The 53,483-nt window shown below is 50.2% G+C and carries 46 protein-coding genes and 1 pseudogene (1 of these 47 only partly in view); 21 read left to right on the top strand and 26 right to left on the bottom strand.

The window, feature by feature from the left end:
- The 4 genes from F566_RS0119025 to F566_RS0119010 form a co-directional block, all read right to left on the bottom strand.
- A partial coding sequence (locus tag F566_RS0119025; RefSeq protein WP_020406292.1) for a transposase occupies window positions 1-184 on the bottom strand: 184 nt, incomplete at its 3' end.
- Between the two features lie 687 nt (window positions 185-871).
- Window positions 872-2,872 (bottom strand): ATP-binding protein, encoded by a 2,001-nt coding sequence (locus F566_RS0119020; RefSeq protein ID WP_020408615.1) that lies wholly within the window; start codon window positions 2,870-2,872, stop codon window positions 872-874.
- Between the two features lie 5 nt (window positions 2,873-2,877).
- Complete coding sequence (gene pdsR / locus F566_RS0119015; RefSeq protein ID WP_020408614.1) at window positions 2,878-3,576, bottom strand: proteobacterial dedicated sortase system response regulator; 699 nt, start codon at window positions 3,574-3,576, stop codon at window positions 2,878-2,880.
- 291 nt (window positions 3,577-3,867) lie between these two features.
- Window positions 3,868-4,470: a hypothetical protein gene (locus F566_RS0119010; RefSeq protein WP_020408613.1), complete on the bottom strand. Its 603-nt coding sequence runs from the start codon at window positions 4,468-4,470 to the stop codon at window positions 3,868-3,870.
- A 409-nt stretch (window positions 4,471-4,879) separates the two neighbouring features.
- Between F566_RS0119010 and F566_RS37970 the strand changes: the two genes are divergently transcribed.
- From F566_RS37970 to F566_RS0118990, 3 genes are all read left to right on the top strand, one after another.
- Window positions 4,880-5,011, top strand: coding sequence for a hypothetical protein (locus tag F566_RS37970; RefSeq protein WP_020408612.1), 132 nt, complete (start codon window positions 4,880-4,882; stop codon window positions 5,009-5,011).
- 263 nt (window positions 5,012-5,274) lie between these two features.
- Window positions 5,275-6,255 (top strand): NADPH:quinone oxidoreductase family protein, encoded by a 981-nt coding sequence (locus F566_RS0118995; protein WP_020408610.1) that lies wholly within the window; start codon window positions 5,275-5,277, stop codon window positions 6,253-6,255.
- Window positions 6,256-6,474: 219 nt separating this feature from the next.
- The gene (locus F566_RS0118990) at window positions 6,475-8,409 is read left to right on the top strand and encodes a methyl-accepting chemotaxis protein (protein ID WP_020408609.1); all 1,935 of its coding nucleotides are present in this window, start codon (window positions 6,475-6,477) and stop codon (window positions 8,407-8,409) included.
- A gap of 76 nt (window positions 8,410-8,485) precedes the next feature.
- Here the strand turns inward: F566_RS0118990 and F566_RS0118985 are convergent, their stop codons facing one another.
- From F566_RS0118985 to F566_RS0118945, 8 genes are all read right to left on the bottom strand, one after another.
- Window positions 8,486-9,952 (bottom strand): ATP-binding protein, encoded by a 1,467-nt coding sequence (locus F566_RS0118985; protein ID WP_020408608.1) that lies wholly within the window; start codon window positions 9,950-9,952, stop codon window positions 8,486-8,488.
- On the bottom strand, window positions 9,949-10,611 hold the full coding sequence (locus F566_RS0118980; RefSeq protein ID WP_020408607.1) for a response regulator: 663 nt from the start codon (window positions 10,609-10,611) through the stop codon (window positions 9,949-9,951). Before F566_RS0118980 ends, F566_RS0118985 begins: the two co-directional genes overlap by 4 nt.
- Before the next feature lie 274 nt (window positions 10,612-10,885).
- Window positions 10,886-11,653, bottom strand: coding sequence for a transglutaminase-like cysteine peptidase (locus F566_RS33445; protein WP_020408606.1), 768 nt, complete (start codon window positions 11,651-11,653; stop codon window positions 10,886-10,888).
- Window positions 11,654-11,805: 152 nt separating this feature from the next.
- On the bottom strand, window positions 11,806-13,446 hold the full coding sequence (locus tag F566_RS33440) for an acyl CoA:acetate/3-ketoacid CoA transferase (protein ID WP_020408604.1): 1,641 nt from the start codon (window positions 13,444-13,446) through the stop codon (window positions 11,806-11,808).
- A gap of 100 nt (window positions 13,447-13,546) precedes the next feature.
- On the bottom strand, window positions 13,547-14,902 hold the full coding sequence (locus F566_RS0118960) for a TRAP transporter large permease (protein ID WP_020408603.1): 1,356 nt from the start codon (window positions 14,900-14,902) through the stop codon (window positions 13,547-13,549).
- Entirely contained in the window at window positions 14,889-15,518 is a 630-nt protein-coding gene (locus F566_RS0118955) for a TRAP transporter small permease subunit (protein ID WP_020408602.1), read from the bottom strand. The genes F566_RS0118960 and F566_RS0118955 overlap by 14 nt, the downstream gene beginning before the upstream one ends.
- A gap of 117 nt (window positions 15,519-15,635) precedes the next feature.
- Window positions 15,636-16,709: a TRAP transporter substrate-binding protein gene (locus F566_RS0118950; RefSeq protein WP_020408601.1), complete on the bottom strand. Its 1,074-nt coding sequence runs from the start codon at window positions 16,707-16,709 to the stop codon at window positions 15,636-15,638.
- A 352-nt stretch (window positions 16,710-17,061) separates the two neighbouring features.
- The gene (locus F566_RS0118945) at window positions 17,062-18,447 is read right to left on the bottom strand and encodes a sigma-54 interaction domain-containing protein (protein ID WP_245555277.1); all 1,386 of its coding nucleotides are present in this window, start codon (window positions 18,445-18,447) and stop codon (window positions 17,062-17,064) included.
- Window positions 18,448-18,603: 156 nt separating this feature from the next.
- Between F566_RS0118945 and F566_RS0118940 the strand changes: the two genes are divergently transcribed.
- Window positions 18,604-18,786, top strand: a complete 183-nt coding sequence (locus tag F566_RS0118940; RefSeq protein ID WP_020408599.1) for a hypothetical protein — start codon at window positions 18,604-18,606, stop codon at window positions 18,784-18,786.
- A 63-nt stretch (window positions 18,787-18,849) separates the two neighbouring features.
- Window positions 18,850-19,743, top strand: coding sequence for a DMT family transporter (locus tag F566_RS0118935; protein ID WP_245555276.1), 894 nt, complete (start codon window positions 18,850-18,852; stop codon window positions 19,741-19,743).
- A 145-nt stretch (window positions 19,744-19,888) separates the two neighbouring features.
- Here the strand turns inward: F566_RS0118935 and F566_RS0118930 are convergent, their stop codons facing one another.
- Window positions 19,889-20,206 (bottom strand): Dabb family protein, encoded by a 318-nt coding sequence (locus F566_RS0118930; protein ID WP_020408597.1) that lies wholly within the window; start codon window positions 20,204-20,206, stop codon window positions 19,889-19,891.
- 196 nt (window positions 20,207-20,402) lie between these two features.
- Here F566_RS0118930 and F566_RS35635 point away from each other — a divergent pair, with 196 nt between their 5' ends.
- Both F566_RS35635 and F566_RS0118920 read left to right on the top strand, forming a co-directional pair.
- On the top strand, window positions 20,403-21,707 hold the full coding sequence (locus tag F566_RS35635) for a sensor histidine kinase (protein WP_020408596.1): 1,305 nt from the start codon (window positions 20,403-20,405) through the stop codon (window positions 21,705-21,707).
- A 116-nt stretch (window positions 21,708-21,823) separates the two neighbouring features.
- Entirely contained in the window at window positions 21,824-22,486 is a 663-nt protein-coding gene (locus tag F566_RS0118920; RefSeq protein WP_020408595.1) for an O-methyltransferase, read from the top strand.
- 130 nt (window positions 22,487-22,616) lie between these two features.
- Here the strand turns inward: F566_RS0118920 and F566_RS0118915 are convergent, their stop codons facing one another.
- From F566_RS0118915 to F566_RS0118900, 4 genes are all read right to left on the bottom strand, one after another.
- Window positions 22,617-23,030: a PilZ domain-containing protein gene (locus F566_RS0118915; protein ID WP_020408594.1), complete on the bottom strand. Its 414-nt coding sequence runs from the start codon at window positions 23,028-23,030 to the stop codon at window positions 22,617-22,619.
- Window positions 23,031-23,268: 238 nt separating this feature from the next.
- Window positions 23,269-24,156 (bottom strand): carbohydrate kinase family protein, encoded by an 888-nt coding sequence (locus tag F566_RS0118910; RefSeq protein ID WP_020408593.1) that lies wholly within the window; start codon window positions 24,154-24,156, stop codon window positions 23,269-23,271.
- 177 nt (window positions 24,157-24,333) lie between these two features.
- A complete protein-coding gene (dinB, locus tag F566_RS0118905) occupies window positions 24,334-25,434 on the bottom strand; it encodes a DNA polymerase IV (RefSeq protein WP_020408592.1) in 1,101 nt (366 codons plus the stop codon).
- On the bottom strand, window positions 25,400-26,389 hold the full coding sequence (locus F566_RS0118900) for a LysR family transcriptional regulator (protein WP_157496899.1): 990 nt from the start codon (window positions 26,387-26,389) through the stop codon (window positions 25,400-25,402). Before F566_RS0118900 ends, dinB begins: the two co-directional genes overlap by 35 nt.
- 158 nt (window positions 26,390-26,547) lie before the next feature.
- Here F566_RS0118900 and F566_RS0118895 point away from each other — a divergent pair, with 158 nt between their 5' ends.
- The gene (locus F566_RS0118895; protein ID WP_020408590.1) at window positions 26,548-27,945 is read left to right on the top strand and encodes an MATE family efflux transporter; all 1,398 of its coding nucleotides are present in this window, start codon (window positions 26,548-26,550) and stop codon (window positions 27,943-27,945) included.
- Window positions 27,946-28,184: 239 nt separating this feature from the next.
- Window positions 28,185-28,667 carry a GreA/GreB family elongation factor gene (locus tag F566_RS0118890; RefSeq protein ID WP_020408589.1) on the top strand — a complete coding sequence of 161 codons (483 nt, stop codon included), beginning with the start codon at window positions 28,185-28,187 and terminating at the stop codon, window positions 28,665-28,667.
- 150 nt (window positions 28,668-28,817) lie between these two features.
- Here F566_RS0118890 and F566_RS0118885 read toward each other — a convergent pair whose 3' ends face one another.
- Window positions 28,818-29,918, bottom strand: a complete 1,101-nt coding sequence (locus tag F566_RS0118885; protein WP_020408588.1) for a rhomboid family intramembrane serine protease — start codon at window positions 29,916-29,918, stop codon at window positions 28,818-28,820.
- A complete protein-coding gene (locus F566_RS33430; RefSeq protein ID WP_020408587.1) occupies window positions 29,902-30,498 on the bottom strand; it encodes a hypothetical protein in 597 nt (198 codons plus the stop codon). The genes F566_RS0118885 and F566_RS33430 overlap by 17 nt, the downstream gene beginning before the upstream one ends.
- A gap of 412 nt (window positions 30,499-30,910) precedes the next feature.
- Here F566_RS33430 and F566_RS0118875 point away from each other — a divergent pair, with 412 nt between their 5' ends.
- On the top strand, window positions 30,911-31,129 hold the full coding sequence (locus F566_RS0118875; protein WP_020408586.1) for a hypothetical protein: 219 nt from the start codon (window positions 30,911-30,913) through the stop codon (window positions 31,127-31,129).
- Between the two features lie 88 nt (window positions 31,130-31,217).
- Here F566_RS0118875 and F566_RS34935 read toward each other — a convergent pair.
- Both F566_RS34935 and F566_RS0118865 read right to left on the bottom strand, forming a co-directional pair.
- Window positions 31,218-31,474: pseudogene (locus tag F566_RS34935) on the bottom strand (GrxA family glutaredoxin).
- A 147-nt stretch (window positions 31,475-31,621) separates the two neighbouring features.
- On the bottom strand, window positions 31,622-32,734 hold the full coding sequence (locus F566_RS0118865) for a cyclic nucleotide-binding domain-containing protein (protein ID WP_020408584.1): 1,113 nt from the start codon (window positions 32,732-32,734) through the stop codon (window positions 31,622-31,624).
- Window positions 32,735-33,016: 282 nt separating this feature from the next.
- Here F566_RS0118865 and F566_RS0118860 point away from each other — a divergent pair, with 282 nt between their 5' ends.
- From F566_RS0118860 to F566_RS0118845, 4 genes are all read left to right on the top strand, one after another.
- Window positions 33,017-33,772 (top strand): substrate-binding periplasmic protein, encoded by a 756-nt coding sequence (locus tag F566_RS0118860; RefSeq protein WP_157496897.1) that lies wholly within the window; start codon window positions 33,017-33,019, stop codon window positions 33,770-33,772.
- A 150-nt stretch (window positions 33,773-33,922) separates the two neighbouring features.
- Window positions 33,923-35,077 (top strand): FIST signal transduction protein, encoded by a 1,155-nt coding sequence (locus F566_RS0118855; protein ID WP_020408582.1) that lies wholly within the window; start codon window positions 33,923-33,925, stop codon window positions 35,075-35,077.
- Complete coding sequence (locus F566_RS35630) at window positions 35,074-37,704, top strand: hybrid sensor histidine kinase/response regulator (protein WP_020408581.1); 2,631 nt, start codon at window positions 35,074-35,076, stop codon at window positions 37,702-37,704. The genes F566_RS0118855 and F566_RS35630 overlap by 4 nt, the downstream gene beginning before the upstream one ends.
- A gap of 57 nt (window positions 37,705-37,761) precedes the next feature.
- Entirely contained in the window at window positions 37,762-38,265 is a 504-nt protein-coding gene (locus tag F566_RS0118845; RefSeq protein WP_020408580.1) for a hypothetical protein, read from the top strand.
- A 65-nt stretch (window positions 38,266-38,330) separates the two neighbouring features.
- On the opposite strand, the gene F566_RS0118840 is transcribed toward F566_RS0118845, so the two are convergent.
- Window positions 38,331-39,191: a substrate-binding periplasmic protein gene (locus F566_RS0118840; RefSeq protein ID WP_020408579.1), complete on the bottom strand. Its 861-nt coding sequence runs from the start codon at window positions 39,189-39,191 to the stop codon at window positions 38,331-38,333.
- A gap of 231 nt (window positions 39,192-39,422) precedes the next feature.
- Here F566_RS0118840 and F566_RS35625 point away from each other — a divergent pair, with 231 nt between their 5' ends.
- Window positions 39,423-39,866, top strand: coding sequence for a transporter substrate-binding domain-containing protein (locus tag F566_RS35625; protein ID WP_157496895.1), 444 nt, complete (start codon window positions 39,423-39,425; stop codon window positions 39,864-39,866).
- Window positions 39,867-39,889: 23 nt separating this feature from the next.
- Window positions 39,890-40,192, top strand: coding sequence for a hypothetical protein (locus F566_RS0118830; RefSeq protein WP_020408577.1), 303 nt, complete (start codon window positions 39,890-39,892; stop codon window positions 40,190-40,192).
- Between the two features lie 46 nt (window positions 40,193-40,238).
- On the opposite strand, the gene malT is transcribed toward F566_RS0118830, so the two are convergent.
- Both malT and F566_RS0118820 read right to left on the bottom strand, forming a co-directional pair.
- Window positions 40,239-42,995 (bottom strand): HTH-type transcriptional regulator MalT, encoded by a 2,757-nt coding sequence (malT, locus tag F566_RS0118825; protein ID WP_020408576.1) that lies wholly within the window; start codon window positions 42,993-42,995, stop codon window positions 40,239-40,241.
- 402 nt (window positions 42,996-43,397) lie between these two features.
- Window positions 43,398-44,651: an ABC transporter substrate-binding protein gene (locus tag F566_RS0118820; RefSeq protein ID WP_020408575.1), complete on the bottom strand. Its 1,254-nt coding sequence runs from the start codon at window positions 44,649-44,651 to the stop codon at window positions 43,398-43,400.
- 346 nt (window positions 44,652-44,997) lie between these two features.
- Between F566_RS0118820 and F566_RS0118815 the strand changes: the two genes are divergently transcribed.
- A complete protein-coding gene (locus F566_RS0118815) occupies window positions 44,998-45,774 on the top strand; it encodes a UPF0149 family protein (RefSeq protein ID WP_020408574.1) in 777 nt (258 codons plus the stop codon).
- 64 nt (window positions 45,775-45,838) lie between these two features.
- Window positions 45,839-46,486, top strand: coding sequence for a glutathione S-transferase family protein (locus F566_RS0118810; protein WP_020408573.1), 648 nt, complete (start codon window positions 45,839-45,841; stop codon window positions 46,484-46,486).
- A gap of 32 nt (window positions 46,487-46,518) precedes the next feature.
- Here F566_RS0118810 and F566_RS0118805 read toward each other — a convergent pair whose 3' ends face one another.
- The gene (locus F566_RS0118805) at window positions 46,519-47,211 is read right to left on the bottom strand and encodes a sensor histidine kinase (protein ID WP_020408572.1); all 693 of its coding nucleotides are present in this window, start codon (window positions 47,209-47,211) and stop codon (window positions 46,519-46,521) included.
- A gap of 75 nt (window positions 47,212-47,286) precedes the next feature.
- Entirely contained in the window at window positions 47,287-48,915 is a 1,629-nt protein-coding gene (locus F566_RS0118800) for a tetratricopeptide repeat-containing response regulator (protein WP_020408571.1), read from the bottom strand.
- 592 nt (window positions 48,916-49,507) lie between these two features.
- On the opposite strand from F566_RS0118800, the gene tagH reads away from it, so the two are divergent.
- The 3 genes from tagH to tssK all read left to right on the top strand — a co-directional run.
- Window positions 49,508-51,418: a type VI secretion system-associated FHA domain protein TagH gene (gene tagH, locus F566_RS0118795; protein ID WP_020408570.1), complete on the top strand. Its 1,911-nt coding sequence runs from the start codon at window positions 49,508-49,510 to the stop codon at window positions 51,416-51,418.
- 254 nt (window positions 51,419-51,672) lie between these two features.
- The gene (tssJ, locus tag F566_RS0118790) at window positions 51,673-52,152 is read left to right on the top strand and encodes a type VI secretion system lipoprotein TssJ (RefSeq protein WP_020408568.1); all 480 of its coding nucleotides are present in this window, start codon (window positions 51,673-51,675) and stop codon (window positions 52,150-52,152) included.
- 14 nt (window positions 52,153-52,166) lie between these two features.
- A protein-coding gene (gene tssK / locus F566_RS0118785; protein WP_020408567.1) for a type VI secretion system baseplate subunit TssK crosses the window boundary here: on the top strand, window positions 52,167-53,483 show its 5' portion. The gene runs 18 nt beyond the window's last position; the window shows 1,317 of its 1,335 coding nt (coding positions 1-1,317); it begins with the start codon at window positions 52,167-52,169; the stop codon falls past the right edge of the window.

The raw sequence follows: 53,483 nt of genomic DNA, 5'->3' as shown, positions 1-53,483 counted from the left end.
CACGAAGCATGGTGGATAACGGATACGGAGGGCGGCCGTTCTCGCCCTTGGGGTAATAGCGGGCGATCTTCTTTTCCATGCGTTTCCATGGGATCAGCTTATCCATTCGCTCCAGAAAGATTTCCCGGCGGGTCTTACGCTTCTTATTCTGGTATTCAGCTTCGGAGAAAGTCATCTGATCCATGGATAGTATTCCTGATGAGTGAAGTTGGCCGTATTATGACTGATTTGGGGAGTTATTCAGAGCCTCCTTAGCTTTATCGCGTTAAAAGTAATACCGATTCTTCTAAAACTTCTTGTTGGTTTAAGTGGTTTCATTAACCAAAAAGTATTCGATTATTTGCTGTTTTTTATTTGGCTTGGTTCTATCGGCCAAGCCTTGTTTTTGGTCATAAGATCAATCCTACTGTTTTTGGTCAGTGAGCATCATGCTTCATACATGGCTTTATGTATATCTGTTTTCGCTTTAGCCGGTGCAGTAGGCGTTTCTAGATCGTGGGGTTATCGTGAGCGTTTTGAGGTGGCTACAAAAAATGGTGTATAACAAGCAAAACCATGGGAACCCAAACGCTCCGCTGCATTTTGTGCGCATTAAAATTCTTGCGCAAAATGCAGTCTCGATTTATGTCCCATATATTAGGCGTTAATCTCTCAAGGGTGGATTCAACCAATAATCGCAACACTCACCCAATCCAGCCATATCGGTTTCAGTTCCGAAATCTGACTTGATGCCCACTTTGGTGACCTGCGTGGACGCTATATGGACATGTCCGTCCAATTTTCGACATTTTGATATTTCTATATTTTTAAGTTTTTGAAAATATTAGAAAAAAATTAATCGTAAACTCTATGTGAATGTTGAGAGGCCGGATTAGCAATCCGGTAGTCTGATGCCGAAGCGTACGCCATTTGCCTGATTGCTCGCGATCGCTGTGCCTCCATGGTATTCCGCAACCAATTTTACAATCACCAGCCCAAGCCCCAGATGCAGCTCTTCGTCGCCGGACTGGCGTTCGCTGATGAACGGCTCAAAGAGGCTTTGAATTTTGTCTTCAGGTATCTGGGGGCCTTCATTTTCGATATACAGCAACCAGCCTTTGGTCTCCCGATGGAGCCCCAGAGTTATGGTGCCGCCATCGGGAGTGAAATCCCGGGCATTTTCAATCAGTTTATCAATAGCCTGGGCCAGCAGGTCAGGGCTTGCGTTAAGCATTACCGTATGGACGGGAAAATCAGACTCCAGGCGACAGGGGGCCACAACTTCAGAATACCCTCGGTAGAGATCGTTTAGCATTTCACCGGCATCAAATGTCTGTTTTTCCTGGGTTTGGATAATGGCTTCCAGCTGTGAGGCTTGACGCATGGCGGTCAGCAGCTTGCTGATACGACGAGCGCCAGTGTTGGCCCGGTTCAGATATTCGCGCCGCTCTTCATCTGAGTCAGCCTGCTCTGCCAACTGCAGGGAAGACGTGACGATGGCCAAAGGCGTTCTGCATTCATGGGTCAGTTTGCTGGCAAAGGTCTCCATGTAATCGGAGTAGCCTTTCAGTTTGGACAGCATCAGACCAAAACTTCTGGAAAGGTCTCCCAGTTCATCTGTCAGACGCGATGGGCGTAAATCGTGTTGGAAACGATGCTCTGGATTGAGGCTTTGAACAATGTCTTCCTTGAGGGTTCTGATGCGCCAGGAAAGCCAGCTGGCATAACCCAGCAGGCCGGTAACCACCAGGGTGATCAGGGTAAATACGCCGCTGATAATACTGAACAGGGCTTCGTTGGCTACAGCCGCGACGCGTGGAGTACGCTTTTCAAGGCTGAGCCAGCCAGTCAGTTCTCCGCTGACGGTTTTCAGAGGGTAAAGCGTTTTGATGCTGGCGAGATCCGTCTGCCCGGGATTCTCCCAATACGAAACTGGAATGGCTTCGGAAGAGTCGGCGCTAATTGAGGAGGACGGATAGCTCGAACTGATTTGGTCGCCGGTCGAGTCCACCAGAAATTGGAGAACCCGGCGTACCAGACTCTTCCACAGCTCACTGCTGTGAGGCAGATCCCGGTTCAGGTCGCGATCAACTTCCAGCATCAGCTTTTGATCTGCCGTCAACAGACGAAGACGGGAGTCATCCGGTGTCAGGGATTCTGTGAGAGTGATCAATTGATCGGAGATGTAAACCAGCTTCCTGGGTGAAGCCTGAGTGCCGATTACCGGTCGGATCGTCCGCGAAAACACCTGCCTGCTGGACTGGTCAATATCTTCCCATTCCACTGACAACGCACGCGCGCCGGATGGCAGGGGAAGGCTTAGCTCCAGCAGGCTGCCGTTGTGGGTTTCCTGCCATACGCCAAATAGAAGGCCCAAATTCAAGTTGTTGTCGGCGCGAATCTGTCCGGGGCCTTCGGCAAAAATCATATGTTCGAGCATGGTTCCGTCGGGAAAGTGTAGAGTCAGCCTGATTTGATCATAGAGCTGACCTGCAGCTCCTGGTTGCCGGTAGTGGATGGATCTATCCGGAAGCTCCAGCAACAAATAGAGCCTTTGTCCCCGACTGGCCAGTTTAAACTGGGTTGCAGGTGTGTCAGTCTGAGATGCAGCGTCGGATGTGCTGTGCCCGGGAATATGCACCCAGTCTTCGCTGTATCCGTCGAGAATAATGGGGCGGTCGATGGATTCGAGTAACAGCGCTTCCTCGGAGGTAGGGACATCAGTTTCCCACACCGGCTGGAGTACGTCGGCAATGTACTCAGTGAGTTCAAGGTGGGCAGTTTTCTGGGATTCCCGCAGCGTTTCTTCCAACTGCATGGCAAAACGGATGACTGCCAGAGGGAGGGTAAACAGCAGTACCCCGATAATGATCAGTTGTTTACGCAAGGTCACCGGAGCTACTCAACCAGGTGCCAGCGGTAACCCATGCCATAAGCGGTTTGGATGCAGTCAAATTCTGGATCCAAAGCCTGAAATTTCTTTCGGATGCGCTTGATGTGAGAGGTGACGGTACTGTTGTCCAGCACCGTATTGGCTGCATCCATCAATTGGTCGCGATTTTTGACATGACCGGGGTGTCGGGCCAGGGCGTGGACGATCCAGAACTCTGTCACGGTAAGGTTCAGTGGATTCTGGTCCCAGTTAGCATGCATCCGATCCAGGTTCAGGGTCAGTTTGCCTCGCCTGATGAGTTCATCTGGCCGATTCTGCTGTGCCTGCATGACATCCAGGCGTCGGAACAGAGCGACAATGCGGGTGATCAGGTAGGGGAGACTGATGTCTTTGGTCAGATAATCATCAGCGCCAAGGCGCAGGCCGGAGATCTGATCCAGCTCACTGTCGCGGGCAGTCAAAAAGATAATTGGGACTTCGGCAGATTTGGCCCTGACTTCCCGGCAGAGCTCAAATCCACCTTCGATTTCGGATCCCAATCCCACGTCAATAATGACCAGGTCCGGCAACTGGACGTTAAAGCGTTCCAGGGCAGATTGACGATCCGCAAATGCTTCTACCTGAAAGCCGTGTTTTTTCAGGGCTTCGGTGTAATTGCTGCGAATCAGCGGTTCATCCTCAACCAGGGCTATACGTCTCGACATGGCTTCCTCATTATGCGGCTCAAACTGATCTGGGCGTATTAGATCATGGCCCCCGGAATGCCTCAAGGCAACTCGGGGCTATTGCCATAATTTGCCATTTTTTCCCGTTGCTTTGACGGAATGTTGTCAAGAAATGTGCTGTGCTGAGTAACAGTATTGGGGGAGGGTTGTATTGAGTTCGGTTAGGGTCGTCATAATCATCTCAGGATGAACTTCTTCATTTGCCCGAATTCGCCAAATATCGGCGGCAGTGCGGGCACATCCCTGTGCCGTGTTGATTACAAGGCTGGTTTAGTTGGAAAAGGCATTGCTGATACTGCCCATCAAAGGGCCTTGTCCATAGTTTCGGGTGTTTTGATTTCGATTGACCCAGTTGCGGAACATGTCGACGTAATCGCCTTTGCCCCACTCATACAGAAACTGGCAGAGTATGACGAGTGCCATATTGCCGCAGTTACCTACCAGGCCACCTGCATTGGCTTCTGTTTGTGCAGGTCTGAAACTGTAAAAATAGGATGTATTGCCGGGCGAATGTGGACCGAGATCCGATCTTCCAACCAGGGTGTTGATGAAATTGGCAAAAGTGGCTGCCTGATTCTGACTGACATTGATTTCGTAGCTGATAGCTGTTGGACCATGAACCATTGCAGAGTCGTCGTACCACATGCCCTGGACTGTAATATTGTTGCCTCTGATGGTTTGTAGCAGGCCCGCAAGTAGATAGGAGTTGGGATTGAATCCTACCAGATGCGTAATTCTGCCGCCTTGTCTGGCCACCAGTGCTGTATGGCCATTCTTGAAATATCCAAGGCAGCCTTTGGGCGAACTCCAGGTAAAGGTTGAATACAGGCGGTACAGGTTCCAGGCTCCGACGCCCTCTTGTTGTACGTTCATCCTTCTGGGGGGAATGCTGAAACCATCCCTGCCAACTTGATACTGCCACCAGTCCGACCGAGTGATCGTTATTGTTGCCGTTGTTTATCGACACTGTCATATTGATAGTCCTTTTAAACTGTATCTCTAAATTCAAAAAAAGAGCAAGTACAGCGATAAATCCTCTTATCCATTAGCGAAAGCGTGTTTCGCTTCTTTAAGCCCTCATACTTTTCAGCCCAGCCCAGCCCAGCCCAGCCCAGCCCAGCCCAGCCCAGCGAATCTCAGTGACTTTTATCCCAGCTGGCGCTTTTTGCCCTTGCCATCATTTGCCATTTTTTCCCATGGCATTGACGGAGTCTGGTCAAAAAAAGCGCATCCTGGGATGAGAGCATGAAAAACGAGTAAACATTCAACAGGAGCGATAGTGATGGCTGACACGAAACTGATGACAGACATGAAAGTGAAGCCGCTTAAACCTCAGACGTTATTGGCGATAGCGGCGATGTTGACTTTTATAGGCGCTCAGCACCTGGTGTTTCTCGTTGAAAGTGCACTCTAGGGTGTGGTGAGCAGTACAGCCACCCCTGATTTTCTCTCATTTTTCCTTTCTATACCCTCCCCGATTAGGGCCTGAATTGCCAAGTGGCAGACCGGGCCCTTTTTTTGTCTGATCTCCATCTTTTTATTCTATAGCGACTGGTCCTCAATGGGATTCCTGGTTCTTTTGAGCTTTAGAGGTAGCCATAAATAAGACTGTCGTTAATAAAAGAATCGGTAAGGCAGCTATAAATAAGAGCTATAAATAAAAATGAGGATTTCTGAATGCGTGCACTTTTATGCAAAGAATACGGTCCCCCGGACATGCTGGCGATAGAGGAGGTGCCTGACCCCAAACTGGGAGCCGTTAGTTGTGTGGTGGATGTGACCGCGGCGGGAGTCAACTTTCCTGATACTCTGATTATCCAGGGCAAGTATCAATTTCAGCCTCCGATGCCTTTCAGTCCCGGTGGGGAGATCGCCGGCGTGGTTTCTCAGGTCGGTGACAAAGTGAAGAACTTCAAACCGGGAGACCGGGTGATGGGATTAACTGGTTGGGGAGGATTTGCCGAGAAAGTTGCAGTGGCGGAAAGCAACCTGATTCCTGTGCCTGAAGGGATAGATCTGGTGAATGCCGCAGGCTTTGTGATGACTTACGGAACCTCTATGCATGCATTGACGCAGCGGGGACGATTGCAGTCCGGCGAGACATTGCTGGTTCTTGGCGCCGGGGGCGGAGTCGGGCTGGCAGCGGTAGAATTGGGAAAAGCGATAGGGGCCAGGGTCATCGCCGCAGCGGGAAGTGCTGAAAAGCTGGCCATCGCCAAAGAGGCGGGAGCAGATGAGCTGATCAACTATACCGAAAACAACCTCAAAGACGCACTCAAACAATTAACCAAAGGCCAGGGAGTGGATGTCGTGTACGACCCGGTTGGAGGTGATCTCAGTGAGCTGGCCTTACGCTCCATGGCATGGTGCGGAAGGCACCTGATCATCGGGTTTGCGGCCGGTGATATCCCTAAATTACCTGCCAATCTTACCCTGCTGAAAGGTTGTGACATTGTTGGGGTTTTCTGGGGGGCGTTTACCCAGCGTCAGCCTCATGACAATCAGGCGAACTTCCTGCGAATGATGGACTGGATAAAGGAAGGCAAAATCAATCCCCGAGTCAATAGAATCTATGAATTTGAGGAGGCTGGTCAGGCGATTGCGGACATGGCCGGGCGCAAACTGACGGGGAAAGCGGTTATTAAAATAGGTATGTGATTCGCTGTCTCAGGCCCTGATCATTTTCTGACATTTGTGACAGTCGGTTTCTGCCAAACCATCGATTATCGTCTACCTTTTATATTGACCGGTAATAGTGACCGGGAAAATCCAGTTGCTGGAAAAAGCCCTGCCATCGATTTGATTTTGGTGGCCGGGGCAGATTCTGGGAGCTGGATTAGTCGTCCAACGTTATCTTCGAGGTGAGGCAAACTCTCAATGTGGTCGAAAATCAGCATTCAGCAAAAACTTACCGCTATTATCGTCGCGGCGCTCGTCATATCGTTAGGTCTGTTGACCTGGTTGAATGATCGCAACTCTCGAAGTCTTATTGAAGAACGCCTGGAATCCAAAATCCTGCCAAGCAGCCTGGAGAGCATCAGCAATAAAATCGAAGGGCTGTTATTACAGCCGGTGAAAAGTTCCCAGTTGGTAGCTGAAAATGCCTATCTGCAGTCCTGGATTCGGAATGGCGAGCCTGAATCAGACCAGTCCCGGGCGGTCGAATTCTTTCGTCAGGTAAAATCCAGTACTCAAGCTGATGTGGTGTTTTACGTTTCCAGTGTGTCAAACAAATACTATACCCAGGATGGTGTTCTGAAAGACATGAGCGCCAGTAACGCTAATGACCAGTGGTTTTATGGATTCCTTGGCAGCGGACTGAACTACGATATCAATCTCGACTATTTTGAAGGCACCGGTCCGCTGACGTTATTCGTCAACTATGCGGTGAAGCAGGGAGGGCAGACAATCGGAGCGGCAGGTCTGGGACTGAGCGTGGATGAATTGACGACATTGATTCGTGAATTCCGGATCGAAGAGACCGGGTATGTGTTTGTCGCCGATCAAAAAGGCAACGTTCTGATTCATCCAGACAAAGAGCAGACAGGAAAGGCACTGAAAACGCTGACGGGAGTCGGAGAGGTGGCGAAGGTCCTGACCGGCGGAGCTCAGTTCAACGTCACCCGATTTGTAGATGACGGGGCGGAATATGTGGCTGCCTCTTATACGGTGCCAACATTTAACTACCGGGTAATTGCCGTGGTTCCTCAGGCGGAGCTGTACGGTGTCATCAATGCGGCGCTGATCAAGAGTATCCTGCTTGCCTGTGTTATCGCGGTGATCTTTATCATATTGGCCATATTGACTGCCAGGGCGATCTCACAACCCATTCGTGAGACATCACGCCTGCTCAACGAAATATCCAAAGGTGGTGGGGATCTGACGACCCGGCTGGATGTAACCAGTGAGGATGAGCTGGGGGTGCTTTGTGAAAGCTTTAATGCATTTGAGGAAAAGCTGTGCGCCATTATTTCAGAGGTATCCCAGCAGGCGGAACAACTGATGACGGTGACCAATCAGGTGAAAGGCATATCCGATGAGAGTGCCACATCGATTGAAAACCAGAAAGTCAGTATCGAAAGTGTGGCTTCAGCGATCACCGAAATGGGGTCAACGGTTCAGGAAATTGCGTCCAATGCCAATACCGCCTCGGGAGCAGCCGTTGAGGCGAAGGAGAAATCCTCTCAGGGACAGACGGCGGTGCGGGAAACGATCGGCATGATACAGTCGCTGGCCTGCGAAATGGAAAGTACCAGTCAGGTCGTCAATGATCTGGGGGATCAGGCAGAGAAAATTGGCGGGATTCTCAATGTGATACGGGGGATTTCCGAACAGACCAATTTGCTGGCCTTGAACGCCGCGATCGAAGCGGCCAGGGCCGGTGAGGCTGGGCGTGGTTTTGCAGTGGTTGCCGATGAAGTACGCGGTCTGGCGAAGAGGACGGCGGAATCGACAGATGAAATCGCTGAAATGATTGATGCGCTACAAGGCGGTGCTGGCAAGGCAGTCGAAGCCATCGCGCGAGGCAAACAGAATACGGAAAATAGCGTGACGAGCGTTAATAAGACCGGTTCTGTTCTGGAGGATATATTTGTCGCTGTGGAGCAGATCAGTGATATTAATTTCCAGGTTGCCACCGCCACCGAGGAGCAGAGTCATGTAGTGGAAGATATTACCAAACATGTGGTGGAAGTGGAGACAATCAGCTCGGATACGTTTGATTCGGCCAATCGGGTGCGGCAGCTGTGTGCAGAGCTGACAAGTCTCTCTGAAACACTGACCCGTCTAATGGCGAACTTCAAAACAGGGTGATACCGTTCGTCGGTATGGCCAGGCCGCTCTAATCAACCTGGGCGGATGAGGGTCCATTTCTGCATCATGATTCCGGTTAGTAAGACAGACTCATTCGCAGTCCGGTGGGACTGTTTTCCGTATCGGACATGGACAGAGTGGCGTCGTGCAATTCAGCAATCTGCAAGCTGATGGAAAGGCCCAGGCCACTGCCAGACTCCCTGGTTGCTTTGCCTCTGTAAAAGCGTTCAAACATCTGTTCCCTCAGTTCGGGTGGTATGCCTGGTCCCTGATCCTCAACCGTCAGTTGGTGGTCTTCAAGGGATATCGTTATTTCGGAGTGTGGGGGGGAATAGCATATGGCGTTGTCCAGCAGGTTTCGAAGTAATATACGCAACATGGACGCATTTCCCAGAATGGGAGAGGATTCCCGTTCCAGCACTTTCATCCTGATACCCTTTTGCCCGGCATAGTCTTCCATGGCAGAGAGTTCTTCATTCACCAGGTCACGCCAGGAGATGGGCTTTTTCTCAAGTGCTGCGTTTTCCTGATCAAGGCGGCTTAATTGCAGGAGCTGTTCCACCATGTGAATCAGGCGCTGCATTCCGGTTAACGCTTTGCGGACACTGTCTCCTGCAACCTGCTGACAGGAGGTCGGCGACATCTCGTTGCTTGTCTCCGACAGGGCGGGAGAGGATGCCTCTGTCAGGGCGTCAAGTGCGGCAGTGGCATTTTCCAAATGAACTTTGGTGGCCGCCAACGGTGTGCGAAGCTCATGTGCGGCATCCGCAGTAAAGCGGCGTTCCCGTTCCATGGCTTTCTGTAGCCGCGTGAACAGGTCGTTAAGGGATGATACCAGCGTCTGCAGTTCTGCAGGATAGTGATGGTGGGGGAGTGTCGAGAGATTGTCTGCACTGCGTTGTTTCAGCTGCGAGGAAACTTCGCCCAGTGGCATTAAACCTTTTCTCACCACCCAACTGACGCCGAAAACCAATAGTACAATCAGTATCAGAGAAGGCCAGATTGACTGCAGGGCAATCTCCTGGGTCAGTTCGCTTCTGCCATCAGCCCTTTGCGCCACCTGTATCCATAACTTCAGTTTTGAATCATGCAGTGTGAAGATGCGCCAACGATTGTCGTCCGTTTTTAAATTATGAAAGCCGACAGGCATTCTCTGATAGTCATATCCCTTGGCTGATTTTGTATGGATCAGGAGTTGACCATTCTCATGCCAAACCTGGAAAGCGAGTTTCTTTTCGTATTTATGTCCCAGTTCGTTGTATTCATCGTAGTCTTCTTCGTCACTACTCATATCCTTGCTTTCGCCAAAGTCTTCATAGACCAGGGGCTGCTGCAGGGAGCTGAGATGAGTGCTTTTGAGCTGATTGGCCAGTGTGCTCTGTAATAAACGGGACATCTGGGCCAGTTCCGCATCAAATAGCTCTTCCACCTGTTCCTGGGTTTCTACATAGTTGGTGACCAGGGTGATCAGACCACTGATAATGATCAGGGCGGAGATGCTGATCAGCAGAAAACGCTTGATTGAGGTGATTTGCAGTGTCATTGGCCTGACTCAATGGTGTAGCCGAGACCCCGGACAGTTTTAATCAACTGATTGCCCAGTTTTTTACGCAGGTTGTGGATGTGGACTTCCATGGTGTTGCTGGAAACCTCATCAGACCAGCCGTAAATAAGATCCTCCAACTGCTCCCGGGAAAGAACTCTTCCCCGGTGGCTGGCCAGTTCATGAAGGATCGCGTATTCCCGGCGCGATAATTTAATTTCCGTCTCGGCTTTGAACACTTGGTAAGAGTGGGGAAGTATCCGGATATCATTGAGGCTGATTTCAGGTTGCCGTTGCCCGATTGAGCGTCGTGTGAGGGCCCTCAGGCGGGCCAGTAATTCACTGACGTCGAATGGTTTCAGCAGATAATCATCGGCGCCGGAGTCCAGTCCCTGGACCCGGTCCTGAATCCGGTCTCTGGCGCTGAGAATCAGGATTGGGGTCTGGTTTCCCTCAGCCCTGAGTTTGCGCAGCACTGTCAGACCATCGATACCCGGGAGCCCGAGATCGAGGATGATTATATCGAACAATCCAACTTTGACGGCATGCAGGGCGTCTTCACCTGATTCCACCCAGTCCACGGCGTTGGACTTCAGCGACAGAGATGTGCGAATGCCATCGGCTAATAGCTCGTCGTCTTCAACCAGCAATATTCTCAAAGCACTTCCTTACTATTCGATAAGGTTGGTGGATCGAAAAGATTTGAGATCTGTCTTTCATCGTTTTAGTTTGTTCAGGGCCGCCTGGATTTCCTCCCTGCGACCAGCGTCGGCAATGAGGCGGTCAGGTAAGGGGTACCCAGAACCCGAATCAGATATTTCCGTGCCATCTTATCCTTCCCCTGGTCGGCAAGAAAGTCACCGCAGAAGAAATTGATGTGGGGCGCTGGTTGACAGGGGCCTATAGGGCCGTTCGGCAATAAAATGAAGTTGCTCAGAACAGAAGTTGGTCGCTGAGTTTTTCCTGTAGCATCAGCCAGTGTCGTATGTCGGAAGGAGAGCCAACATTGGAAGCTCGGTTGTGACTTGCCCAGACATGATCCTCATTGAAACTGTAAATGGCATTCAGGTCAGGTCTTTCACGGATGTTGTTGTCCAGATTGTCCAGTGTTACTGGCCGTCCCTCCCGAGACTCGTAATAGTCCAGTACCATATGGGCCGTGGGTAATCGGTAGCTTTTGACATAGCTGATTCCCAGTTGCTGGCTGGAAACCCCCATAGCCCGCAATGTGAAATATTTGGCAATAGCCAAGTCTTCGCAATCTCCCTTACCATTGGCAATTACTTCCAGTGGGGTTGCCCAGTAATCCTCAAGATTCCACATATCCTGGTCGGTCATATAGGCTAGAGAATTGAAAAACTCATTTACTGCTTTCAGTTTGGTTGCCATGGGGCGCAAGCGATTCTGGTCCACCAGCCTTAACCAATCCCTTACACGCTGGGCGGATTGCTTGGGCAAGCTTTTTAGCAGGCGAGCGATGCTGAGTGAACTGCGTTCGCTAAAGGGGGTCGTGGCCGGGAGGTTGACGGTTGTTGTTGGGATATGGGGTGGGTGAGTGGCATGTTTTTCCAAGCTATGGGCATGCACTGAACACCATAGAGGAAAGCTGGCGACCAGGGCTTTAACCGGCGAGCGGGATGCGCTCAATAATCCCTTAAATGCACCCCTCAGTACTGTAAGACGGTAGCTGGGGCGAGTCATATGATAGAAATATACCTTGAATAAAAGTTGTCTTGAATGAAACTGGTTATTCAATGTTCACAATGTCGTTTTTATCGTCATTATCACGGTTCGTCAAGTCTGCCGCTTCGACACAACGCTGGTAAGGGGCTGTCACTGTACAGCCCATCGGATCAGTTTACCGCTTCCTGTGAATGCGTCTGGATGTGGGGCCGGCTGACTTCTGAGCCTCTGTCAGCAAGGGTGCCGTAAGGCTTGAGGGTCAGGTCTATGGGGCCGGGTTTCAGGCATTGAATGGGCATAACGCTGAGTTGCGGAGAGATCAGGGGCTTAAACCCCATGAAAGGAAGAATGTCCCGATCTATCTGGACTCCCGGGGCGACCTCGGTCAGTTCCACACCGGAGGTTGTAAGCTGAAATACACAACGTTCTGTTATGTACTTAATCTTCTGGCCTCTGCGCAGGGCATACTGGCCGCTGAAGGTTAAATGCTCCACGTTGTGAACCAGTTTGCTCTTTTTGTTGTCGCCGTTCATGCGTATTTCACCATTTTCAATGAGCGGTTGGGGAGAACCTGCACAAAATGTCCCCAGAAAGAATACTTCTTTGGCGTTCTGGCTGATATTGATGAACCCGCCGGCACCGGCCATGCGATTGCCAAACCGGCTGACATTGACGTTGCCCTGGGCGTCCATTTGGGCCATGCCGAGAAAAGCCTGATCAATACCGCCACCGTCGTAGAAATCGAACTGTGCCGGCTGGTCGATGATCGCCTCGGCGTTGCTGACGGCTCCGAAGCTGAGCCCTCCTGCGGGGCGGCCTCCAATTCCGCCGGGTTCTATGGTCAGGGTGATCTGGTCCAATACGGCTTCCCGGTAAGCGACATTGGCGATTTCTTCAGGCATGCCAATGCCCAGGTTGATGATGGCGTTCCGGCGAAGTTCCATAGCAGCACGACGGGCGATCAAGGTTCTGAGATTAAGAGCTTCCTCGCAGGTGCCCGGTGATTCATGAATTTCACCGCTATAGGCGGGATTATAAGTTTCAGCAAAGGTTTGCTGATGGTGTTCCGGGGGCGCCAGGACCACATGATCCACCAGTATTCCAGGGATTGTGACTTGTCCTGGATGCAGTCGGTGTCTGTCGGTCAGCCGTTCAACCTGGACAATGACTTTGCCGCCGCAGTTATGCACTGCCTGGGCAATTGCCAGACTCTCCAGGGGCAGGGCTTCACGCTCCCCGGTAATATTGCCTTTGGGGTCGGCGGTAGTGCCGCGCAACAGGGCGATATGAATGGGGAAAGTTTTATAGAACAGGTATTCCTCGCCACCAATGTGCATCAGTTCCACCAGCTCTTCCCGGGTGGTCTGATTGATCTTTCCACCTTCGTAGCGTGGATCGACAAAGGTATGCAGTCCTACTTGGGTCAGCAGGCCGGGCTTGCCGGCCGCAATATCACGAAACAGGTGGCTGATGACCCCTTGGGGGAGGTTGTAGGCTTCAAGTTTGCCGTCACATGCCAATGCGCCCAGTTTTGGAACCAGTCCCCAGTGCCCGCCAATGACCCGTTTCACCATGCCGTCATGGCCGAAATGATTGAGGCCGCGTTCTTTACCATCCCCCTGACCGGCCGCATAAACCAGCGTCAGGTCGCCAGGTGTCTGCTGCTGTAAAAAGCGCTGCTCTACAGCGATGGCCAGCTCTTCGGCAAACCCGATGCCTACAAAGCCGGCAGTGGCAATGGTGGCGCCGTTGGGAATCAGTGCAGCGGCCTCGGTAGGACTGACGAGCTTGTGATGTTTGATGGATGACATTCCAATCTCCTTATATCCGTCGACCCGGAAAGCAGGCAGCCACAGGTCTGAATAGTGCGTTGCCACGAGCCGAAAAATCAGTAGACATACGCTTGAATTGTTAATTGCCGTAGGCTTGGGAAGGTAGCCATGTCACGATGGCTGGCCAGACGAAGACAATAGTGATTGCCAGCAGCTGCAACACAATAAAAGGCGTTACGCCTCGGTACAGGGTGCCTACTTTGATTTGGGGAGGTGCGACGCCTTTGCAGTAGAACAGGGCAAATCCAACCGGTGGTGTCAGGAAGGAAGTCTGCAGACAAACCGCGAACAGAACCGTGAACCACACCAGGTTGAAGCCAAGGGATTCCACCACCGGTGCGACTAATGGCAGGATGATCAGTGTGATTTCAATCCAGTCCAGGAAAAATCCCAACAGGAATGTGCAGAACAGAATGCTGATCACAATGCCGGTTGGACCAAATGGTAGGCCTGTCAGTGCGGATTCGATCAGTTCGTCGCCACCCAGTCCCCGTAGGACCAGTGAAAACGCAGTGGCACCGATCAGAATCGCAAATATGAATCCGGTGGTCTGGCTGGTCTGTATACAAACGGTTTTGAAAACCGCGAGGTTCAGTTTTTTGTTGTACCAGGCCAGCAAAGTTGCGCCAAAAGCTCCAACGCCGGAGGCTTCGGTAGGTGTGGCCAGGCCCATGAAGATAGAGCCCAGAACCGCCAGGATTAACAGAGCAGGAGGGATGATCGCTTTCATGGCGTTCAGTACTACGTTCCAGTCAAGGGATTCAGTTGCATCTCCCACAGGTGCCAGATCTGGGTTGAAGAATGCTCTGATGACAATATAGAGAATAAAAGCGCTCCCAAGCAGAACGCCGGGAAAGACTGCTCCAAGAAACAGATCACCGACAGACAGAGCAAGCTGATCGGCCATCATTACGAGCATAATGCTGGGAGGAATCAAGATTCCCAGGGTGCCCACGGCGCAGACTGTCCCTACCGCCAATTCGGACTGGTACTGGTTTTTCAGCATTACCGGCAAGGCCAGCAAGGTGAGGAGGGCGACAGACGCGCCGATGATGCCGGTGGATGCGGCCAGCATCAGGCCAATCAGCACGACCGCGATCGCCGTTCCGCCATTGAGTCGGCCAAACAGGCGGGAAACATTATGCATCAAGCTTTCCGCGACCCCTGAGCGATCCAGCATTTGCCCCATAAACACGAACATGGGGAGGGCTACCAATACCCAGTTGCTCATAATGGCCCAGATACGGTCGACAGTCAGCGCGGTATAGTTCCAGTCCAGCCCGATAAAAGTATCCAGGTGGTTGTCTGCAAACAGGCTGATGCCGGTGAATACCACTGCAATACCTCCCAGCAACCAGGCAACTGGAAAGCCACTGAATATCATCAGGATGAAGCTGACAAACATGGCGATGGCAAGCCATTCATTCACTTCCATGGTGACCTCCCTGAGTGCTGGATTGACTATACGGTCTGTTACTTTTGTCCATCAGAAACAGATAGCTGATGACGCGGCTCATGCGTGAGATGATGGCAATGCCAACTAGCACCATGGCCAGGGGGAGAGCAGATTTTATCAGCCAGCGATAAGGCAGACCGCCGGGTGAGCCAGACTTTTCGCCGGTCTGCCAAGCGTCTATGACAAAGGGTAGCCCATACCAGATAAGCAGTATGGTGAAAGGTGCCAGCAGTAAGCCGATGCCAAGCAGCTCAATCCAGGCTTTGGCTTTGAGAGGCAGGCGCTCGTGCAGAACATCAACCCTCACATGGCTGTCATCCTTGATGCAGAAAGACAGTGCGCCCAGAAAGCCGATGGAATAAAAGTGCCATTGCAGTTCTTCAAATTCGACACGTCCCTCACCGAACAGATAACGCATCACGACATTGAGCATGATAATGCCCATTAGAATGGGCCAGACCCAACTGATCCATTCTCCCAGTTTGCCGACGAAGGTATCCACCTTGAGGGAAAACCACGTGTGCGGCAATTGTGTTTCATGGTGAGGAATTACTTCTGACAGAGCTGAGTCTGCAAGTACTTTTTCAGCTTGCATGCTGTTGCAACCTTACACGTTAAAAGTTTGGAAAAAGGGGAGGGCGCGCAAATCGTCACGTTTACGTCCCTCCCAGACAGAGCTCTGGGTAGAGCAATGATGGATGACTAGGGGTGTCTAAAAGTCTCTTGGCAAGTAGCCGAACTCTTTCCAGCGCTTGTAGTCTTTGGAGAATGAGAGCTGGTGTTCGTAGACGGACTTAAAGTCGTTATCTTTGCTGGCCTCGGCTTCCAGCACCTTGATGCTGACTTTTTGCAGTTCACGTAGTAGTGGTTCCGGAAGGCGTTTTGAGATGGCGCCCTGGCTTTCGAGCTCGGCCATTGCGGCGCCCTGAATGCCTTCGCTACGGGCAAGGTCGCGAGTCACGCTGGCCTCGCAGGCCAAGTTGATCACGGCTTTATCCATGGAAGAGGTTTTGTCCCACTCTTCTTTATTAACTACCAGGTGAAAGGCGGCATGGGGCTGGTGCCAGCCAGGGAAATAGTTATATTTGGCGACTTTGTTGAACCCCAGTTTTTGATCCACGGCGGGTAGAGAAAATTCGGTGGCGTCGATGGCCCCTTTTTCAAGGGCCTGGAAGATTTCGCCTCCTGGCAATACGGTGACTGAAGCGCCGAGGTCCTGCATGACCTGGCCGCCAATGCCGGCAAAGCGCATCTTCAGTCCCTTCACGTCTTCCAATCCGTTGATTTCCTTTTTGAACCAGCCGGCGGTTTCAGGACCGGTCATGCCACAAAGTACGGGGTGAATGTTGATTTTGTGGTAGATGTCCTCAGCCAGTTGCTTGCCGCCGGCTTCATACCACCATCCAATGTATTCCCAGGGTTCCATGCCGAACGGAACCGAGGCAAACAGCACAGAAGAGGGAAGCTTGCCTTGATCGTAGCCCAGCCAGGTATAGCCTGCTTCGATCTTTCCGCTTTTTACCGCGTCGGTGATGTTCAGAGTCGGGACTAGCTTGCTGGGCTCGTAATGTTTGATGATGACACGGCCATCAGTGGCTTCCTTGAGAGAATCCATAACGCCGGGAATGGTGTCGCCGAGTGCTGGCAGGTTGCTGCCGAAAGCTGCCTGCATTTTCCAGCGGACTTTGTCTTCTGCGTTGGTATACAAACCAGCGCAAAGCAGCGTGCTGGTCAGGGTCAGAGTGAGAAAGGTGTTGATCTTGTTGGATTTGCTTTTGAGCGTCATGGGAACCCCAATTATTTTTATTTCTGAGTTTTTGACGAATATTGAGTTAGCAAGCACTGGGCCAGAATTTATTTGTCTTTAATATCAAAGGGGTAGAGGGGTTCTCTAAAATGGCGCGTTAGGAGGTGTCTGGAAATTCAGACGGTGTTCAGGTGGCTGAAAGGCCCCCAATCTGGTGAAGTGTCTTGGGTGAGAGGGTTTGTGGGGTTTTATAGTGCTTTGTTTTTTATGAGTTTAATCTGTTTTTGTATTGAATTCTGGACACTGTCTGCTTTTTCAGACGGTTTTGGGTGGCCTGAATCTGGTAGCTTTCAGCGCCGCTGATTCGATTGTTTCAAATGAAAGGCAGGAGTTATATCAAATCATGCCTTTGCAGTTTTTCATATAACGTTGCCCTGGAAACTCCTAACATCCTGGCGGCCTGGCTGCGGTTGTTTCCGCAGGATTTCAAAGCGTTCAGAAGGGCCTCCCGCTCGGCTCTTTCCAGGGTTTTGCTTAGAGGCTCAACAGGGTGGGCAGGCTTGGAGCTCTGGCGGGTACCGACAGCTTTACGTAATTGAGGAAAGTCTGCCGGTGTGAGTTCATTTTCATCAGAGAAAATAAAAGCCCGTTCCAGAGTGTTCTGTAGTTCCCGGACATTGCCCGGCCAGGAATAGTTGCGCAGGAGATTGACTGCGGATTCATCAAGATGTCTGAGAGGCAGACCGGTTGCATGACTGAAGGTGTCGAGCATATTGTCTGCGAGGAGTTTGATGTCCTCCAGGCGATCGCGCAGTGGGGGGACTTCTATCGGGAGTACGTTTAAACGATAGTAAAGATCGGCCCGAAAGTGGCCTTCGTCCACCATGGATTTCAGGTCCCGGCTGGTGGCGGCAATGACTCTGACGTTTACCCTGATAATGTTATTGGACCCCAGGGGTTCGAATTCCTGCTCCTGCAGCACTCTTAATAATTTGCTTTGCAACCCCAGTGGCAGGTCGCCGACTTCATCCAGGAAAAGAGTCCCTTCATTAGCCAGTTCGATTTTGCCGACACGGCCTTTACGGTCTGCGCCGGTATAGGCGCCGGGAGCGACGCCAAAAAACTCTGCCTCCAGCAGATTTTCAGGAATGGCTGCCATGTTGACACACACAAAGGGCCTTTCTGATCTTAGCGAAGCCTGATGAACGGCATGCGCCAGCACTTCCTTGCCGGTGCCGGTCTCTCCCAATAACAGGACAGTGGTGTCGAGCTCTGCTGCCTGTCTGGCCCGTTTAAGGAGTTGTCGCGTTGCATCACTTCTGCCTTTGAAATCCGAGAAGCTGTATTTGGCTTGGCGCATGTCTGCCAACTGTCGTTCTGCAGTGGTTGGCTGACCACGTAAGCGGGCAAACTTTTCCACGAATGGCTTGAGATAATCCAGCTCTTTGTAAAACACAAACCCGATACCGCCTGCGACCCGGTCCTGATCGTCCCGGATAGGTATGCGCGTGACCACCATCCAGGTTCCCCGGATGCGTAACATATCCAGAAGAATTGGCTGGCCGCTTTCAACCACCTGGCGCATCATGCTGTTCGGAATGATTTCTTCCACCGGGCGACCTTCGGCCTGTGAGTCTTCTGGCAGCTCCAGCAGTTTGCGGTATTTATTGCTGATCCAGAGGATATTGACGTCGCGGTCGACAATGATGCTGCCTTCGCAGAACCTATCCACTACGTGCACCAATGGATCTTCCTTGAGGAATTGTGTTGTTATCATTTTTTGTAGGTCGCCATTCATTTATCCAGCCAGGCAGCGTTCTACTTGTGATTCCTAATGCTGCGCGCTAATGAATTACCTTATTCTAATCCCGTTGGTCTGTATAGACTTAAGAGTAGGAGTGAGAGGGGCGGCTTAATAAAGGCGGGAAGGTCTATGATAATGATGGCGCTGGCCCTTGAGATCACCCGTTATCCGTCACACAATGCCGTTTTTCGGCAGGAAACCATTCTGAATATTCGCCAGGATGTGGCTATGTTGGGGAGCTGCTCCTTTAGATTGATGATGATTGTGGATCAGCTGTTTTGGAAGCTGATTCAGTTGGGGTGTTCCTTTTAGCTGTTTGGAAGCCATTTGGAATTGGTTTGGATTGTTGATTCTTTTGATCGAGTAGGACGTACTTTGGCAACTGCGCATATTGATCTTTCTTCACATCGCCTCCAGGGGACATGGGCGGCCTTCATCGGCGTAACCGTTTTGAGTTTCGATGCACTGCTGGTGAAGTTGGCAAATGCCAGTAGTTGGGATGTGATGTTCTGGCGAGGCTTTTTTATATTTGCCACCATGGCGCTTTTTTCCGTCAAAAGTGGTCAGTGGCGAGCAATGCTGGTCCGGAACACCGCGGTTGCGGCCTGGAGTGTGGCATTGCTGTATGGTGTGTCCACCGGACTGTTCGTGCTTTCTGTTTCCAATACCATGGTCGCTAATACGGTGGTGATCTTGTCCAGCTCGCCATTTTTTGCTGCGTTGTTCTCTTGGGTGTTGATCGGTGAAGTGATTCGTTTGCGCACCGTACTGGCGATTCTGGCGAGTATGTGCGGAGTGGCCGTGGTATTTTCAAGTTCAATGCAAAGCGGTGGTTGGCTGGGAGATACTCTGGCTCTGGTGTTGGCCATTCTGATGGGGTTATCTCTGACGATACTTAGGCGGAATCCGGGCATCCCGAGAGTGCCGGTGATCGCCGTCAGTGGTGTGGTGGCAGCATTAATGGCGATTCCTTTCGCAAACCCGCTGACGCTGGGCGTCGACAGTTATGGCTGGTTAGCCTTGATGGGGTTGGTGCAGATGCCGATGGCTTCGGTGCTGATCATGGTTGCAACCCGATATTTGCCGTCACCGGAAGTGAGTCTGTTTCTGCTGATTGAAACTGTATTGGCCCCGATCTGGGTGTGGTGGGTGATTGGAGAAGTTCCACCTTCACTGGCACTGATCGGAGGGCTGATCGTGATCGGCACCATAGCTGTACACAGCGCCCTGGCACTGAAGCAGGATCAGAAATCCGCTATACCGACATAGTATTTGTCTCGTCAATGGCACCTGATTCAACGGTTTGGTCCGGATCAGTATTGAGTCTGTATCAGCCGTAGAGCTGGTACCACCCGCGCGCCTGTGCACTTCCTCAGTGTTCACAGGCCCTGTTCTCGAATCAAAGTATATCTGATCAGCTGTCCTGGAATTCATAGTCGTAAACAAGGACATTATCCTCGGTGTCCAGTAGTAACCCACCAATGATTTGTTTGACCTTCTCGTGCTCAGGGTGGGGCAGGTAATTGTCACGAGCTTCCCTGTCTGTAAATGACATTACGAAGCCGAAGTTATATCCACGCTCGATTTGTTCCGGGCTGTTGTTGGGCCCCCCGCTGTAGGAAAGTAATCCGTCAATGCTCTGACAAAGTGCTGCCAGGCTGCGGTCCATGTGCGAGATTTGTTCTGCAGTGGCGGAAGAGGCAATTTTAAAAAGGACAATATGTTGAATCATCTGTTTTCCTTTGTGGTTGATTTGCTTTTTTTCAGTGTTCTTGGTTTAGGTTGGGTAGTGCCAGGTCAAGAAGTGCTTTTTCCGTCTATGCTTATTTAACCGTACGAGCTTTATTTGTATATGCGGCAAAACCGAAAAGAAGCGATGACGGAGCCAAATCAACCATTATCCCTCTGATTGAGCCAGGGTACCTGTATTGATTCAGCATTTTATCGATTATCAGTCCGCTATTTTTGACCGGCTTATTCCTGATTCTTCGCTAATGGATACTGAAGACAGGGCTCGTGCGCGGTTGATTGCCGGCATTATTGTCTATGGTGCCGTATGTGCTCTGGTAATGGGGTTCGTCCGTTTAAGTTCTCTTGGTCTGGTGCCCAGTACCCTGATTACTTTTGCGCTGGTGCCGGTTTTTGGAGTCTTTCTGGTCATTTTGTGGCGCTCCGGAAATCTTGGTTTAACCAGTGATCTGCTGGTTGGAGTTGTTACGCTGGTGCTGTTCGGTATTGCTGTTACGGACGGAGGTGTGTTTTCAAGAGTTCTGGTCTGGATGCCGGCCGTTCCCCTTCTTGCCAACTTTGTCGGTGCCAGACTGAGAGCATTGAGAGCGACATTGCTGATTACCGTCGGACTGCTGCTTTTACTGGTAATGCACTATCAGGAAGCTCTTGAATACCAATGGCGGGACGGTGTCATTGTGGGAAGGGTGATGGCCACTGTTTTTTCCATGCTGTTCGTATCGGCCATTTGCTATCAGTATGAAAGTGCTCGCAGGCGAGCGGTTTCTGAGTATAAAGCTATGGAAGTAGAGCGAAGGAACTGGACCAGTATGGTCGCCCATGAATTGAGGACGCCCTTGACTGCCATCTTTGGGGCACTTTCCCTGTTGCAAAAGCAAATCGATGTCATTGACGGGAATCACGAACAGATTGAACTGAGGCCGACCAGGGAGCTGATTGCCATGGGCAAGAGGAACTCCGAACGACTGATGCGACTGGTGAACGATATTCTGGATCTAGAGCGAATGCAGTCGGGTAACCTGCCTTTACACAAATCCTGTTTTCAGCTGGACCAACTGATATTAGAAACCTGTGCCTTCTGCGCGAAAATGGCGGAAGAGAAAGGGTTGGAAATTGTAACCCGAATTGATCCCGGTCTTAAGGCGACACTGGATGAGGATCGCATTTTTCAAGTGCTGCTTAACCTGATCTCCAATGCCATTAAGTTCAGTTCTAAAGATGGGCAAATTGAGGTGTCGGCGATTCGGCTGGAAGACTCTGTCAGAGTGACTGTCAGAGATTATGGGTCAGGAATTCCTGAGAATTTCGTTTCTTATATATTCACTCCTTTTGCTCAGGCCTTGCAGGGTGAAACCCGGCAGTCAGGTGGCTCAGGTCTGGGGCTGTATATCAGCCTTCGCATTATTGAAGCGCATGGGGGGAGTTTGAGTTTCAGGAACGAAGACGTAGGATGCCGTTTCTTTTTTGACTTGCCTGTTTGCTGATATGGCTTGTAGCAAAGCATCGAACTTAGCGTTAAAAAAATTGTATTTTGGAAAACGGCCACTTACTGTTGGTAAGGTTTATTAATGTTGGTGATTGGTCATTAAGGAGGAATATCGTGTCCGGCAAAACGCTCAATATGACATCCGCACTGTTGAATTATCTGGTGGATACCAGCAGTAGGGAGGACAAACTTCTGCATGCACTCAGGATCGAGACCGCAGAAGACGAATATGCCAATATGCAGATCGCACCAGAGCAGGGGCAGTTTCTGAACCTGCTGGTTAAACTTATTGGTGCGCGCAAAGCCATCGAAGTCGGCACCTTTACCGGCTACAGTTCTATTTGTATTGCCAATGCTCTGCCGTCGGATGGACGATTAATCTGTTGTGATGTCAGCGACGAGTGGACTTCTATTGCCCGCCGGTATTGGTGTCTGGCTGGATTGTCGGAGCGTATTGACCTGAAGTTGGCTCCAGCACTGGAAACCTTACAAGGGCTCCTGGATCAGGGGCAGGCCAGAACCTTCGATTTCGCTTTTATCGACGCTGATAAAGAAAACTATGATGGGTATTATGAAGCCTGTCTGCGCTTGTTGAGGCCTGGTGGGCTGATTGCTGTAGATAATGTCCTATGGGGTGGCAAGGTGGCTGACCCGACAGTGCAAGATGTGGATACCCGGGCCATTCGGGCGTTGAATAAAAAAATGCAGAGTGACAAGCGAATTGATTACGCCATGGTGCCGATTGCGGATGGTGTCTCGCTGGCGGTCAAGCGATAATCTTTGAGAACGTCTGTCAGGGCTTATGCTGACTAACGTTCTATCTGGGTGGTTATAAGGGGTTGACGTCAGCAAGGAGGGGAACGAACGGCCAAATACCGCGCACTACTTATGGTCGTTCGTTAGTGCTTCAGGCCTGTGATTGTTTCTGTATCCGGTCGGCCAGATTCTGGCTTCTGGTAAGCAGACTTTCCAATCTGACCAGTTGTGGCATTAGATTGGGATCCTGGCCTTTTTCGAATTCCACGGCATATCGATATAAACCTCCCAGGTTGCGGGTGTGGCGAATTCTGCCGTTGACCCGATCCACCTTGATATCGCCAACTTCCATTTTTAGTTCAATCGACAGGGTCAGGGATTTTTTGTCCAGCAGTTCCGAATCAGCCTCGAAGGCCATGCCCAGGTGGCTGTAGTCAATGACCTGAACTTCATCCCACAGGCTGATCAGCATGGCCTTTCGGCGCAGTACATAGGCGCATAATTCAACGGCGGGATATCTTCGGGTGCGTCTTTTCTCCGTTTGGGTCGTCTCATTGGCTTGCATGATTATCCTCTCTTGTTCCCTGGGCGTTGCAGGCGATTCAACAGTTGAAAGTCGAGTCTGATTTGAAGTGCCAGCAGGTCCTGATTTTTTTGTTTTTAATTGCAGCCAGTTAAGATTTGTCCAGAGTTCGTTTTGCCGCTATAAGTAATTGTTAGTATCTCCTGTGGACTAAGTCTATTGATGAGAATATGTGTGTTTTATGGCTTGGCAGCAGAGGCTGCTTTTTTAGCGCGCGTTATCAGCACACTCCGGTCATGTCCAGGAGCATGCTGGCGTTCAGATATTCTGCTGCCAGACTCTTTGATGTGACACAGAGTGCGCCGCAAGCTGCAGCCAGTTTCATGCAATCCGGCAGTGTGTGGCCATGCAGATAACCAAAGAGAAAGCCGCTGAAGAATGCGTCTCCGGCACCGTTAGTGTCTTTGACGTCGTCTACGGGGTAGACCGGCTGTTCAATCCATTCGCCTTTGTCATTCAAGAGAGTGGCACCCCGGCTACCATGGGTACACACCACAAATTGCTTACCACGGGCCATCATCTGCTGCATGAATTCCCGGTGATCAGGAAAGTTATCACTGGAGAGAAAAATCACATCTGCCGCATCAATGAAAGGCTGATGGTGAGCATTCTCGCCGTCGTAGTCATGTAGATCTGTCCAGATGCGTTTGCCGGCCGACATGGCCAGCGCCAGTGACGGTTTGGCGTATTCCAGAATATTGACAATGACCAGATCCGAACCGGCAATAGCTTCTCTAACCGGTTCCCAATTAATGCCTTCCGGTGTCACGGAAGGATGAGTAAAAATAGAGATTCGCTCTCCTTCGGGGCTCATTAAATTGACATGTTGTTCAGTAGGAGTAGGCGTAGTTTCCACGATCAGCTGGATACCTCTTGCCGCCATTTCCCGTTTTATCAGGTCAGCCTCCGAATCTTCGCCGAGGAGGGTGTGAAGGCAGATCTCCATGCCCAGAGCTTTTAGATTGAAGGCTTCACCGGATCCGGTGCTACCGACAGCACGATAGCAGTCTTGCGGCCAGATGGTTTGGGGTTTGCCGTCCGGAAGCTGGTCCACATGGGCAATGGTGTCTACCGAAGTGCCGCCGATGATGCAGATGCGGTCTGTCATAGTGATTCTCCCAGGCTGTCGAAAAAGGTCTAAAGGTGCATGATGTCTTTGAATGCTTATATAAGCCTATCCGAGCCTGATATGCACCCGCCGGAGAACTACGCCTGTTTTGTTGGAGGGGAGGGCGTAGGCAGCAACGGCAGTGGTGAGAGGCTGGCAAGTCTGTGTAAACAGGGGCTAATCGAACAATGAAAGCTGTTCCCCGACAACGGGCTCATTCAGATCCTTCAATCGTACGCCCATGCCCAGCAGTCTTACCGGCTTGGACTGCCGCTCCCAGGCGGCTTTCATGAGTCGGAGGAAATCAGGCAGGCTCTGCCAGGGTTCGCTGGGGGAGGGGATGATCTCTTCCAGTGTGGTTTGGGTGAAGTCGGCAAATTTTACTTTGACGAAACGTTTGGTGACCCGATACTGGTCGCTGATACGGCCATAGCGCTGAGTCAGTTCCTCAAAAATGGCCGGGGCTTTTTCTTCGATGGCGGAGAAGTCTGCCAGATCTTTGTCGTAGGTGTGCTCGGTGGATAGGGATTTGCGGATACGGTCTGTTTTGACCGGGCGGTCATCTATACCTCTGGCGAGGTTATACAGGCGTTCCCCATAGCTGCCGAAATTGAGAGCCAGATCAGCCAAAGTCCATACTTGCAGATCTCCGCACGTGAGAATGCCTAACCCCTCCATTTTCGCGGCGGTGACTTTGCCGACACCGTTGATTTTTGACACCGGCAACTGGAAAACAAAGCGGCCGACATCCTGAGGGCGAACGACATAGAGTCCATCCGGCTTGTTCCAGTCACTGGCAACTTTGGCCAGAAACTTATTGGGCGCAACACCGGCCGAGACTGTCAGATTCAGTCGTTCGCGGACTTTTTGCCGGATTTCCTCTGCAATCAGCGTGGCGCTGCCCTGGCATTGGCGGCATTCGGTGACATCCAGATAGGCTTCGTCCAGGGATAGGGGTTCAATCTGGTCTGTATACTCTTGGAAAATGTCCTGGATTTGGTGCGAGACTGTTCGGTAAAGCTCGAATCGAGGCTTGACGAAAATCAGGTGAGGGCATAATTGCAGCGCCCGTGCAGACGACATGGCAGAATGCACGCCAAACTTTCTGGCATTGTAATTACAGGTGGCAATAACCCCGCGTTTGTTGGGGCTGCCGCCCACCGCGACGGCTTTGTCTGCCAGAGACGGATTTTCCCTGATCTCAACTGACGCGTAGAACGAATCCGCATCGATGTGGATGATTTTACGCAGGGCTCGGCTTTCTGTTGTTGTGGACATGCTCTTCAATACCCAGGGGATACAGATTGGTCGATGTGACCATGGCCTGGACCCGGAGTTTATCTTTGTTGATCTGTTCCTGCATCCACTGATGAACAATATCAATCATGGCTCTTCGGCGTGGATTGGCAGGGGTCACCATATAATACCCCCAGCCGCTGTCCGGTAAATGATTTCGTGGTATGGTCAGTAATCCGTTTTCCACCTCGTTCATGATGAATATGGGGTCGGCCAGAGCCACACCATGGCCCTGAGTGGCCAGCGTAATTGGCATGTCCAGAGTGTCAAAGGTCAGGCCTGACTCTGGATCTGTCTCTGACACTGGGTATTGGGTCAGCCAGCGCCGCCAGTCTTCATAATCGACGGTAGGGTGGAGCAAGGTGCTGTGCCGGATCACCTGCTGCCAGTCATGGTTGTGTGCAGCCAGCAGTGCTGGGGTGCAGGCCGGTATTAATTGCTCCTCGCGCAGTAGATTGGGGTCTTCTTCCTGACGTCTGGCGCATTGCATGACAATATCAAAATTCTCCATCTCCAGGTCGGATCGTTTCTCGGCCGAGGTCCATTTGGTAGTGATGCGCAACTGGGTGACCGGCATCAGTTTCTGCAGATCGGTCAGGCGTGGAAAAAGCCAGCGTACAGCCAGTGTCGGGTTCACCAGAAGTCTCAGCAGATTCTGGTGACGCTCCATGATTCCGGTACTGATAAATGACAGCTCGTCGAGCATGGGTGTAAGGTGGTCGCTCAGGCTTCTGCCTTCCTCCGTGAGTCGCAGTTGTTTGGTGGTGCGTTGTAGTAGAGGGGTGCCATACCATTCCTCTAATACCTTGATTTGTTTGCTGATGGCGCCCTGGGTAACACTCAGCTCCTGTGCTGCCAGAGAAAAACTGCGTCGTCTTGCAGTGGCTTCGAAGGCTCGTAATGCATGCAACGGGGGGAGTTTTCGGTTTCGATTCATTGGATGTCACAAATAGTGGTTATCATTAAATCATATATGAGTTTTTCTCATAAACAGAAGCAAAAGTTTCGCTTGAGCTATAGCGTCACTAAGCCTAACTTATACAGCCTTGGCGGGGAAGGAAAAGCCTGCTGATGTAACGAGTTGGTGTGAGATATATGAATAGGTTTGTAGAAGTACTGAGGTTGGCGGGACCATTGACGGCCGCACAATTGGCACAGACGGCCATGATTTTTTGTGATTCCATTCTGTTTGGTGTTCTAGGGGTGGCGGAGTTGGCCGGCGCTGGTCTGGGGGCTGGCATTTATAACTTCTTCCTGATAGTGGTGACGGGTCTCCTGGCTGCACTGGCGAGTGAAGTGGCCATCTATGTGGGAAAGGGGTCGAAACAGGATATCGTTCGTATTGTGAAGGCTGGCCTGGTTCTGGCGCTAATGGTTGCGCTGGCTCTGGTGGGGGTGATTATGCTCATGCCGGCAATGCTGCGGATGATGGGGCAGACAGAGGAGACGATTCTGTATGCCGGTCAGTACCTGGGAACTGCGACTTTGATCGGATTTCCGGCCTTTGTATTCCTGGTATTGCGTGGGCTGGCCACAGGTATGGGACGAACTACCAGCATAATGAAGATCAGTGTTCTCGCGGTGGTCATCAATGTGCCTTTAAGTTACGTCATTATGACCGGTTGGGGGCCGTTTCCGGCACTTGGTGTCCCTGGTGCTGCGCTCGGCACTGCACTAGTATCGTTATTAATGTGCGTCATGCTGACTGTGGACTTGAAGCGTTACCCGGAAGTGTGGGAGGTTTTGCAGTCTCTACGTGGGGTGGTATTGCGTAAGTCAGACTTCAGGCCCTACTTTACACTGGGGGTTTCCATTGCGGTGGCCTGGACCATGGAAGCTGGTCTGTTCACTGCCGCGACCATTCTGGCGGGTACTATCAGTGTGGTTGCGTTGGCTGCCCATCAGATTGCTCTGCAAACAGCCTCCATGTCATTTGCCGTGTATATCGGTTTCGCTCAGGGCGCGGCTATTCGTACTGGACAAAGTTTCGGCCGCAATGATTTTGCGAACGTTCGGCGTTATACCTGGGCCGGGTTGGGCGTCGGGTTATGTTTCTGTATTGTGGCGGCTGCCACCTTCCTGTTGATTCCGGAATGGATCGTATCACTGTTTACCCTTGGTGCTGAGGGTGCCCTGGATAGTGAAGTGCTGGATCTGGGGGTTCAGATACTGATTGTGGCTGCATTCTTCCAGTTGGTCGACGGAGGTCAGGTCATTATGATGACGGCACTGCGGGCATTACGTGTCGGTATGCCGCCGACGATCGCCACCATCTTTTGTTATTGGGGGATCGGTTTTCCGGTCGCCTGGCTGCTGATGGCACCCTACGGCATACTCGGTGTGTGGGTAGGGCTGGGCGCCGGCCTCGGGGTTGCCGCCCTGTGCCTGACTTGGATGTTTGTTCGCAAGGTGCATTCTCTTGAGCAGGATTATTACGGAAATATCGACGACTGCCCGATGAATGATGTTTGTGAGATGGTGGCTGTTAAATAGCCTAACGACATCGCCTTTCTACCTTGTATCGGATGGACTGAAGTCAAGGGTCAGACCCGCAGAGTCTGACCCTTGAGATACGGTTATGATGGTGTGCGATATTTAGGGTGTTCCTCATGGTGCATCTGGTACAGAGTTTGATCCCTTATAGGGTGGGTCGAAGTAGGCTCTTCTGCAAATGAAGCTAATGATAATATGTAATGCCTGTCTTAACCTTGTGTTGAATGGAACGTTGTTAGATGAACAAAAGCGCTATTATCCAGCAGATCATTCTGCAGCTGGAAGATTCGCTGAGCATTGCGTTGGCAAGTGCCAATGCGGCTCATGAGACGGCGACTCATGAAGAAAGTGTGGCCGAGAACAAATACGATACCTTTGGCCTTGAGGCGTCCTATCTGGCCGACGGTCTGTCACGACAGGTCTCTGAATTGAAAGCCGCGATACAGACTTATCGAAATGCCTGCTTTCGTGACATCAGTGATGGCGTTGTCCGACTGGGGGCGTTGGTGACTCTGGAGTTGGATGCTGATGGCCAGTGTCTGAATTATTTTCTGGGGCCAGCTGGTGGAGGGATTAATGTTGTGTCGGGAGACTGGGGATGTAAAGTCATCACGCCAAATTCTCCGTTGGGGCAGGCGTTAGTCGGAAAAGAAATTGATGACGAAGTGGCCCTGCTGGTGAATGGCGCTCAGCAGATCTTTTATCTCGTAGAGGTAAAGTGAAAGTTGATAGCCTAAGAGATGAGAGCGCAGGCAACGAAAGTATCGAAAAGACAATCTCGCTGGTGAGGGGGACCTTTGTCTTCGCCAAGTCCGGTCTGATCCAAAATATCTGCTGACATTTCCGCTCAGACCGAACTCCTCAACAGTCACTTATCTTTTAACTCTCAGCATGGGATCGCTGAGCATCCTGATCATAGGGTGACGCTCCAGGACGGAAGAGTGCAGGGCCAAGCCTACAAGAATACCGAAAGCAAATCCCGACAGATGAGCCACATAAGCGACGCCGGTGTCACCAAGAGCCAGTCCGAGAATGTTCAGGCCACTCCAGATGACAAAATACCAGACGGGTGAGAGCTTTTTCTGGAATACGAAGATCATAAAACTTAGGCTGGCATAGCGGAAAAATATCAGATAAATGCCGAACAAGGCCGCTACTGAGCCACTTGCGCCGACCAGCGGAAGCGGGGGGTGACCAGAAAGTTTCTGGAATACGAGTTCTCCGAATCCGGCCACCATGCCGGAAACCAGGTATATTCCGAGAAACTTCATTCTGCCCAGGGCTTCCTCAAGATTGTCTCCCACCACCCAAAGGAAATACATGTTACCAAGTAGGTGGAGCCAGCCGCCGTGTAAGAATTGGTAGCTGATAAATTGCATCAGAAACTGTGCTGTACCGGGAGTTTCTGATGAGAGTGCGAAAGTTCGGAATAAGGTCTCATCCAGATTGGGGTCAATGAACCCAATAAGAAAGGTGATAATGCACAGGCCGATCAGCCCCCAGGTGACGACCGGTGCCCGTTTGACCGGAATGTTGTACTCCACTGGCATTTGGGTTAATGCCTGAAATACCCATGAGCGCCAGCTCGTTTTCTTGTTGAGTTTTTCAATGGCTTCACGGATTTTGGGAGAATGCAGGACCTGATCGACTTCCTCTTTGTCTAGCCAGATACCATTGCAGGAGGCGCAGCAGTCAATCACTACCTGATATTCCTCCAGCAGGTGGTAGTGCTGTAGCGGCTTTTGGCAATCTCTGCATTGACGTTCACTGGTGCCCAGGTGTTGTCCGAGGCCTTCTTTATGGCAATGTTTGTCAATGTCTTCATGGTGGTGAGCAATCGCCCGGTTGAGTTCGCCGTCGTCAAACCACAAGCCCTGGCAGATGCTGCATTGGAGTACATTCTCTCCCATAAAGACAATATGCTTCAGAGAGCTTTCCTGACAGCTTGGGCAGTTCTTAGATGCGTACTTCATCGGTTTCCACCTCTACACCATTTTTATTCAGTTGCTTTTCCAGTTCTGCCGCATTTCGACGAATTCGTGGGACCAGTTCTTCTTTGACTGAGGTGGCCGACTGAATCAGCAGTTTAGCGCCATGACTATGGCCATAGGTTTTCTCTGCCAGTCTTTTGTAGATATCTTTCACCTCTCGGTAGAATGCCTGACTGCCTTGCAGGAATAAGCTTGGAGTCTCCAGAGTTGCATCAGACTCACCCATAGCTTTCCAGATAAACTGGTCCAGAAGTAACGGATTCAGCTCATAGTAGTTATATGTTGGTGGTGAGTTCTTGATCGTCTCTGCATACAGCAAAACAGTATCGGCATTGGTTTCCAGTTCGTTTGCCAGAGACATACGTAAATAGTAGTTACGCTCCAATCGAATGATCTCATTAAACTGAACGGCGGCCTTTAAACCTTCAGAAGAGGCAAGGTACACGCCGAGAATCGTCGCTAACACCATAATGAGCTGGCTGACCCAAAAACTTAGGGCATTGATTTCGCCTCCACTGAAGGGAAGGCGTAAGCGTCGTAAAGCACTGGAAAATACTGACATAATATTGACAAAGTAGCTGATTGCAGATGAATGATTGCCGCGATTAGCAGGATCGGTCTGATCCGGACTGATGACGGCCCCTGAAAGAGCGGGCAGTTTAGCGGCGCCGAGCCGTGTTGGCCATACGAGTCAATATTTCAGGATTTGCCATAATTTGCCCTGATTCCTCAGGCCGAAGAACACAATTCTCTGTCATATTGATCATCGCATAAGGGATAGAAAGCGATTTAACTTCTCTGATACCGTCATTTTTCTTTCTGGTATAGGAAAAATGGCCGTATTGACATTGAGTAAGCCTTTGTTGAAGGGTTATAGGGTAAGAAGTCGCTTTCTAGAACAAACACCATTAACTCTCATTTAAATGACTAACTGAGAGACAAGTGAAAGAACGACAACCCAGGAGAACGCTGCGATGAAATCGGAAATCCTCGAACTGTTGGCACGCGGTGCAAAGAATGAAGTAGAGCTGGCGGCCTTTTTCGGCTCAGAATCCATGCCTTTGGTAATGCACTCAATTGAAGAAATGATGGACTGGGGTTTGGTATCCTCACACGGACGTCAGATTCACGAAGGTAATAACGTGTTCCATTGGGAGCGTGAGTTTATTCTTCGGAGAGAGGCAGCGGCCTGATCAAATTTACACAGTCCATTATGACCAAAAAAAATCGGGCGGAGGCCCGATTTTTTTTGGGGTTGGCTATTTTGACTTGAGTCGAATGCTACAGCCACTGTTGCTGTCTGGCGTGGGATTCGAACTCGTTGCAGCCACCAATATGGTGTTTGTCAATAAAGATCTGGGGAACGGTATGAACTGGCTTGCCGACAGTTTTCTCCAGATCCGCTTTGCTGATGCCTTCTTCATGAATGTCGACATAGCGGAAATCGAAGTCATCCATTTTTCCTTTCAGGTTTCCGCAACCTGTTTGGCGCGTACACAATAGGGACAACCTTCACGACCAAAAATTACGGTATACATTGATGACCTCCTGACGATTCTGTTAAAAACCAGAGGAAGTTTAAATAATGATCAAGGATTGTTGAAATCAATAGTTTTTAATGGCGTTATTGATAATAACTATTTATGTAAGCTGGTTATACATATCTGTGGACCCGTAATTAACGGTCAGTCTTTGATGACGTAGACTTCGATACTGTTCTGACAAAGTATATGAGCTGCAATTTCACTACGTTGCCCGCCTTCTGAAGTCAGATAATAAGTTGTTGATTTGTCCAGTTGCGGAATTCTTTGTCGCAACTCAGATAGCGGAATGTGAAGGCACTGGGGGAGAGGGGCGAATTCGAATTCATCCAGAGAGCGGATATCAAGCAGAGCGATGGTTTTCATGCCGCTCTGCACCTGTTCTTTATACTCACTGGCAGAGACATACTGTACAAGCGGGTCGTGCAGCAGGCTTTGAAAGGTTGCTTTATCCAGGCGTGCCAGTACACCATCCTCATTCATCACCACAGTCGCCGAGCGCAAGGTGTCAGATACCAAAGCTTCTTCGCCGAAGTAAGATCCTTTGGACAGGTGGAACTGCTTTCCACCGTCACCTCCGATCAATACCTTCGCTGAACCTTCTATCAGCAGGTAGAAGTAGTCACCTTCGTCACCGTCTTTGATCACGATTTCGCCTTCTTTGACAGTGATGCGCTCGAACTTATTAAAAATCGTTTCCATATTGGAAGGAGGGAGGTTGAAGAACAGAGGGAACGACAGCAGGCTGGCCATCCAATCAAAGTGTTCGGGGTCAAATTCTCCCGGCTCCTCTTCGGTAATGACTTGGCTGCTTACAGCGGTGTCCGTGCCTTTTGAAGGCCTATCCAAAGCACCTTTTGACGGACTTTTCAGGGCATCTTTCTCGGCCTCAGCCTCAGTCCATCCCAGAGCGCGATCCAAGAACACCGTGTCTACCATGAGCATATGTCCGGACTGTGTTGCTTTAACGGAGGTTTCCGGTGGGATTCTCTTGTTTAGGGGATGAAGGCTTTCCTTGCGGTCAGCATTCAATGTTTCAGAGGATAATAATCCTTTCTTGACCTTGACCTCTCCTTTTAACAGGAAATAGGTGAATGGCAGCTCATGGTTCTTTTCAAATAGCGTTTCGCCCGCGTTGAAGGTCATTACCTGGCTTCTTTTGATCACCTGATTCAAATATTTCTTGGAGAGCTGATTAAGTGGTGAATACTTCTCCATGGTGGCTTCGGTGATATTCAGTTCTTTATGCAGGGACATAGTCTCTTCCATTGATTGGGGACGCAGATAAATCTTTTACAGCTAATTTTAGTTCATAACTGACTGATAGTTGGATGATGTTTGATGTTCAGGTTCATAATTTTATGAAATTAATCCGATACTCTGTCATTTAACCTATTCTTAACCTATGGGAGATCACAATTGCTATTGATCTATGATTCAGAAAGCCTCTGAAAAACTTAGGCAAGGCGGCTATGGCGATCAATAGTTTGTCAGAGGTTCTGCGATAACCTTTCAACCAGAGTTGGGGAGCCAGGAGCAGTGTCCTTGATAATACGCAGTCTCGTATTGGTGACCATGATCCTGTCATCGTTGTGCAGTCAGGCTCAGCCCAGAAAGCTGGTGATTGCGGGGGTTGAGGAAGCGCCCCTGAAAATGTATTTCAATCAGGACTATTATGGCATTGATATCGATGTGATCAGTGAAGCGATGCGGAGAATGGGAGTTTCCCATCGTTTTACCTTGGTCGATGTCGGCGCAAGAATGTTGCGTTTGGCGGAAATGGGGCAGGTGGATATGGTCATTGCAATATCACGAAAGCCGGCCAGGGAAAAATATCTGTATTATCCAGAAGCCAGTTACCTTGAGTTAACCTGGCACTTTTTTGTGCGCACGGAGGATCGGGAAAGGATTCATTTTGAGCGTTTTTCTGATCTGGCCGGTTATAGAATTGGCGCGACGAAAGGCTATGCCTATACGCCCGAATTCTGGAGCAGTGATCTGAAACTGATGGAGGTTAACAGTAACGAGCAGCAGATCCCTTTGCTGGTAGCTGGGCGTATTGACGCGGTGCCCTTGAATACACTGGTGAGTCGATACGAACTCAAGTTGTCAGGCCTGCAGCATAAGGTCACTTATTTGCCGAATCCTTTGAAGCAGTCTCGCTATTTTAACGCTTTTTCAAAACAGTCTTCATATCCGGAGCTGCAGAAACTGATTATTCGTTACAATGAAACGATCCATGAGATGCAGAACGATGGCACGATAACCCGCATATTCGATCAATATCTTAATTAGTGAAAACAGGTCTTTGTAAAATAAATTTCTGGAACAGGATTCTCACTGGCAGTTGATTGACATAGGGTGGCCGGGGCTGCATCAGGCTGAAAAGTTCCAGCTTTCAACTACACTTTAAAGAATAAAGATAACCAGAGTTGGGTGTGTCTTATGAGAGCTGTCTCGACATCAACTAACGCCCTGGATGCTTACCGTGCGGGAGTAGAGCTGGCAGACGCAATGGTTGATCTGGATCCTGAAGTGATCTTCCTGTTTACCAGCGTTCACTATGATCAGCCGGAAGAGTTGGTTGAAGCCCTGCGGGACACTCTGAGCAATGACAAACTGATCATTATCGGTACCACTGGTGATGGCTATTATGAAAGTCACGGTGTAGAGGAAGTGGGGGCGGCTGCCCTGGGGTTGAATTCCGAAGGAAAGGTTCGATGGTATATCGATAGTGAACCCGGACTAAGGGAAAGCCCGGGTCAGGTGACAACGAATCTGTTGGATCGACTGGTTGAGGTGGAGAGTGGGGCGCTGCCCACGCTGGTGTTTATGACCTCTGATTTTCGTGCTGATGCCAGCCTGGTAGGGGAGGCCATTGAGAGGGAAAGCCGGTTTCCCATCATCGGTGGAATGGCGGCGGATGATAATAAAATGACCAGTTGCATCCTTTACTGCAATGGCGAAGTTCTGCAGGATGCAGTCGTGGCGGTTGCAGCCTTCGGGCCTCTGAATTTCGATATTTCTGTCAGCAATACTTTGACACCGATCGGTAAGCCAGGTCGTGTAGATGATGCACAGGGGACCAACATAATCCGTGTCGACGGCATTCATGCCACTGAGTTTATTGAGAGAGAAACCGGTAAGCCGGTGTTGCAGACAGACCGTGGCATTACCTCTTTGACAATCATCGACCCCGAGCAATCAGGAATACGCCGGTTAAGATCAATTGTTCCAGATTTTTCCTCCTCGGAGACCTCTTTGGGGTTGTTTGGAGGTATTGAAAAGGGAAAAACGGTGCAAGTTTGTCTGGCGGAGCCGGATATGATTATCCGGGAGGTCTATGAACGCTACCGGGAGCAGAAAGCACAGGGATTCAAGCCTGTCGGAGGGCTTGTGGTCAGTTGTGTGGGGCGTAAATGGTTGTTAGGAAAGGAAATAGAACATGAACTCAATGCGCTGACGAGCGAATTTGGTAGTGCATTGCCTATTGCCGGATTTCCTTCATTCGGTGAGATTGGGCCAATAAAGCTGGAAGGCCAGTATACGCGGAATCTCTTTCATAACATGACCTGTATTACGTTACTTATCGGCGAATGAAATCTCGTTTTATCAGTACTATTCAGCCTGCCCCCAGAAATTTTGAGTCAGGTATTCCGGGCAAGCGGGACCTCATCGTAGGACCTGTTGTTGTTTACACCGACCAGCCGGACGAAATATACGCCATCGTCGATCATCGCAAATACAGAATTCATGGCATCATCCTGGTGCCGGGGATGATCCTCGATATTCAGCGGATCGGCCCTCTGGCCTGGCAAATGGTAGTGCCGGAAAGTTGGCATGACCACCTCAGCTATCTGTTATCTCCGTTGGTGGATATTCTGACGGAAAGTGTCCAGTTGAACGATGAAAACTCTGTGCTCAACAGGCAACTGGAGCGGGCCAGTCGTGAACTGGCGGTTCGTGAAACAGACTATAAACGGGTCGCGGATAAGCTTCAGGGCAAAGTGACAGCCCTGATAGAAGCCCAGAAACAGATACTGGACCTGAATCAGGCTCTGGAAGTTAGAGTACAGGAGCGAACCGCAGAGTTGGCAGCGGCCAACCATAGTCTGGTGAAGGCCAAGGAAGCGGCAGAGCAGGCCAATGCATCCAAAAGCATGTTTCTAGCCATGATGAGCCATGAAATCCGTACACCGATGAACGGCATTATCGGCCTGCTGGAGCTGGTGAGTCACAGTGATCTCAGCACCGAGCAAACGCGAATGGTTGAAACTGTTCGGGATTCGGCGTTTTCCCTACTGAATATTCTTAACGATATCCTCGACTTTTCCAAAATTGAAGCTGAGCACCTGGAAATTGAGAATAACCCCATGTCCATTCTGGAGTTGGTAGAAGGGGTAGCCCAGACACTTGCGCTAGGTGCTTACCAGAATAATCTGAAACTGCACTGTTATGTGGACCCGAGAATTCCCGACACGCTGATTGGGGACGAAGTTCGTATTCGTCAGATTCTGTTTAACCTGTGTTCCAATGCCATAAAATTCACTCAAACGCAGAATTCCGGTGAAGGGTTTGTCCTGATGTCGGCAAAACTGATGAAACTGAACAGCGATCATTGCAGGATACTGTTTCAGGTGATGGACAACGGTATCGGTATGGAAGATGAAGTGATGGATCGGTTGTTTACGCCGTTCGTTCAGGGCGAAAGTTCTACAACAAGGCGATTCGGAGGGACGGGGTTGGGTTTGTCGATCTGCAAGCGACTATCGAAACTTCTGGGCGGGGATATCAGTGTCAGCAGCGAAAAAGATGTTGGGACTACATTTAATCTGAGACTGGATTTGCCTTTGGGAGAGAGCGTGAAGCCTCTGCGTTTGCTGGAGGGGCTCGAAGCCTTTATGTTTTTGCGTGATGAGCACAGCGGCAATATTGTTCAGGATTATCTTGCTGAGTATGGTGCGAGGGTCAGCCGATATCAGCAACGTGAGGAGTTCTTCAAGGATATCAGTCAACGGGCGGTAAGAGGGGAGGAATTGCCCATTGCGGTTCTGGATCTTGAGAATCGCAAAGATCTGGACTTCATTGAAAGTCTGCAGCCGCTCGTCAGAGGCAGGGAAATATCCGTTGTTGCGCTGGCTCCCTATCAGTTGCATATGAAGGTAGTGCCATCATGTACCTTGAAATCGCCTAACCAGCCTATACGCCGAGAGGAGTTCGTGCAGACCGTGGGTGCGGCAGCCGGCCTGTGCAGTCCACCGATTCCCACATCCGTAGCCAACACCAGAAAAAGCTTTGAACTGATTTCACTACCCGAGAGCTATTGTGACTACTGTATATTGGTGGCGGAAGACAATGCGACCAATCAGGAGGTTATACGTCAACAACTGCAGCGCCTTGGTTTGAACTGTATCATGGTGGATAACGGCAGCCAGGCATTGACGGTTTGGCAGGAGCGTCATGTGGATTTGATTCTGACCGACTGCCATATGCCCCAAATGGATGGCTGGCAGCTGACCAAGGCTATTCGACGAAGGGAACAGCAGTTGAATCAGCATGTCCCTATTGTAGCGATCACGGCAAATGCACTTCGTGGCGAGGCTGAACGGTGTCTGAAAGCCGGGATGGATGATTATTTGCCGAAACCGGTTGAAATTGCTCAACTGAGGGATAAAGTGGTTGCTTGGCTAAAGCCCCTCAAAGACAAGACCGTGAACAACAAAGCATCAGCTAATAGCACTGAAATTCATAGCTCTGCAAAGCATCGCTCTGGAAAACAGAGTTTAGGAGAGCACGGCTCTGGAAAACATAGCTCTGGAGAAACTGGCTCGGAAAATCATAACCCTGAAATTTCGGGGTCTGATACTACAAAGATTGTAGACCTGAGTATTCTGACTGAGCAGATTGGCGATGATTTTGATATTCATTATGACATTCTCACGCAGTATCTTGATGATCTCCGGCTGGGAATGGAAACGCTGGATCAGGCCAGAAAAGATAAAGACATTGAGACCATCATGTTTTGGTCTCACAAAATGAAATCCTCTTCCAGGGCGGTAGGTGCCGGAGAATTCAGTATGATCTGTGAGAGGATTGAAGAGATGGGGCACGAGGCGGAATGGGATCTTGTGAACAACGAATTGGATCGCCAAAGAAGTTGTTTTCGTGAAGTAGAAGACTTTCTGAAAATTTGGCTGGAAAATCTGCAGGATAAAGTAAACCATTAGGTCTTTTTTTTATCAGACAAGCCCTTAGTTCTGATTTAGCTGACTATTGAATCCATCATGACGCCTTCAGAGGAAGAGAAGATCAATCTTGAGCATGAAGCGGCCAGGCTCTTCATGCGTAGGTACGAGAAGAATACAGGCATTCCCGTCCGCCACATCTGGCATAACCGGCCGAAAAAACCAGATGTTTCCTGTTTTATCGATGGGGAGAGACTGGATCTGGAAATTGCTCATCTGTATGGCTCCGAAGAGGAAGCCATGCAAATCCTTGGGCGACCACTTGACCCGCACACCAGCGAGGAATTGCATTTGCTAAAAGCATCGGATCCTCATGAGCGGTTGATTGAAGCCTTGAACAGGATTCTATCCAACAAAGGCAAAAAGAATTATAAGTCGAAGCGGGTCTGGCTGGTCATTCGAAATGCGCATCCTGCCTGGACCGCAGAGGAAATACAGACTCTCCAGCATCATATTCAGGTGCCTCCGGAGCATCCCTTCGAACAAATATGGATTGTGGGGGATTTATCCGGCGAGAGTGGGATTGTGCAGCTCTATCCCTGATCTGATTGTCGGCACAATTATCAGGCTAAAAGCCTGAGTGGCTATCCTGGCCTGCCAAAGCTTTGTTACCTGGGAATGTCAAACCATAGTTCTTCACGATTGAGCGGTGTTGCAATTGGAAGAATGGTGTTTTTCAATTGATATACCTGCCGTTGCTGTAGTTTTGCCTGGGCAATTCGCTCCGCATGATATTGCTGAAACAGGGTGTCGAAGGTTCCCGCGGAAAGTGCTTCCTCCAGGCCATTTTGAATAATGGTCGCCAGAGTCTGGTTGCCCGGTGAAACAAAGTAATAAAAGGCTGTCGGGTATCGCAGCAACTTGGTCTTCTCCACCATCAACCCATTGCCGGCGTGATCCTGCTCTTCGGCCCATATCTCTACAATTGAGCGTGGGAACAAGTCAACTCTCTTGTAGGCCAGCATGTCAAATGTAGACTTATAGTTGGGGGTTCCGAAGACCTTGAAGCCGTTATCTCTCAAAATGGTGCTGTCCGGCCAGTCATGGCCCTGAACCACAGGGTGTTTCTGGAGTTCAGTCAGCTTCATCGGACGATTGAAGAGGAGTTGGTTGTCTCGGTGAATCAAAAATATTCGCCAACCGATCAGACCTTTGTATATGGGAATGCGAATGGGGAGAAGGTCTTTCTCTCGCTCGTTGGATGTCATGCTCCACACCACATCAACATGCGCGCCTTTTTGAAGCTGTTGTAATGCGCGGCCCTGAGTCATGACCTGATAGGTGGGTTCCAGTCGATAATCCACACCACTGGTTTCAAGTGCGAGTTCGAGCAACTTCAGAGGGTAGTCCGTGCGTTTATCCATTTCTGTTTCGGGTCTGGGATACCGGACTACAGTGGTGGCTGACCAGCAGGTCGCTGTCAATAGAAGTATCGATATGCCTGCTGCCAAGCGAAACTGCCAATTCATGCCGCTTTCCAATTGATACGATCCAGGGGCTGTTATTACATAGATTAAGATTAGGACAGATTTGAGAACCAGTCACAGATTTGGTTCAGGTGGACATAATGCACAAGCTGAGACTCTCTGGCTATACTGACTTGACTGCTTGAGGCAGGAGGTGAGTTTGTTCAGGTTCATTAGGGGATTCCATTGCGCCTTCAGTTTGGTAGTCAGGAGTCAGGGCGTGAGGAGAAAAGTTTGTTTGCACCAGAGAGACACAGCTGGATTCCGGGATGTTTTGTGGGCCTGATTAATGTGGGTGGCGATTTTATAAAGCTGGTTTATCTCATTATGTTGATTCCGGTGCCTCAGGCCCAGGCTGATTCAACTCTGCGTTTTTCTTATGGCTCTCACTACGGGCCTCCCTATATGGTCAAGGTCATGAAGGATGGGGATAAGAAAGCGATAGGCGGATTGTTATATGAGCTTGGTCTGGAAATAGCCCGGCGCTTGGGAGTGAAGCCTGAATTCGCTGAAGTTCCCCGGAAACGCCTGGCCCGTTGGCTGCTGAATGGAAAGGTTCATGCCTATTGCGAACGGAATCCGTTATGGGTGGATGAGGCGGATCAATTGCTATGGTCAGATCCCGTCTATCAGTCTTCTGACATTTATCTGGTCAGACAGGATTATCCGGAGCCCTGAATAAGTTTGAGGATTTGCGGGGGTTGACCGTAGGAGCTCAGATTGGCTATCGCTATTCCGATGGGTTTACGGCAATGACGACAGCAGGATTGGCCCAGCGGGTGGATGTGAATGCGCCTGATCAGCTAATGGAAATGCTATTCCGTAAACGGGTTCATGCCATCATTCGTAATGACTTGATGGTCAGATATTATCTGCAACAGGAACCATACTCTTCGCAGCTGAAGGTTATGCCGCTCACCGATGCCCGGATCAGCAAATTCTGTGCGTACTCCCCTAGGGTCTTTTTCTCGATTCAACCATGCACGGGCTGGCATGGTGGCTGACGGCACGATCGCCCGAATACTGGCGATCAGTATTACTGATAGTGGGCTAAGACGTTAACCCAGGCAGTCTTCCGTGGCTGAGCTCGCGTGAAATTCGTTGAGCTTCCTGTCGATTGCTGATACCCAGTTTTTGATAAACATGTTTGATATGGCTTCTGATCGTGCTGGGAGCCACAAACAGTGACTCGGCAATCCCCTCGTTACTTTTACCTTCCCCGATCATCCTCAGTACTTCCCATTCTTTCGGCGTAAGTGCCAGGGCTTTTGCTTGTTCCGGAATATCATCCTGCTTGCGGAGAGGGCGTTGCTGGCGGCGTGAAACCTCCATGATTCGCTGCATGTGGCGGCATTGTTGAGGTGTAAGATCATCTTGTGTGCTCTGGTAGAGCTCTATAACTGGTTCCGGCATTTGCAGAAAGCTGGCCATCGCTCGCATGGGTTCTGCCAACACCAGGGCTTTGACAACTGAAGCGCGCGCTGAATTCTGGTCCCCTGAGGCTCTACAGGCCCAGGCCATCAGAAGATGGCCTCGCATCTCTGACAGTCTCAAACCGTGGCTATACGCTTGCTGTATCATGGGATTGAGAATTTCAACGGCGGCCTCGAAGTAAGAGCATGCCAGCATAGCAGTGGCGGTATTGCGCAATTCTGTCTGCCGAAAATGATTGGGCGCATCTTCGATTCTTGGCTGTTGGCTGAGCCAGTGACGTAAGGCGTTGTGATTTCCGGCGTGCATCCATAACCTGATTTGGGTTGCAGCAGCCAGCGCTTTCCAGTCTGAATGGCAAGAGTGACGCGACAGGAGGTCATTGTTTTGAGAAATCAGATCGCTTGCCTTCTCGATATTTTCCTGGTGCATGGCAATCTGGGCGAGGAGGGCGTTGATCGGGACTCGGCAATGCTCATCCAGATGTTCAATGATTTGCAGGCCGGTATCGCAATGTTGGCGGGCCTCATGGAACTGGAGCCACTCCAGCAGCAGTTCGGCGCGACGCCGGTGTGCAAACTCCATGACGGGAATTTGAGTCAATTGGTGGGCGCGTGCTACCTGAAAGGTATCAGCCTGCTTCTGATAAGCTTCTGATAAATCACCCCGCTGAATCAAGATGTCTGCCTGCTGCCCCATAGTCCAGAGCAGTGACTGAATTGATTGCGCTTCTCTGGCTTCTGATTCAGCACGAATAAAGTGGTTCAGGGCTGTCTCCAGGTTGCCCTTGCAGACATTAACCTCCCCCATGACGGCCAAAGCGGCTGCATGAACATTGTGGGCTGATTTCGGCGCCGTATTCAGAGCTTTTAGTGCATGAACTTCGGCTGCTTGAGTGTCTTCCACAATTGCACTCAGTTGGGCCTTCAGGGCATGAATTTCAGCGCTGACTTTTCGCCAGTGCCACTCCTCCACTTGATCAGGCAGTTGTTGTTCCGCCTGTTGTAGCACCGAATGTAATGATTCGGCATCAGCCTGGGTGAGGCAAACCCAGGCTCTGAGCAGCGTCAGTTGATGGTTCTGGCCGATGTCTTCTGCCGGGAGTGCCCTGAGGCAGCGTTCGATCAAAGTGATATGGCCATGCTCAAATAAGCTCCATCCCTGCAGGGTAAGCGTTTCGATGATTAAGTCTGTGTTGGTGATGGCGAGTGCATGTCCCAATGCCTCACCTACCTGATGTTGGTCTCGCCACCAGTCATGGGCCTTCTGGTGGAGTGATCGGATTTGCTCTGCGGGTAAAGTCACCCCCAGTTGATGTCGGAGAAATTCCGCAAAGAATGGGTGGTAGCGATACCAACGACGATATTCATCCAGGGGTACTAGGAACAGGCCTCTTTTTTCCAGCTCTTGAATCTGGCTGAAGCTGTCTTCCACACCGGTAACGGCTGTGGCGATCTCTGGATTAAAACGTTCGAGGATGCTGGTCTTGAGAAGAAAGTCCTGCTGTAGTCGGGGCTGTCTGAATAATATTTCTTCTGCCAGAAAGTCCAGTACGTGGGCGTGCGTCCCGTTGAAGTGTTGGAGGAAGTGGCTGATGGAGTCCTGAGTAGGTGCTGATAGTGCAATGATTTGCAATCCGGCAGCCCAGCCGTTCAGTCGTTGCAATACTTGTTCCAGTGATTGTTGATCGATGGTCAGTGGTGATTTGTTGGTTGTGGACGAAGAATGATCAGATAACTGGCGATTAGCACTGTTCTGTAGAAATTGCTGGGCTTCTTCCAGTGTAAAACCCAAATCTTCAGTTCCGATTTCCTGCAGTACGCCCCTGACTCGCCAGTTGGCGAGTCCCAGAGGTGGTTCGCCGCGGGTTAATATGTATAAATGCAGTTGTGCCGGTTGGTGCTGGATGAAAAAGCGTAGTGCCTGATGAATCTTTTCATTGCGTATATGATGGTAGTCATCCAGCACCAGGATCACCCTCTGGTCCAGCGTGCTGAGTTCATTGCATAGTTTGCCAACCAGCCAGATCAGGTCGTAAAGGTGAAGCGCTTCATGCATGTGCTGCAAAGGTTGTTCAAGTTCAGGAAGTTGTTGTTGCAGAGACGCCAGGAAGTAGCGTCCAAAACCTGATGGCTCGTTGTCCAGTTCATCAATCTGGAACCAGGCGGTTCTGACCGGCTGATGCGAGCTCCAATGAGCAACCAGTGTGGTCTTTCCGAAACCTGCTGGAGCCCGGATAATGCAAAGTGGTTTGTTGGTTGCCTCATTGAGCAGTGCGTCAAGCCGAGGGCGGTTCAGCGCGGTGGTATCTACATGAGGCTGAATGATTTTGCCTGGAATTAAAGGTCTGGCCTCTGGCAGGTGATTGGTGTTCATAGCGAGTCCAAAAGAGCCTTTGTGACTCTTTGCCGATTGTTATTTTTATATTTAGGAAACTTCTGAAAACGACCTGCGTTGCCTTTGCGTGTCAAGAGTTGGCTCAAAATGCTCAACTATTCACAATAAGCTACGCTTTTCGCCATCTTTTTCCTTGGGTTGGCGGTTTCGCCAGTGTTTTCCGAGATTTCTTGGGTCTGTTGGAGAATAAATAACGGTTTGTGAAGTTAAATCCTCCAGGAAGGGGGAGTAGTCCTATGGCGTAGGTGGAGATCTCGGGGAGTAGTTATATTTTGGACGGGGCAATCGCTAGAGGGTAGGTGATTACTAGATGTTAGGTGATTGCTAGATAGCAGGTGCCTGTCAGTCAGGCACCTGATTTAATTGAAGCGTCAAAAGGCTCTAGAGAAGTGTGTCAGGTTTGCCGGCAGCACGGCGATTTGCCAGCCATTCGTCTGCAGTGTGGGCAGCTTCGTCACCTGTCATGCTGTCGATAATCTCAAAGTAGTCATCGTGATAGGGGTCGGCCAGCACCTTCTCTCTCGGTTGGCAGCGAACCGCATAAACCGTCTGGATGTTCTGGTGATCGAGTTTGCGCCAGTATTGTTCGTCTTTTAATAAGGTGTAGCGGTGATTTTCAAGGGCCTTAATCACCTCTGATGTTTTAAACGAACCGATTCGTTCCACCGCGTCACGATATTGCATCAGGATACTGTAGGCGGATGCCGCCGAAGAGGATGGGCGAAGCCCGTAAAGGCTGGAAAACTTTTCAACAAATTCTTTGCCCCGGGTAAAGTTGTAGATATATGGCACTTCCCAGGTCCAGGGAGCTGCGCCGACGACACCTTCCATAATGGCTGGGCCAGCCGCCTTGGCCATGCCCAGAGTGAGGTTGGGCACCACCACGGCCATTTTGTCTTTTATTCCCATGCTGGTGGCCATCTCCAGTGCTCTGACCATGTCATCACCGAATAAAACCAGGACCAGGACGTCCGCCTGACTTTGCTGAGCCTGTTCAAGTGCACTGGCAAAGTCCCGTTGCAAGGCTGTTGGAAAGGGAGTCTTAACACCGGGGTGTTGTTCTTGATTCAGGGTCTGGCTGAATATGCGAATAGATTTTTCCGTGCTCCAGCCCCAGGTATAATCTGCGGTAATATAGAAATATTTCTTATCTGCGTGATTGGCTTTCAGATACTTGGACAGCACTTTGGCTCCCATCCAGGCATTGTAGCTTTCCCTGAACATGTGGCTGTGACCTTCTGTACCTGTGGTGGCATTGGAATAGGTCAGGGTGCCGAAATAGATTCTGTCCCGCGCTTTGGCTGCCTTTCCCCCAGCGATGGCGACAGCGCTTGAAGACCCGCCGAATATGGCGACAACGTTATCTTGATCGATCATTTCAGTCACGTTGCGTTCTGATCTCTCTGGTTTGGAGCCGGTGTTTTTAATGACCAGTTCGACCGGGTGGCCCAGGATGCCGCCAGAGGCATTGATTTCATCGACAGCCATAAAGGCCGCCCGCCTTTGGGCAAGGCCTTGTTCTTGGTACCGCCCTGTTTGGGGGTAGTTGAGGCCAATTTTTACAGGGGAGGCGGCAAGTATCTCGCCACAGATCATCAGGCACGTCAGTGCCAGGCTTGTGCGTAACCAGTGCATTATTGTGACCCTCATTCTTGTTTTTTGTAGGACGTTGGGTATTTGAGTGGGATATCGCCAAATCTCGCCTGATCCGTCTATGATCCCTGGGACTTGCGCGATGTTGTTATTTTTTAGCCTGTGGGTTCCTTCTACTCACATCTAAAAAGACTAAATCAGTGGTGGTGAATAGCTAATAGGCAATTAGTCTAATTAGTAGTCAGGTGTCGGGGGAGGCTTAACGCAAGCTTCGCTATATTGGTGAATTGCTTCATTAAATGCTGTTAAATAGTAGGTTTTGCTATCGCTTCCCTGGGCTCTGAAGACTACTATATAGGTAATATCAATTTTTTAGCGGGATTGTTGTATGGAAGTTAAAACTACAACAGAGGCACCGCAAACACAGACTCCAGGAAAGATAGAGGGGCAGGTATTTCAGGCTGTTGATAGAGAAACGTTACGTACGTACCTGGGGCACCCGGATCGTGCCCACAATACTCTAAACCTTTATCAAACCGAAGGGTTTCTGTTTGCTGTAGCCTGTTGTCCACAGGATGTCCAGACGTCAGACTGGTTGCAGGTGGTGCTGGGGGAGGATGAGGCCTTTGAAGTGGATGGTGGTCAGGAAGTTGGTCAACTGCTTGAGCACATGTACGCCGTCATTGAAAAGCAGACTGCAGAAGGTGTTTACCAGCTTTCTGATGATTATGAGTTCAGTTGGGATGTCGAGGAAAGGCGGGCCTTTGAACAATGGTGTGAGGGAATACTGCTGGCGGATGAATGGCTTGAGCCGCAATGGATGGACGCCTTGTCGCAAGCCTATCATCGAGACCCGGTATCCTACGAAAAACTTTCTCATGATCTGGATGATGTTGTTGGCCTTTTCAAGATTCTGGTGGATGTGGACGCTGCGCTGGATGTTCTTGAAAAAGACTCGGCTGCTGAAGTCGATGATTTTCGGCAGCAACTCAGGGATAGTTATGAGGTGATTGGCGATTATCTGACTGCCTATATGAGAGCCGGGAATGGGTTGGCGGTATATTACCATAGTGACCCGCAGATCAGGCAGGAGCCCAAAATTGGCCGAAATGACGCATGCCCCTGTGGCAGTGGTAAGAAGTACAAGAAGTGTTGCCTTAACTGAAAAAAGTAAACAAGGGATCAACGCAAGCAAATGGAGTCAACACAAGCAATAGGAGGAGGATACTATGAAACTTTATAGGTTCGACTACAGTTGCTATGCCCGAAAAGTGCAAATGGTGTTGGATCTGTTGGGTCTGAAATATAGCATCGAAGAAGTGCCGTTTCTGGACCGCAGCAAGCTGATCACTCTCACCGGCGGTTACATCCAGGTTCCGGTTTTGATGATGGACGACGGAAGTGTTCTGAAGGATTCCAGAGTGATATGCAAGTCTCTTTTATCGGGAGAGAATGCTGAAAGGCTAACGCCGTCTCCCTGGCAGGGGCCCATCTGGGCTTATGCGGATTGGTGCGATAGTACCTTGGAAGATGTTCTGTTTCGTCTGGCTTCGCCTGGCATCAGGCAAAGATTTAAATCGGTACAGGAGAAAGCCTTTTTCACCTATATCAAAGAGCGCAAGTTTGGAGAAGGGTGTGTGGATCAGTGGGAAAGGCAAAGCGGTGAGTTGGTCGGCAAGGCGCGCAGCCTGGTAAGGCCGACGCTTGAGACTTTGAGCAGGCAGGCTTTCCTGTTTGGTGATCAGCCCACTTATGCCGATGCAACTCTCTACGGCCATATAAAAATGCTCCAGATTGCCGACCCGGACCTTGTTACCGATATAGCGCCGGAATTAATGCTCTGGCTTAACCGTTTGGCCGGATTTGTCCGCAGCTAGGTCGAGTCACCGGGTTACTCTCTTCAAGCGCCTCAGGGAAGGTGGAGTTTGAAGGTTCCGCCACCCAGGCGGCTGTCGTTGCTGAGCTCAATATAGCCCGTTTGGCCGTTTTGGGTGTGCAAAGTGGCAATTCTATAAGCGAAATAAAGCCCTAGGTGAGTGCTACCTGATTCGAAGTCGACGCCTTCTGTCATATTGCCTGGTTGTTCTAGCATGTTTACCGGGAATCCACCGCCGTCGTCCTCTACCATGATTGTTAAACCGCCACTTTCCCGAAATGCCGAGACACAAATGGCGTCATGGCTGTAGCGAATGGCATTTGCCAGGGTGTTGTTGATGACACCGCTGATCAGGTCCCGGTCAAAGTATCCGCTGAGAGAATCGTCGCACTCCACGTCGCATCTCATATCTTTCACCTTGAACAGTGGGTGATAGCGAGCAACATGTTCTTCAAGGAAATCGTTCAGGAAGTGCTCGTCAATATGTGGTCGCAGAGCCTCATTTTCCATTTTGTACAGGCTGAGAAGCTGGACCAGGTCGTTGTTCACCCGTGCAGCCTCATACTGAAGGGTCGCCATTCTGTCTGCCACAGGTAGTTGTAGCTCGTTCACTTCCTGACTGACTTCGTCCAATGAATGCAGCAGCATGCTCAGGGAATTTTTTATGTCATGGACACTGGAGGCCATGATGAAGTTGAAGTCTAGGGGGTTGGCGTTGTCAGGCATATTGGGACCACTTATCTGTCAGGTTACTTCGGTTTGTTCTCGGTTCGTGACACTATAGTTTATTGCCGTCGATTTTCAGGAATTGGCCTTATATCGCTCAAGTAAGTGCTGGTAGCGCCTGTATTGGCGATGATCGGGAGTCAATGCGGACAGACGGTCAAAGCACATTTTCAGTAATCGGCTGATCTCAGGGTCCTGGCTTGGTTTCCGGCTGTGAAGCTTAATAATCGTCTGCAGCAGGTTTAAGTTTAGTCCGACATGCAGAGGAGTGATTTCCATGGCATTTTTGAAAGCTTCCAGGGCTGAGCCGAAATCACCTTTTTCGTAGTGCTGAATACCTTCACGGTTAAATTCCCGGGCCTTGATGCGTTGTTTGAGGCTGACAGGTTCATCCTGGAGTTCTTCAATCCGATGCAGTAATTGCGCGTTTTCAGGGTGCTCCTCTGCGAGTTTACGCAGGAGGCTTCCGGCTTGATCTGAATCGTCAAGTGCGTACAGCGTTTCTGCCATTTCGAGGGTCAGTTCCGGCGTCGTCTCTTCCATTGTTTCGTAAAGTTTTTGCGCAGTTTGAAGAATCTTTTTACTGTCGCTGTCTTTATTCTGTCCGGCAAGAACTCTCGCTTCCACTAGTCGGGATTGCAACTGAACCTGTTTCTCATCTTTATACTTTTCGCGGATTTTGGTTAGTGCCCGGCTGGCTTCGTCAGCAAGTTTTTGCCCTTCCGGTGAGTTATCTCCCTGAGAGTAGTCGGAAAGGCAGCGAACATAGTCTAAATGCAGTTCGGGAGTCTCATAGCAGGAATTCTCACTGAGTTTGCTGGAGTGCCGATAGGCCTTGGCCGCTGTTGCCAGATCGTGATTTGTATGGCTAATCTGCGCCAGCTCTTTTTGTCTGAGCAGGGCTCTTGGTGAAATGGAAACGGCCGATTCAAGCGTGGTCTGGGCTTGTTGGTTCTTGCCTAGCTGCTTCTGAGCTTTGGCCAGCCAGTCATAGGCTTCAGTGAGTTCCGGCTGCTCCTGAATTAAATATTCAAAAACTTCGCAGGCTTCTTTGGGATTGCCTTCCTGAACGAGTACTTTGCCCAGGCCAAGTCTGGCCCAGTCCAGAGGCCGCTTGGCAATAATGTCTTCATAAAGCTTTTTGGCGTGGGCATAGTCACCACTGATGAAAAAAAGACTGGCCTGTAACTTTAGAATGAGTGAGCGATATTTACTGTTGTTTTTCAGGTGCTGGTTACACAGGCTGATGGCTTTTGTAAAGTCTTCCTGGTCCATGGCCCGATAGACATCCTGAAGCGTCTCTTTCTGATCTACTAGGCGGTCCAGACGGTTTTCCAGCAGGGATTGAGTGATGGGCTTGGTGATGTAGCCGTCCGGTTGATATTCCAGCGCCCCCATGACCATTTCTTTGGCTGTTTCTGCGCTGACCAGGAAAAAAATATCGGTATTCTTCAGAAGCTTTCGATATCGAAGCTCTTCCAGAACCTGTTGACCGTTTTTATTGTCGCCCATGTTGTAGTCGCAGAACACAATGTCATAGTGGTTGGCGATACATCTCTGAATCGCTTCCCGACCGTTCCTTGCGCTCTCGATATTTTCGGCACCGAGTCGCCTGAGCATCTGTTTCATGGAAAAAATGAAATTATCGAAGTCGTCTACTATCAGGAACTTCTTCTTCTGGTATGTCTTAAACAGTTTGCTCATTGGAATTCCTTGCCGGACCAGAGGATTCTATCTTCTGAAAAAAGGCAGGTTCCGGTAGCAGACTTCGCACCGGTGATCGGAGTTTTTCATGGTTCTGGATACAATTCCTGTGATTAACAGCCATGTGTCGAGGTTAATTTGTTCTAAAAAGCGCATTGTCTAGTAAGTGTTGTTAGTTGCAGCTATGGGTGGGCGGCGCTCTGTATATTGCTTTAGGTGATGGTTTATCATTGAGTCGCGCTCCTACCTGCCAATTAGATCGTTATAATAAGTGTAATATTTTTTTTGAAACTTGCCTGATTTATCGGATTGGTTGCTGTTGAAGGAAAATTTAATATGAAAGGAAATTAAAAAGGCATAAATCCTTCAAAGGAACTAAGCTTATCAGACTTGAAAATATCGGATTTCGTGTCTGTAGGTCTGCCGGCCTGGTTTTTGGAGGTGTTAGGGGAGTGCTGACGCTTTATTAGATTGTACAAAGAAACGACAGAAGCATCACCTGGCTTTAACTAAACTTTAACTGGTTCAGATAATTCGTTAATCTAACTGAAGTTTCTTTATCCTACAGCTGCATCATCGCGCAAGAAATATCATGCAAATCAAACTGAAAGTGGTTCAATGTCCCCCAGAGAGTGAAATGACCGGCAAAATGCTGACGGTCGACGAGTCCGGGGCGACTATCGGCAGGGCGGCAACAAACACTTTTGCCTTGCCTGATGTTAATCGTTACGTTTCTTCGTTACATGCGAAGATTCAGTTCACAGGGCAAAAGTTCGAGATCGTTGATCAGAGTACCAATGGTACCTTCCTGAACAACCTGAGCCAGGCTCTGGTGAAAGGGCAACCCACACCATTATCGAATGGCGACCAGATTTTAATGGGGCCCTTTGTACTGGAAGTGGTGACAGATCATGGTGCCCGTCAGGCTGGAAGCGACGCCGATACGACTTCGGTGAGTGCCACCCTAAGCGGCTATGATTCATTGAGTGTTACGCCTGAACCCGGTGCTGCTCTGGATGATCTGGACAAATGGCTGGAGCCAAGTGAGCCCAAAGCACCAGAGACACCTAAGCCGGTGATACCCGACAGTAAAGGTGCGGATGACAGTCTGATCAATGCTGACAAGGAGCTTGATCCCCTGGCCGCTCTTGGCAAGGGGGAGTCCAGTCCGATGTCCGATCTTGGTCTGGGTATTGATGCTGGTATCGGAGCACAGGACGCACCGGAGGGCAATTTGCCCGAGGGCGGATTTATGGACGGTGGCAGATTGGATGTTCCCGGAATCATACCTGATGATTGGGATAAATCATTGATACAATCAGCTTCGCCAAAACGTCCTGCCCGTCCGAATCCTAATACGGGGAAAGTACCCCAGAGACAGTCACCGGCCAAGCCAACGACTCCGCCTCCGCCACCTAAGCCGTCTGTGAAAGATGCCGGTTCTCTGCTGGATCTGGTGAATACGCCGGAGCATGAGTTATCCAACAGTCCTGAGCCTACACCAGTGGCGGATAACTTTTTTGAGGCTCCAGAGCAGCCAGAAGAAAATCCTAAGACATCAACGCCTCAACGTGATCCGCTGAGTGATAGCTTGCTGGAGGCAAAATTTGGAGCCGAGTTACCGGATGCTACGCCGATACCTGGCAAGAGTCCTTGGCGGCAGGAGCAAAGAGATGCGTCATTTCCGGGTGGCCGTGGACCAGGAGCGTCTCAGGAAATCCCCATTTCGGCCAAGTCTGATGAAGCGCAGAAGCCGAAACCCACGCAGCCTAAAGCTACGCCTTCTGAGGTGGAGGCAAGTCTGACTGACCTGCTAAATGAACCGGTTAAGCAGCCTGACGTGCCCAAGCCTTCTGCTACCCAGAAAGCGGTATCTGAGAAAGGGAAGTCTGAGTCAGTAAAAGCCAAGCCAGGAGTGACACCTGAGCAGGCCATGAATCTGGCGCAGGCTCTTGGACTGGCTGGAATGAATGACGAACAGCTGAAACAGTTGACACCTGTGGTGGCTGAAGTTGTCAAAGTGGCGGTTGAAGGTCTCATGCAGGCGTTGCGGGCTCGGCAGACGATTAAGAATGAATTCCGCATGAATCTGACCATGATTCAGGCAGCGGAGAATAATCCTCTGAAGTTTTCGTTGTCTCCCGAAGATGCTCTGGAAAATCTCTTTGCCAAGCAAGGGAAGGCCTATCTGTCCGCCATTGATTCGACAACGGAGGCATTTGCTGATATCTCAGATCATCAGTTGGCACTGTTCAATGGAATTCGTGGTGCTTATGACCAGTTGATGAATCACTTTAGTCCTGAAAGGCTGGAAAAAAGGTTTTCACGAGGGCGCGGGAAATCGCTTTTCGGTGGCGCGGGCAAAAACTGGGAAGCCTATCAGGATTACTATGAAGAGCTTAACGAGGACCCTGAAAAGACCTTTCGGAATTTGTTTGGGGAGACCTTCGCAGAACATTATGAAAGGAGTTTCAATGAATTGAAGGGAAAGCGCCGCAAATAACGCCTTATCAATAATGATATTCATAAGGCTTTTCGGCAAACCTGTTTTTATACTCTACGCTTATTCCTGACATCCGCCTTCAGGCCGGCGACGGCGGGTGTTTTAGTGGAGTATTTGTAAGTTTCGGCAGAAAGTTGGTTAACGAAAACGAATAGGATCGAAAGGCTTTTGATAGCTGCCCATTGCCGTATTTTGCGGTGAAGGACACTCATCGGGTCGGAGGTCCTGGTAATTCTTGTGGAGGTAAATTCGGCATGAAATGCCTTAAGCAAACGTTCTTTCCCATCTTTGCGGGCATGTTAATTGTTTTGATGGCGGGGTGTTCTACCGTCGGCGAAGTGGTGGGTCGCGACACGACGGTGACTCTTGATATTCGCTCTGCGACGGATATCAACCCCAATGAAGATGGGCGTGCGTCTCCCATTATTCTGAACTTTTATGCTTTGGAAAATGAAAGACAGTTTGAGCAGGAAGATTTTATTGCACTGTATCAGGATCCAGATTCCGTTTTGGGGCGTGACCTGATTTTTACCACCAAGTTCAAGGAATTTACCCCCGGAGAGGTTCGTACGGAGTCGCTGGTGATCGATGATCGTACTCGCTATATCGGGATCATGGCCGAGTTTATTCGCTATGAAGATGCCTCCACCAAAATCGTGATACCTGTAGATGCGCATACAGGGAACAAGTTTCGAGTGTTTATCGATCGCCTTAGCATGCGCTATGAAGATTAGTCCGGGGAAATTGCATGTCCTTTGAAAATCGCGTGGTCTGGACGGAGGGCATGTTTCTCCGTCCACAGCATTATCAGCAGCAAGACCGGTATCATGAAAGCCTGTTGGAGGCGAGAGTCCGTCCTCTGAGTATGTTTTACTGGGGGTTTGATGATCTTGAGATAGATACAGCCCTTTTAAAACTGGGTAAGTTTGCCATTAATCGGTGTCGTTGTATTTTTCCTGACGGGACTCCGGTCAATATTCCTGGTTATGAAGTCAACCTGGATATCCTGGAACCAGGCAAAGGCCTGCAAAATCAAACGGTTTACCTGTCTTTACCTGTGAAAAGGCAAGGAGCCAATGATACTCGGCTGGGTGACAATGCCCAGTCTTTGGTGCGTTTTGATGCTATGGAAATTGAGACATTTGACTCAACTTCCGAACATAGTGATAGCGCTAAAATTCAGGTGGGAAAACACAATCTTCGCCTGCTTCTTGAAAAAGAAGATCGAAGTGGCTTCACTACCTTACCAATTGCCAGAATCGTTGAAACCAGGGATGACGGCGAGATTATTCTGGATTCTGCATTTATTCCCCCGTTACTCGATGTTCGCAGCCACCCAAAACTCAGTGGTGTACTGAATGAAGTGGCAGGCAGTCTGAATCTGCGGGCCGAAGCACTGGCCGGACGGATCAGGGACAGTGGCCGACAGGGTACTTCTGAAATCGCTGATTTCATGATGTTACAAATGGCTAACCGAGTTGAACCCTGGTTGTTGCATCTGGCTCAGGTCAGGCCCATGCATCCGGTTGTTATGTATGGTGAGCTCCTGCAATTGGCGGGAGAGTTGGCTACTTTTACCAGTCAACAGAGAAGGCCACCTGAACTGCCTCAGTATGATCATGACAGTCCGGAAGTGTGCTTTAACCCGCTGCTGCAGCTATTGAATCAGTACATGAGCACTGTCAGTGAAACTTCGGCCGTCACTCTTGAGCTGGTAGAAAGAAAATACGGTATTCATGTTTCGCCTATCAAGGACCATTCGTTGGTCGACAAAGCGTCTTTTATTCTGGCAGTGAAAGCACACATGAAACCGGATCAACTGCGTTCAAGGTTCCCGAGTCAGGTGAAAATTGCTCCTGTGGAAAAAATTCGGGATCTGGTCAATGCACAGTTGCCGGGTATTGGGCTGCAGGTGCTTCCAGTAACACCGAGACAGATCCCCTATCATGCCGGTTTTACCTACTTCCAGTTGGACAGGGGAAGCGATTTTTGGCGCGAGTTGGCCAAGTCCAGTGGATTTGCTCTGCACATAGGGGCGGACTTCCCAGGGTTGGAAATGGAGTTC

The organism is Hahella ganghwensis DSM 17046, from assembly GCF_000376785.1.
Classification (GTDB): Bacteria; Pseudomonadota; Gammaproteobacteria; order Pseudomonadales; family Oleiphilaceae; genus Hahella; species Hahella ganghwensis.
Note: the sequence above shows the minus strand (reverse complement) of the source record. Positions and strands in the feature narration are given on the sequence as shown.

Excerpts from the sequence above, each read along its gene's own strand:
- F566_RS0118955 (WP_020408602.1), bottom strand. The coding sequence starts at position 15,518 with ATGCAAGCTGAAAAAGTACTTGCAGACTCAGCTCTGTCAGAAGTAATT.
- F566_RS0119010 (WP_020408613.1), bottom strand. The coding sequence starts at position 4,470 with ATGAACGTACAACAAGAGGGCGTCGGAGCCTGGAACCTGTACCGCCTG.
- F566_RS0118960 (WP_020408603.1), bottom strand. The coding sequence starts at position 14,902 with ATGGAAGTGAATGAATGGCTTGCCATCGCCATGTTTGTCAGCTTCATC.
- F566_RS0118930 (WP_020408597.1), bottom strand. The coding sequence starts at position 20,206 with ATGATTCAACATATTGTCCTTTTTAAAATTGCCTCTTCCGCCACTGCA.
- malT (WP_020408576.1), bottom strand. The coding sequence starts at position 42,995 with ATGAACACCAATCACCTGCCAGAGGCCAGACCTTTAATTCCAGGCAAA.
- F566_RS0118815 (WP_020408574.1), top strand. The coding sequence starts at position 44,998 with ATGGAAGTTAAAACTACAACAGAGGCACCGCAAACACAGACTCCAGGA.
- pdsR (WP_020408614.1), bottom strand. The coding sequence starts at position 3,576 with ATGTCGAGACGTATAGCCCTGGTTGAGGATGAACCGCTGATTCGCAGC.
- F566_RS33430 (WP_020408587.1), bottom strand. The coding sequence starts at position 30,498 with ATGTCAGTATTTTCCAGTGCTTTACGACGCTTACGCCTTCCCTTCAGT.
- F566_RS0118990 (WP_020408609.1), top strand. The coding sequence starts at position 6,475 with ATGTGGTCGAAAATCAGCATTCAGCAAAAACTTACCGCTATTATCGTC.
- F566_RS0118810 (WP_020408573.1), top strand. The coding sequence starts at position 45,839 with ATGAAACTTTATAGGTTCGACTACAGTTGCTATGCCCGAAAAGTGCAA.
- tagH (WP_020408570.1), top strand. The coding sequence starts at position 49,508 with ATGCAAATCAAACTGAAAGTGGTTCAATGTCCCCCAGAGAGTGAAATG.
- F566_RS0118890 (WP_020408589.1), top strand. The coding sequence starts at position 28,185 with ATGAACAAAAGCGCTATTATCCAGCAGATCATTCTGCAGCTGGAAGAT.
- F566_RS0118895 (WP_020408590.1), top strand. The coding sequence starts at position 26,548 with ATGAATAGGTTTGTAGAAGTACTGAGGTTGGCGGGACCATTGACGGCC.
- F566_RS0118845 (WP_020408580.1), top strand. The coding sequence starts at position 37,762 with ATGACGCCTTCAGAGGAAGAGAAGATCAATCTTGAGCATGAAGCGGCC.
- tssJ (WP_020408568.1), top strand. The coding sequence starts at position 51,673 with ATGAAATGCCTTAAGCAAACGTTCTTTCCCATCTTTGCGGGCATGTTA.
- F566_RS0118900 (WP_157496899.1), bottom strand. The coding sequence starts at position 26,389 with ATGAATCGAAACCGAAAACTCCCCCCGTTGCATGCATTACGAGCCTTC.
- F566_RS0118865 (WP_020408584.1), bottom strand. The coding sequence starts at position 32,734 with ATGTCCCTGCATAAAGAACTGAATATCACCGAAGCCACCATGGAGAAG.
- F566_RS0118820 (WP_020408575.1), bottom strand. The coding sequence starts at position 44,651 with ATGCACTGGTTACGCACAAGCCTGGCACTGACGTGCCTGATGATCTGT.
- F566_RS0118940 (WP_020408599.1), top strand. The coding sequence starts at position 18,604 with ATGATAATGATGGCGCTGGCCCTTGAGATCACCCGTTATCCGTCACAC.
- F566_RS0118885 (WP_020408588.1), bottom strand. The coding sequence starts at position 29,918 with ATGAAGTACGCATCTAAGAACTGCCCAAGCTGTCAGGAAAGCTCTCTG.
- F566_RS0118985 (WP_020408608.1), bottom strand. The coding sequence starts at position 9,952 with ATGACACTGCAAATCACCTCAATCAAGCGTTTTCTGCTGATCAGCATC.
- dinB (WP_020408592.1), bottom strand. The coding sequence starts at position 25,434 with ATGTCCACAACAACAGAAAGCCGAGCCCTGCGTAAAATCATCCACATC.
- F566_RS0118995 (WP_020408610.1), top strand. The coding sequence starts at position 5,275 with ATGCGTGCACTTTTATGCAAAGAATACGGTCCCCCGGACATGCTGGCG.
- F566_RS0118945 (WP_245555277.1), bottom strand. The coding sequence starts at position 18,447 with ATGATAACAACACAATTCCTCAAGGAAGATCCATTGGTGCACGTAGTG.
- F566_RS33440 (WP_020408604.1), bottom strand. The coding sequence starts at position 13,446 with ATGTCATCCATCAAACATCACAAGCTCGTCAGTCCTACCGAGGCCGCT.
- F566_RS0118910 (WP_020408593.1), bottom strand. The coding sequence starts at position 24,156 with ATGACAGACCGCATCTGCATCATCGGCGGCACTTCGGTAGACACCATT.
- F566_RS0118915 (WP_020408594.1), bottom strand. The coding sequence starts at position 23,030 with ATGCAAGCCAATGAGACGACCCAAACGGAGAAAAGACGCACCCGAAGA.
- F566_RS0118800 (WP_020408571.1), bottom strand. The coding sequence starts at position 48,915 with ATGAGCAAACTGTTTAAGACATACCAGAAGAAGAAGTTCCTGATAGTA.
- F566_RS35630 (WP_020408581.1), top strand. The coding sequence starts at position 35,074 with ATGAAATCTCGTTTTATCAGTACTATTCAGCCTGCCCCCAGAAATTTT.
- F566_RS0118840 (WP_020408579.1), bottom strand. The coding sequence starts at position 39,191 with ATGAATTGGCAGTTTCGCTTGGCAGCAGGCATATCGATACTTCTATTG.
- F566_RS33445 (WP_020408606.1), bottom strand. The coding sequence starts at position 11,653 with ATGACTCGCCCCAGCTACCGTCTTACAGTACTGAGGGGTGCATTTAAG.
- F566_RS37970 (WP_020408612.1), top strand. The coding sequence starts at position 4,880 with ATGGCTGACACGAAACTGATGACAGACATGAAAGTGAAGCCGCTTAAA.
- F566_RS0118855 (WP_020408582.1), top strand. The coding sequence starts at position 33,923 with ATGAGAGCTGTCTCGACATCAACTAACGCCCTGGATGCTTACCGTGCG.
- F566_RS0118805 (WP_020408572.1), bottom strand. The coding sequence starts at position 47,211 with ATGCCTGACAACGCCAACCCCCTAGACTTCAACTTCATCATGGCCTCC.
- F566_RS0118950 (WP_020408601.1), bottom strand. The coding sequence starts at position 16,709 with ATGACGCTCAAAAGCAAATCCAACAAGATCAACACCTTTCTCACTCTG.
- F566_RS0118875 (WP_020408586.1), top strand. The coding sequence starts at position 30,911 with ATGAAATCGGAAATCCTCGAACTGTTGGCACGCGGTGCAAAGAATGAA.